At 57.3% G+C, this 56,079-nt stretch carries 56 protein-coding genes, 1 tRNA gene, 3 pseudogenes and 1 riboswitch (2 of these 61 cut by a window edge); of the genes and pseudogenes, 26 read left to right on the top strand and 34 right to left on the bottom strand.

Translation table 11 applies throughout. The features are described 5' to 3' along the window. Positions 1–711, top strand: the 3' portion of a protein-coding gene (locus tag CKW16_RS08195) for an MFS transporter (protein WP_033061371.1). The gene continues 621 nt to the left of window position 1, outside the view; only the last 711 of its 1,332 coding nucleotides appear in the window; its start codon lies beyond the left edge, outside the window; its stop codon occupies positions 709–711. A gap of 180 nt (positions 712–891) precedes the next feature. On the opposite strand, the gene CKW16_RS08190 is transcribed toward CKW16_RS08195, so the two are convergent. After that, complete coding sequence (locus tag CKW16_RS08190) at positions 892–1,380, bottom strand: DMT family transporter (protein ID WP_095127970.1); 489 nt, start codon at positions 1,378–1,380, stop codon at positions 892–894. A gap of 77 nt (positions 1,381–1,457) precedes the next feature. Between CKW16_RS08190 and CKW16_RS08185 the strand changes: the two genes are divergently transcribed. From CKW16_RS08185 to CKW16_RS08160, 6 genes are all read left to right on the top strand, one after another. Continuing rightward, positions 1,458–2,399, top strand: a complete 942-nt coding sequence (locus CKW16_RS08185) for a LysR substrate-binding domain-containing protein (protein WP_095127969.1) — start codon at positions 1,458–1,460, stop codon at positions 2,397–2,399. A 10-nt stretch (positions 2,400–2,409) separates the two neighbouring features. Beyond that, positions 2,410–2,826, top strand: coding sequence for a fosfomycin resistance glutathione transferase (gene fos / locus CKW16_RS08180; RefSeq protein ID WP_095127968.1), 417 nt, complete (start codon positions 2,410–2,412; stop codon positions 2,824–2,826). Between the two features lie 62 nt (positions 2,827–2,888). Further along, positions 2,889–3,527, top strand: coding sequence for a LysE family translocator (locus CKW16_RS08175; protein WP_095127967.1), 639 nt, complete (start codon positions 2,889–2,891; stop codon positions 3,525–3,527). Between the two features lie 85 nt (positions 3,528–3,612). Beyond that, positions 3,613–4,962, top strand: coding sequence for a diguanylate cyclase domain-containing protein (locus CKW16_RS08170; RefSeq protein ID WP_095127966.1), 1,350 nt, complete (start codon positions 3,613–3,615; stop codon positions 4,960–4,962). 117 nt (positions 4,963–5,079) lie between these two features. After that, positions 5,080–5,238, top strand: coding sequence for a KGG domain-containing protein (locus CKW16_RS08165; RefSeq protein ID WP_010462447.1), 159 nt, complete (start codon positions 5,080–5,082; stop codon positions 5,236–5,238). Positions 5,239–5,311: 73 nt separating this feature from the next. Beyond that, on the top strand, positions 5,312–5,815 hold the full coding sequence (locus CKW16_RS08160) for a DUF4142 domain-containing protein (protein WP_095127965.1): 504 nt from the start codon (positions 5,312–5,314) through the stop codon (positions 5,813–5,815). 45 nt (positions 5,816–5,860) lie between these two features. Here the strand turns inward: CKW16_RS08160 and CKW16_RS08155 are convergent. Beyond that, positions 5,861–6,076: pseudogene (locus CKW16_RS08155) on the bottom strand (low affinity iron permease family protein); the annotation flags it as partial. An 80-nt stretch (positions 6,077–6,156) separates the two neighbouring features. Here CKW16_RS08155 and CKW16_RS08150 point away from each other — a divergent pair. Continuing rightward, positions 6,157–7,242, top strand: coding sequence for a type I restriction endonuclease (locus CKW16_RS08150; protein WP_095127964.1), 1,086 nt, complete (start codon positions 6,157–6,159; stop codon positions 7,240–7,242). 348 nt (positions 7,243–7,590) lie between these two features. On the opposite strand, the gene CKW16_RS08145 is transcribed toward CKW16_RS08150, so the two are convergent. Together CKW16_RS08145 and CKW16_RS08140 are read right to left on the bottom strand one after the other, a co-directional pair. Continuing rightward, positions 7,591–8,130 (bottom strand): AidA/PixA family protein, encoded by a 540-nt coding sequence (locus CKW16_RS08145; protein WP_095127963.1) that lies wholly within the window; start codon positions 8,128–8,130, stop codon positions 7,591–7,593. 125 nt (positions 8,131–8,255) lie between these two features. Further along, complete coding sequence (locus CKW16_RS08140; protein WP_008152993.1) at positions 8,256–8,759, bottom strand: inclusion body family protein; 504 nt, start codon at positions 8,757–8,759, stop codon at positions 8,256–8,258. Between the two features lie 426 nt (positions 8,760–9,185). Between CKW16_RS08140 and tam the strand changes: the two genes are divergently transcribed. Continuing rightward, complete coding sequence (tam, locus tag CKW16_RS08135; protein ID WP_095127962.1) at positions 9,186–9,956, top strand: trans-aconitate 2-methyltransferase; 771 nt, start codon at positions 9,186–9,188, stop codon at positions 9,954–9,956. A 79-nt stretch (positions 9,957–10,035) separates the two neighbouring features. On the opposite strand, the gene CKW16_RS08130 is transcribed toward tam, so the two are convergent. Beyond that, entirely contained in the window at positions 10,036–10,374 is a 339-nt protein-coding gene (locus tag CKW16_RS08130; protein WP_095127961.1) for a hypothetical protein, read from the bottom strand. Positions 10,375–10,816: 442 nt separating this feature from the next. Between CKW16_RS08130 and CKW16_RS08125 the strand changes: the two genes are divergently transcribed. From CKW16_RS08125 to CKW16_RS08105, 5 genes are read left to right on the top strand one after another with little or no spacing between them, the layout of a single operon-like run. After that, entirely contained in the window at positions 10,817–12,283 is a 1,467-nt protein-coding gene (locus tag CKW16_RS08125) for a c-type cytochrome (RefSeq protein WP_095127960.1), read from the top strand. 50 nt (positions 12,284–12,333) lie between these two features. Continuing rightward, positions 12,334–14,109 (top strand): cytochrome c oxidase subunit I, encoded by a 1,776-nt coding sequence (ctaD, locus tag CKW16_RS08120; RefSeq protein ID WP_095128138.1) that lies wholly within the window; start codon positions 12,334–12,336, stop codon positions 14,107–14,109. Next, on the top strand, positions 14,106–14,798 hold the full coding sequence (locus tag CKW16_RS08115) for a cytochrome c oxidase subunit 3 (RefSeq protein WP_095127959.1): 693 nt from the start codon (positions 14,106–14,108) through the stop codon (positions 14,796–14,798). The genes ctaD and CKW16_RS08115 overlap by 4 nt, the downstream gene beginning before the upstream one ends. Positions 14,799–14,804: 6 nt before the next feature. Continuing rightward, complete coding sequence (locus CKW16_RS08110; protein WP_095127958.1) at positions 14,805–15,518, top strand: heme-copper oxidase subunit III family protein; 714 nt, start codon at positions 14,805–14,807, stop codon at positions 15,516–15,518. 13 nt (positions 15,519–15,531) lie between these two features. Continuing rightward, on the top strand, positions 15,532–15,849 hold the full coding sequence (locus CKW16_RS08105) for a cytochrome C oxidase subunit IV family protein (protein ID WP_008074510.1): 318 nt from the start codon (positions 15,532–15,534) through the stop codon (positions 15,847–15,849). A 30-nt stretch (positions 15,850–15,879) separates the two neighbouring features. Here CKW16_RS08105 and CKW16_RS08100 read toward each other — a convergent pair whose 3' ends face one another. Continuing rightward, positions 15,880–16,440, bottom strand: coding sequence for a hypothetical protein (locus CKW16_RS08100; RefSeq protein ID WP_095127957.1), 561 nt, complete (start codon positions 16,438–16,440; stop codon positions 15,880–15,882). 510 nt (positions 16,441–16,950) lie between these two features. On the opposite strand from CKW16_RS08100, the gene CKW16_RS08095 reads away from it, so the two are divergent. Continuing rightward, positions 16,951–18,165, top strand: coding sequence for an integrase family protein (locus CKW16_RS08095; protein ID WP_095127956.1), 1,215 nt, complete (start codon positions 16,951–16,953; stop codon positions 18,163–18,165). Beyond that, positions 18,162–19,484 carry a DUF6602 domain-containing protein gene (locus CKW16_RS08090; RefSeq protein WP_095127955.1) on the top strand — a complete coding sequence of 441 codons (1,323 nt, stop codon included), beginning with the start codon at positions 18,162–18,164 and terminating at the stop codon, positions 19,482–19,484. The genes CKW16_RS08095 and CKW16_RS08090 overlap by 4 nt, the downstream gene beginning before the upstream one ends. Before the next feature lie 14 nt (positions 19,485–19,498). Here the strand turns inward: CKW16_RS08090 and CKW16_RS08085 are convergent, their stop codons facing one another. Further along, positions 19,499–19,681, bottom strand: coding sequence for an AlpA family transcriptional regulator (locus CKW16_RS08085; RefSeq protein WP_095128137.1), 183 nt, complete (start codon positions 19,679–19,681; stop codon positions 19,499–19,501). Between the two features lie 98 nt (positions 19,682–19,779). Beyond that, a pseudogene (locus tag CKW16_RS08080) lies at positions 19,780–21,582 on the bottom strand (bifunctional DNA primase/helicase); the annotation flags it as partial. Between the two features lie 208 nt (positions 21,583–21,790). On the opposite strand from CKW16_RS08080, the gene CKW16_RS08070 reads away from it, so the two are divergent. Both CKW16_RS08070 and CKW16_RS08065 read left to right on the top strand, forming a co-directional pair. Further along, a complete protein-coding gene (locus CKW16_RS08070) occupies positions 21,791–22,450 on the top strand; it encodes a hypothetical protein (RefSeq protein WP_095127954.1) in 660 nt (219 codons plus the stop codon). Next, positions 22,423–23,400: a hypothetical protein gene (locus tag CKW16_RS08065; RefSeq protein ID WP_095127953.1), complete on the top strand. Its 978-nt coding sequence runs from the start codon at positions 22,423–22,425 to the stop codon at positions 23,398–23,400. The genes CKW16_RS08070 and CKW16_RS08065 overlap by 28 nt, the downstream gene beginning before the upstream one ends. Here the strand turns inward: CKW16_RS08065 and CKW16_RS08060 are convergent, their stop codons facing one another. The 17 genes and pseudogenes from CKW16_RS08060 to CKW16_RS07980 all read right to left on the bottom strand — a co-directional run bounded on the left by CKW16_RS08060 (position 23,401) and on the right by CKW16_RS07980 (position 39,572). Continuing rightward, entirely contained in the window at positions 23,401–24,261 is an 861-nt protein-coding gene (locus CKW16_RS08060; protein ID WP_095127952.1) for a hypothetical protein, read from the bottom strand. It abuts the gene before it with no gap. A gap of 65 nt (positions 24,262–24,326) precedes the next feature. Beyond that, positions 24,327–25,202, bottom strand: a complete 876-nt coding sequence (locus CKW16_RS08055) for a DUF4145 domain-containing protein (protein WP_095127951.1) — start codon at positions 25,200–25,202, stop codon at positions 24,327–24,329. A gap of 36 nt (positions 25,203–25,238) precedes the next feature. Next, the gene (locus CKW16_RS32475) at positions 25,239–25,535 is read right to left on the bottom strand and encodes a hypothetical protein (RefSeq protein WP_095127950.1); all 297 of its coding nucleotides are present in this window, start codon (positions 25,533–25,535) and stop codon (positions 25,239–25,241) included. A gap of 8 nt (positions 25,536–25,543) precedes the next feature. Further along, entirely contained in the window at positions 25,544–25,795 is a 252-nt protein-coding gene (locus CKW16_RS08045) for a hypothetical protein (RefSeq protein ID WP_095127949.1), read from the bottom strand. A gap of 538 nt (positions 25,796–26,333) precedes the next feature. Continuing rightward, positions 26,334–26,549: a hypothetical protein gene (locus CKW16_RS08040; RefSeq protein WP_095127948.1), complete on the bottom strand. Its 216-nt coding sequence runs from the start codon at positions 26,547–26,549 to the stop codon at positions 26,334–26,336. Between the two features lie 604 nt (positions 26,550–27,153). Next, positions 27,154–27,227 (bottom strand) — tRNA-Gly (locus CKW16_RS08035). Between the two features lie 162 nt (positions 27,228–27,389). Then, a complete protein-coding gene (locus CKW16_RS08030) occupies positions 27,390–28,274 on the bottom strand; it encodes an alpha/beta fold hydrolase (protein ID WP_008153011.1) in 885 nt (294 codons plus the stop codon). A gap of 313 nt (positions 28,275–28,587) precedes the next feature. Next, complete coding sequence (locus CKW16_RS08025) at positions 28,588–29,280, bottom strand: pseudouridine synthase (RefSeq protein WP_095127947.1); 693 nt, start codon at positions 29,278–29,280, stop codon at positions 28,588–28,590. A 56-nt stretch (positions 29,281–29,336) separates the two neighbouring features. Further along, entirely contained in the window at positions 29,337–29,531 is a 195-nt protein-coding gene (locus CKW16_RS08020; protein WP_008153014.1) for a cysteine-rich CWC family protein, read from the bottom strand. Positions 29,532–29,537: 6 nt separating this feature from the next. Next, positions 29,538–29,696, bottom strand: a pseudogene (locus CKW16_RS08015) (diguanylate cyclase); the annotation flags it as partial. A gap of 48 nt (positions 29,697–29,744) precedes the next feature. Next, positions 29,745–31,517 carry an allophanate hydrolase gene (atzF, locus tag CKW16_RS08010; protein WP_095127946.1) on the bottom strand — a complete coding sequence of 591 codons (1,773 nt, stop codon included), beginning with the start codon at positions 31,515–31,517 and terminating at the stop codon, positions 29,745–29,747. 25 nt (positions 31,518–31,542) lie between these two features. Continuing rightward, positions 31,543–35,190 (bottom strand): urea carboxylase, encoded by a 3,648-nt coding sequence (uca, locus tag CKW16_RS08005; RefSeq protein ID WP_095127945.1) that lies wholly within the window; start codon positions 35,188–35,190, stop codon positions 31,543–31,545. 306 nt (positions 35,191–35,496) lie between these two features. Next, complete coding sequence (locus CKW16_RS08000; protein WP_076030050.1) at positions 35,497–36,138, bottom strand: urea amidolyase associated protein UAAP2; 642 nt, start codon at positions 36,136–36,138, stop codon at positions 35,497–35,499. A gap of 11 nt (positions 36,139–36,149) precedes the next feature. Next, positions 36,150–36,875 carry an urea amidolyase associated protein UAAP1 gene (locus CKW16_RS07995; RefSeq protein WP_095127944.1) on the bottom strand — a complete coding sequence of 242 codons (726 nt, stop codon included), beginning with the start codon at positions 36,873–36,875 and terminating at the stop codon, positions 36,150–36,152. Between the two features lie 12 nt (positions 36,876–36,887). Further along, on the bottom strand, positions 36,888–37,676 hold the full coding sequence (locus CKW16_RS07990) for an ABC transporter ATP-binding protein (protein ID WP_056742578.1): 789 nt from the start codon (positions 37,674–37,676) through the stop codon (positions 36,888–36,890). Beyond that, a complete protein-coding gene (locus tag CKW16_RS07985) occupies positions 37,673–38,488 on the bottom strand; it encodes an ABC transporter permease (protein WP_095127943.1) in 816 nt (271 codons plus the stop codon). The genes CKW16_RS07990 and CKW16_RS07985 overlap by 4 nt, the downstream gene beginning before the upstream one ends. 16 nt (positions 38,489–38,504) lie before the next feature. Continuing rightward, the gene (locus CKW16_RS07980; RefSeq protein ID WP_095127942.1) at positions 38,505–39,572 is read right to left on the bottom strand and encodes a putative urea ABC transporter substrate-binding protein; all 1,068 of its coding nucleotides are present in this window, start codon (positions 39,570–39,572) and stop codon (positions 38,505–38,507) included. A gap of 61 nt (positions 39,573–39,633) precedes the next feature. Continuing rightward, positions 39,634–39,734, bottom strand: a riboswitch (guanidine-I (ykkC/yxkD leader). A 276-nt stretch (positions 39,735–40,010) separates the two neighbouring features. Between CKW16_RS07980 and CKW16_RS07970 the strand changes: the two genes are divergently transcribed. Continuing rightward, entirely contained in the window at positions 40,011–40,253 is a 243-nt protein-coding gene (locus CKW16_RS07970; RefSeq protein ID WP_095128136.1) for a hypothetical protein, read from the top strand. Between the two features lie 167 nt (positions 40,254–40,420). Next, on the top strand, positions 40,421–40,915 hold the full coding sequence (locus CKW16_RS07965) for a hypothetical protein (RefSeq protein WP_095127941.1): 495 nt from the start codon (positions 40,421–40,423) through the stop codon (positions 40,913–40,915). A gap of 59 nt (positions 40,916–40,974) precedes the next feature. On the opposite strand, the gene CKW16_RS07960 is transcribed toward CKW16_RS07965, so the two are convergent. Continuing rightward, positions 40,975–42,078 carry an enoyl-CoA hydratase/isomerase family protein gene (locus tag CKW16_RS07960; protein WP_095127940.1) on the bottom strand — a complete coding sequence of 368 codons (1,104 nt, stop codon included), beginning with the start codon at positions 42,076–42,078 and terminating at the stop codon, positions 40,975–40,977. Between the two features lie 132 nt (positions 42,079–42,210). On the opposite strand from CKW16_RS07960, the gene ung reads away from it, so the two are divergent. Next, entirely contained in the window at positions 42,211–42,903 is a 693-nt protein-coding gene (gene ung / locus CKW16_RS07955; RefSeq protein WP_095127939.1) for a uracil-DNA glycosylase, read from the top strand. Positions 42,904–43,019: 116 nt separating this feature from the next. Here the strand turns inward: ung and CKW16_RS07950 are convergent, their stop codons facing one another. The 5 genes from CKW16_RS07950 to CKW16_RS07930 are packed head-to-tail and all read right to left on the bottom strand — an operon-like array spanning position 43,020 to position 48,403. After that, positions 43,020–44,063 carry an AbrB family transcriptional regulator gene (locus tag CKW16_RS07950; protein WP_095127938.1) on the bottom strand — a complete coding sequence of 348 codons (1,044 nt, stop codon included), beginning with the start codon at positions 44,061–44,063 and terminating at the stop codon, positions 43,020–43,022. Beyond that, positions 44,056–45,570, bottom strand: coding sequence for a tripartite tricarboxylate transporter permease (locus CKW16_RS07945; RefSeq protein ID WP_095127937.1), 1,515 nt, complete (start codon positions 45,568–45,570; stop codon positions 44,056–44,058). Before CKW16_RS07945 ends, CKW16_RS07950 begins: the two co-directional genes overlap by 8 nt. Before the next feature lies 1 nt (position 45,571). Beyond that, positions 45,572–46,030, bottom strand: a complete 459-nt coding sequence (locus tag CKW16_RS07940) for a tripartite tricarboxylate transporter TctB family protein (RefSeq protein WP_095127936.1) — start codon at positions 46,028–46,030, stop codon at positions 45,572–45,574. A gap of 59 nt (positions 46,031–46,089) precedes the next feature. After that, on the bottom strand, positions 46,090–47,067 hold the full coding sequence (locus CKW16_RS07935; RefSeq protein ID WP_095127935.1) for a tripartite tricarboxylate transporter substrate binding protein: 978 nt from the start codon (positions 47,065–47,067) through the stop codon (positions 46,090–46,092). Positions 47,068–47,110: 43 nt separating this feature from the next. Then, complete coding sequence (locus CKW16_RS07930) at positions 47,111–48,403, bottom strand: OprD family porin (protein WP_095127934.1); 1,293 nt, start codon at positions 48,401–48,403, stop codon at positions 47,111–47,113. 234 nt (positions 48,404–48,637) lie between these two features. Here CKW16_RS07930 and CKW16_RS07925 point away from each other — a divergent pair, with 234 nt between their 5' ends. Together CKW16_RS07925 and CKW16_RS07920 are read left to right on the top strand one after the other, a co-directional pair. Continuing rightward, complete coding sequence (locus CKW16_RS07925) at positions 48,638–49,309, top strand: response regulator (RefSeq protein ID WP_008153060.1); 672 nt, start codon at positions 48,638–48,640, stop codon at positions 49,307–49,309. Next, complete coding sequence (locus tag CKW16_RS07920) at positions 49,302–50,687, top strand: sensor histidine kinase (RefSeq protein WP_095127933.1); 1,386 nt, start codon at positions 49,302–49,304, stop codon at positions 50,685–50,687. Before CKW16_RS07925 ends, CKW16_RS07920 begins: the two co-directional genes overlap by 8 nt. A gap of 128 nt (positions 50,688–50,815) precedes the next feature. On the opposite strand, the gene CKW16_RS07915 is transcribed toward CKW16_RS07920, so the two are convergent. Together CKW16_RS07915 and CKW16_RS07910 are read right to left on the bottom strand one after the other, a co-directional pair. After that, complete coding sequence (locus CKW16_RS07915; protein ID WP_046046131.1) at positions 50,816–51,637, bottom strand: HDOD domain-containing protein; 822 nt, start codon at positions 51,635–51,637, stop codon at positions 50,816–50,818. A 34-nt stretch (positions 51,638–51,671) separates the two neighbouring features. Continuing rightward, on the bottom strand, positions 51,672–52,613 hold the full coding sequence (locus CKW16_RS07910) for a folate-binding protein YgfZ (RefSeq protein ID WP_095127932.1): 942 nt from the start codon (positions 52,611–52,613) through the stop codon (positions 51,672–51,674). A gap of 149 nt (positions 52,614–52,762) precedes the next feature. Between CKW16_RS07910 and CKW16_RS07905 the strand changes: the two genes are divergently transcribed. Further along, positions 52,763–53,017, top strand: a complete 255-nt coding sequence (locus CKW16_RS07905; RefSeq protein ID WP_007944081.1) for a succinate dehydrogenase assembly factor 2 — start codon at positions 52,763–52,765, stop codon at positions 53,015–53,017. After that, entirely contained in the window at positions 53,001–53,453 is a 453-nt protein-coding gene (locus CKW16_RS07900; protein WP_095127931.1) for a protein YgfX, read from the top strand. Before CKW16_RS07905 ends, CKW16_RS07900 begins: the two co-directional genes overlap by 17 nt. Here the strand turns inward: CKW16_RS07900 and nadB are convergent. Further along, positions 53,422–55,038: an L-aspartate oxidase gene (gene nadB / locus CKW16_RS07895; RefSeq protein WP_095127930.1), complete on the bottom strand. Its 1,617-nt coding sequence runs from the start codon at positions 55,036–55,038 to the stop codon at positions 53,422–53,424. The genes CKW16_RS07900 and nadB overlap by 32 nt on opposite strands. A gap of 559 nt (positions 55,039–55,597) precedes the next feature. Here nadB and rpoE point away from each other — a divergent pair. Further along, positions 55,598–56,079, top strand: the 5' portion of a protein-coding gene (gene rpoE, locus CKW16_RS07890; protein ID WP_007944079.1) for an RNA polymerase sigma factor RpoE. Its footprint extends 100 nt past the window's final position; only the first 482 of its 582 coding nucleotides appear in the window; its start codon is at positions 55,598–55,600; the stop codon falls past the right edge of the window.

Raw genomic sequence — 56,079 nt, 5'->3', positions numbered from 1 at the left:
CTGACGTTGCTCAAGGACCGCATCGAAGACGCCCATTGGCTGACGCCGTCGGAGAAAACGCTGCTGGCCAGCCGTATCGCTCACCATGAACCACACAAGAGTGGCGGCTCGTTGCTCGCCGCACTGCGGATTCCGGGTTTCCTGACTCTCGGGCTGATCTACTTCTTGATTCAGGTGGCGTCCTACGGCTTGAACTTCTGGGCCCCGCAACTGATTCGCAGCGCTGGCACCGAAAGCCCGGTGATGATTGGTTTGCTGACCGCCATCCCTTACATCTGCGGCGCCATCAGCATGGTGGTGATCGGGCGGTTGTCCGACTCGACCGGTGAACGGCGCAAGTTTGTCGCAGGTCTGGTTGCGGTGGGCGCGGTGGGGTTCTTCTGTGCAGGGATTTTCGCTAACCACACGACCTTCCTGATTGTCGCGCTGGGCTTGCTCGGTGCCGGGATCATCGCGTCTATCCCGAGCTTCTGGACCCTGCCGCCAAAACTGCTGGCCGGTGCTGGTGCAGGGGCTGCGGGCGGGATCGCAGTGATCAACACCCTCGGCCAGTTCGGCGGCATTGTCAGCCCGGTGATGGTGGGACGGATCAAAGACCTGACGGGCAGCACCACGCCGGCGCTGTATGTCATCGGCGTCGCTGCGCTGATCGCTGTCGCACTGCTGCTGTGGGGGTTGCCGCAGAAGCTGCGTACGCTCGACAAGTTTTAAAAGTTTCGCAGGCTACGCCGGTTCCTGCATTGACCACGCATCACTGCAGGCGCTGGCGAAGGCTGCGATCGCAAGATGATGATCGTTCCCACGCTCTGCGTGGGAATGCCTCAAGGGACGCTCCGCGTCCAGTGACGCGGAGCGTCACGGGCTACATTCCCACGCAGAGCGTGGGAACGATCAAGACGTTGCTGTTATCGCTTTTTCCAATGTGCCACCGAACTGAATCAACACCACTCCAGCCATTAACAACACCGCCCCAAACACCCGCGGCACTGTCAAATGCCGTTCCACCAACCCAAACCACCCGAAGTGATCCAGCACTAGCGACGCCACCACCTGTCCCGCCAACGCCAAAGCAATAAACCCCGATGCCCCAAGTTTCGGCAGCAGCATCAACGCCAACGAAATAAAGCACACCCCAAACGCGCCACCGGTCCACATCCACAGCGGTGCCTTGCTGATGAACGCCAGCGATGGCAACGGCAAACGCAGCGCCAACATAACCGGCAACAACACCACAATACTCACCAACAACGACGCGAGGGTCGCCCACAACGGATGGCCCAAACCGCGCCCGAGGTTGGCGTTGATTGTGCTTTGAAAAGGCACCACCGCCCCGGCTATCACGGCCAGTAGCAACAGCCCGGCCCAATGCAACGTACTCATGAAGATTCTCCAGCAGGTTTTGCTGGACTCTAGAGTATTCGTCGCGCAGATTTAAATTCCAAATAGCTATCCAGAACATGCATCAGATGAATGATCTTCGGCGCGTCGACCTCAATTTGCTGGTGATCCTCGACGCCTTGCTCAGCGAGCAACACGTGACCCGTGCCGCCGAGCGCCTGCACCTGAGTCAGCCAGCCGTCAGTCATGCGTTGGCGCGGTTGCGGGATCTGCTCGGCGATCCTTTGCTGGTTCGGGCGGGCGCCAGCCTCGTGCCAACCCCGCGAGCCCTGGAGTTGATGGCTCCGTTGGCCGAAGCCCTGGCTCAGGTGCAATCGCTGCTGGCACCGAATACCTTCGATCCGGCCACTGCCAAGCGCACGTTTCGACTGGCGATGTCCGACTATGGCGCTGCAATCGTCCTGCCGGGGTTGATACGGACCTTGCGCCGGGAAGCACCGGGCATCGATCTGCAAATCAGCCATGCCAGCCGCGAAGGCATGCTCGAGGGAGTGCTCAACGGCGACATCGACGTGGCGGCAGGCGTCTTTCCAGAGTTGCCGAACGAGTTGCGCAGCACCCCGCTGTTCGAAGAGCACTACGCCTGTCTGGTCGACCGCAACAGCTTGCCCGCCGATGGCGTGCTCGACCTGCCGACCTACCTCGCCCGACCCCACGTCCTGCTGGAAATGCGCGGCAGCGGCACCCCGGAAATCGAACGGGCCCTGACAGCCCTGCGTGAACGCCGTCGAGTGGCGATCAGCCTGCCTCACTGGAGCGTCGCCCCGGAGTTCATCAGTGGCACCGACCTGATCCTCACCGTCGCTTCCCGAGGGTTACTCAATATCGATGAGCAGTCGTTGATCGTGGTCCCGCCGCCGTTTCACATTCCGTCGTTTACGTTTGTGTTGGTTTGGCACAAGCGGCGGGGCGGGGATCAGGCGTTGAACTGGTTGAATGGGCGGATTGGGGAGGGGATAGTGCGTGGCGACCAAACCACTGGCTCATCAATTAACGATTGAGGTAAAAAAATTGCTCACTGGCCTCAACCACCTGACCCTTGCCGTCACCGACTTGAACCGCAGCGTGGCGTTCTACCACGATCTGCTGCAACTTCAGCTTGAAGCCACGTGGGACACCGGCGCCTATCTCTCGCTGCCGGGTCTGTGGTTGTGCCTTTCCCTCGATCGACTGCGCAACTCCGAACCCGCCGCCGATTACACCCATTTCGCCTTTAGCATTAATGCAACAGACTTCCCGCTCTTCGTCGAACGCCTGCGATCCGCCGACGTCCGGGAATGGCGTGATAACCGGAGCGAAGGCGCATCCTTCTATTTCCTCGACCCAGACGGGCACAAGCTCGAAGCCCATGTTGGCGATCTGGCGTCACGACTGACGGCCTGTCGGCAGCGGCCCTATGTGGGAATGAAGTTCTTCGACGATCTGTAAGTCGGGTTCCGGGAACCTGAGATAGACTTGCGTGCATTCACCAAGGCTCAACAGGACTTCCAATGACCCCATCGCTGCTAATGGCTGTTCTCGCCTCGGGCTTTATCTACGGCATCACGCCGGGGCCGGGTGTGTTGGCGGTGTTCGGCATCGGTGCGGCGCGTGGTCGGAGGGCCGGGGCGGGGTTTCTCTGCGGGCATTTGCTGGGGGATGTGGTCTGGTGCAGCACTGCGCTGATCGCGATTGTCGGTGCGCGGCAAATCGGCAGTACCGCGTTCGATGTGCTGGGCGTGCTCAGCGGGCTGTATCTGTTCTGGCTCGGTGTGCGCGCGGTTCGTGCCCGTCGCAGCAGTGCCGAAGCACCTCAAGGCCCGGCGCGGCAGCCGTTCTGGCACGGCATTCTGTTTGGCCTGACCAATCCGAAGGCTTACCCGGTGGCGGTAGCGACTTTTACGGCGCTGTTGTCCAGCCGTGCCGAACTGCTGCACTGGTCGATGCTGCCGTGGCTGATTGTCCTGAGCTTCGTCGGTGGCCTTATGGCCTACGCTATCCTCATTGGCATTGTCGGCGCGCGGCAGGTGCGCAGCTTGTACCAGCGCCATGAGCTGTTGATCACCCGGCTGTGTGGGGTGATGTTTATCGGATTCGCCATCAACGCCCTGGCGCATGCATTGCCGGGGTTGGTGACGAACAAGGCGTGAGGCTGATTGCAAGGAAGCGTCAGACGTATTGAGGGGGCAGGGAAGGTTCTTTATTGCTGCATTGTCCGGACACGCTCACCGCACTATGGCAACCAGAAATTCCGCGCCGTTGGCGAGTTACATCGATCTCTTGCTGGACGCCGTCTGTGCGGTCGACAAACAAGGTCGCTTCGTATTTGTCAGCGCGGCCTGCGAGCGTATTTTCGGTTATACCCCCGAAGAGCTGATCGGCCAGCCGATGATCGACCTGGTGCACCCCGCCGATCGTCAGCGCACCCTCGATGCCGCGCGGGAGATCATGGGCGGCGACCCCAAGCTCAATTTCGAAAACCGCTACCTGCGCAACGATGGCCGAGTGGCTCACATCCTCTGGTCGGCGCGCTGGTCGGAGGTCGACCAACTGCGCATCGCCGTGGCGCGCGACATCACTGAGCGCAAGCAGGCCGAATCCCGGCAAGCGGCGTTGTATGCGATCTCCGAAGCGGCCCACGCGGCGGAAGATTTACTGGCGCTGTTCAAACGCATCCATTTGATCATCGGTGAATGGCTGCCGGCGCTGAATTTCTCCGTGGCGCTGTATGACGAACACTGTGCGCAGCTGAATTTCCCTTATCACGTGGACGACCTGGAGCTGCAACCCGAGCAGCCCGGAACGATCACCGGACGCCTCTGCGCCGAGGTGATTCGCAGCGGCCAGCCGATTCTGCTGACCCCGGATCAGGACAATCCACTTGAGGGGTTTGAGGCGCTGGTCGCAAACCAGCATTCGCCTTGCTGGCTGGGCGTGCCGTTGAGTTCACAAAACGGCACCATCGGTGCGCTGATCGTTAAAAGCGTGCCCGGTGGTGAACGCTACACCGAACAGGACAAGGAGCTGCTGCAATACGTTTGCGCCCAGGTCGCCACAGCGATTGAGCGCAAGCAATTGCATGCCAGGCTGCAGCGCATGGCCCAGTATGACCAACTGACTCAGCTGCCCAACCGAGAGTTGCTCCGTGAGCGGCTTAAAGACTCACTGACGCTGGCTCGGGCGGATTCCGGGCGTATGGCATTGCTGTATGTCGACCTCGACCGTTTCAAGGAAGTCAACGACACCCACGGTCATGCGGTCGGCGACATGCTGCTGCAAGCGGTCGCCAATCGTCTCAAAGGCTGCGTGCGAGAAACCGACACGGTGGCGCGCATCGGCGGCGATGAGTTTGTAGTGTTGTTGCACAGCATCCACGCCTCGGAAGACGCCGACAGCGTGGCGGGAAAAATCCGACAGGTCCTGGCTCAACCCCTGCGTCTGGACGGCCACAGCCTGATCATCCAGACGAGCATCGGCGTTGCTCGATACCCCGACCACGGAACCGAAGAAAAGCAGTTGTTCCGGCATGCCGATGAGGCCATGTACGCTGCCAAGCGCCAACATCACCAGCGGCTCGGGGCCTGAAAAATTTGCCACCGTTCGTCGCGGCGATTTCAACTTTTCTAAACCTTTGCGGTGATCGAAATTCTGATTCTATGCGGGCTCCTGCTCGCCGCGATCATCACCAAGAGGTAGAGAATCATGCCTAATTCAAGAAACTCGAACTCGGGAAACTTCGCCAACGATCGAACGAAGGCGTCTGAAGCCGGTCGCAAAGGTGGGAAAACTACCACCACGACCGTCGATAAAGACCCTGCGAAACCCGATATGGGCCGCAAAGGTGGTCAGAAATCGAAGTAGCGGTGAAGGTAGTTTTGATCGAGAGGCGGGAGCGTAAGCTCCCGTTTGAATTTTTTACGAGGAGGGCGCGACCATGAGCCGGATGGCCACCCGATTACGCAATGCCAGTTTTGCCACGTTACTGGGCCTGTGCGCCAGCAGTGCCTTTGCCCAGTCTCCCGCCGAATTCATCAACGATGCATCGGCCAAAGGCATGGCCGACATCGAAGCCAGCCGCCTGGCGCACCAGAAAACCGAATCCAAACAGGTCAAGGACTACACCATCGTCGTCATCAACGACCGCACCACCGCCAACCAGCATCTGGCGAAAATCGCCAAGCAACTGGATTTGCCGGTGGCCCCGCGCGAAGAGGTAGTCGATAAAGCCAAAGCCTTGATGCCGCAAGTGCAGGACGGCGCGAGCTTCGACCAGGCCTACGCGGCCAGTCAGGTGAAAACCACCCAGGAAGCCATCGAACAGCTTCAACAGGCAGCGCAGACCACCGACGTGCCTGAAATCAAAGCCTTCGCCGAAGAAACCCTGCCCAAACTGCAGAACCACCTGGAAATGGCCAAGGCGCTGCAAGCCAGTCGCTAACCCACGAAGTACGCGGGTGACCTCGGGCCACCCGCGATGTCCCGATCAGCATTCATTCAAATCCTGCTTACCTTTTTCCTGGACGACGGTGCCGTCCAGGGAAATCGTTTCGCCCTCGCCAAGTTGCCGATACTGCTTTCTCAGCGCTTCCAGCTGCTTGAGATCCAGCGCCTCAAGCCCCAGCATCGCGTTCTGCGCTTCCTTCGTCACCCGCAGCAACTCATCGACCTTCAAATGCTTCTTGGTTGGATTCTTTCTTTGTGCCGGTTTGTGTCTAGTATCAAAGGCAATCAATTTGCCAGCATGCAAACACACGGATCGAACCAGATAAGAGGCCACTCATGGAATTCTTCGAAAAGTTAGCAAGCTTAGCCGCCAAAGTTCGTTTGCAGAGCGCTGCAATCCAAACGGAAGAAGCGACCAAGAACGCGTTTGTCATGCCCTTTATCAGTACTGTGCTGGGCTACGATGTCTTCGATCCGACCGAAGTGACTCCCGAATTCGTTTGCGATATCGGAACGAAAAAGGGAGAAAAAATTGATTACGCAATCATGAAGGGAGGAGAGGTTCAAATCCTCATCGAGTGCAAAAAAATAGGCGAGCCGTTGCACATCAATCACGCTTCCCAGTTGTTTCGCTACTTCCACGTTACCAGCGCCCGAATCTCTATCCTTACCAACGGTCAGGTCTACAAGTTTTTCACCGACCTGGATGCGCCCAACAAGATGGATGAGAAGCCATTTCTCGAACTCGACCTTCTGGATATCGACGAGTATTCCGTCCCCGAATTGGTCAAGCTCACCAAGTCAGGCTTCGATGTGGATTCGATCATCAGCGCCGCAGGTGAGCTGAAGTACGTCAGCCAAATCAAAAAGGTCATTGCTTCGCAGGTCAGTAAGCCTGATGACGACTTTGTGAAGGTGTTCGCGTCGCGTGTATACGACGGGGTGATTACTCAGAAAGTCCGTGAACAGTTCCATGAGCTAACGAGAAAGGCCGTGGTGCAGTTTCTCAACGACCAAATCAACGACAGGCTCAAGTCGGCCATGAGCGGTGCTATTCAACCAGCGTTGGCTTCTTTGCCGGTTTCTTCCGGTGGTACCGAGCAGCCGGATTTGCGAGACGAGTCAGAGGACAAGGTTCTGACAACGCTGGAAGAACTGGAGGGGTATCACATCGTCCGTGCCGTCGTTCGGTCTGTTGTCGATGCGAAGCGGATTGTTCAGCGCGACACCCAGAGTTACTTCGGCATTCTGCTCGACGACAACAACCGCAAACCTATCTGTCGTCTGCACTTCAATCGTTCACAGAAGTACATCGGGATTTTTGACGAAGAGAAAAATGAAACCCGGCACGCAATCAACTCGATAGACGATATCTACGAATACTCGGATCACTTGAAGAAGACTGTTGGATATTACGACTAGCCGAGCTTGCTCGGCGTGAAAAAAAACCGGCCATCGCGGCCGGTTTTTTGTGGGCATTTGATCAACAACGCGCGAACAGATATGCCCTCTCATTCAATTCAATAAAAAACCGGCCCTTGAGGGTAATGCCAATCAGTTAAGGAGCGACACAATCCGTAGCAGCTGGCGAAGCCTGCGTTCGGCTGCGAAGCAGTCGTGAAATCAGACGACGCGGTGTTTCAGGAAGACCGCAAACTCAGGTTTTACGACTGCTGCGCAGCCGAACGCAGGCTTCGCCAGCTGCTACGGATTGTGTCGCTCCTTAACTGATCGGCATTAGCCCTTTAGGCCGGTTTTTTTGGAGTCCATTCACTCCGCCAACTTCACGTCCACCGACCAACTGAAGTACCCCAATGCCTCGCAACTTTTATTGATCAGCATGAATTTCAGTTCGCATGCCGCCACCCCAGCCGCCAATTGCGTGCAGTGCCAGTAATGATCATCGGCCGTGTGGCTGCCCGGTTGGGTCGGGTTTTCGGGATCGGGTGCGGGGACTGTCAGGTTTGCGTGGACCACCAGTTCAGGCGGTGAAAGTACCCCGGTATCACCGACAGACATCTCGTAGAACACCACGCTGTGTTCGGCGAGCAAGCTGACGGTCCTGCCACGGATATGGAAGTCCTTTCCGTTACTGGCAACAAATGTCATAAGGCTGTCATTTATTGTACTTTGTGTTGTTTTGGTGCCGCTGATGGCGAAGATGAACCCGTCCTCAATCCCGGTCGGGTTTTGCGGCTCAAGACTGGGTTGCGGATAATGTGAAAGCAGCGATTCGGCATCGACGATCAGCAGCACGTTATTGGCTGGCGCGATACTCGTCGAGGGGGAGGCAATCGGTTCGGAAGTCATCATGGATTCCTTTCATGATGTTGATTCAAAACGGCAGCCGCATCGGTTCAAGCAAGACATCCCGTCCCGGCCGAAAGCGGCAACGAACTCGGTAGGCCCCTCGTCGCCAAGGGGCCTGGTCATCGTCAGTTACGGATGGTAATGAACGGATCCCACGAGCAGCAGCCTACAATCTTGCAGTCGCGATCAACGATCAGGAAATGGAAGTGGTAGGTCACACTGCCGCACGAAAGTGTTTCCGAAGACCAGTAATGGTTATCGACTTTCTGGCAGCTCGGCACCGACGGGTTGCTGGTGTTGGGAACGGCAACGCACGCTGTAGCCTTGCGGGGCGTAGGTGTGGAGATCAACTCGTTGCCGACGTTGCCAACAAACTTGTAGAAAATCACTGCAGTCTCGAAGCTCTGCGACAGACTGGTTTCACGCCAGCGAATCAAGTCGCCTACCTGGGCTTTCAAGTTAAGTTCGCCACCGGCCTGGCCGCTGACCACGTTGTTCTGATTAGTCACCATGTACACATGATTGACGTCGATTAACGTCGGCGCGGCAGGGTTTTTGCTGATGTTCGGGTAGTTTTTCAGAATGGTTTCAGTGTCGATCGAAACAAGTACATCCGTGACTCGAGACATAGTAAAGCTCCTTGTTCATAGTGAATGCCTGGCATCTTCCAGGCACAACAACGCTTGCTTGCCTTACGGCCGTTGCGAACACACTACGGGCGGAACCCACCTGTCACGGGCATGAGCTGGCCTTGCTCCTTGCTTGCAAACTAACGGGTTCGGGTTCCTTCCGACGGGCCGCGATTGGACTATAGATGTGAATTTTAGGCTGTCAAAATTGCTTGGCTTCTAGTTCGGCGAACGGTCGATCTGGTTATGACTTCAGAAGATTTTGCGATAAAAAATGCTCATTCAAATTCTCTTTGTACGTTTGGTCCCGTGGGTTAACTGACCTCTTTCGCCATAGGTCGGATAGGGCAGAGCGCACCGGTCGAGGTATCGTAGCGAACCGGTTTTCCGCCTCTTGCTACAACAACGCACCGACAGGAGAACGCAATGAGTTGGTCCGCCAAACAATACGTCGCTTTTGAAGATGAACGCACACGCCCCGCCCGTGATCTGCTGGCCGCGATCCCAGCTGTGGACGCGCGCTCGGCAATCGACATCGGTTGCGGCCCCGGTAATTCGACCGAGTTGCTGGTTGAGCGCTTCGCCAATGCCACGGTGCGTGGCTTGGACAGTTCGACCGATATGATCGAGGCCGCCCGCAAGCGCTTGCCGCAGGTGCAATTCGATACGGCTGATATTGATACCTGGAATGAAAACGGCCCGTTTGATGTGATTTTCGCCAACGCGGTGTTGCAGTGGGTGCCCGATCACGCGAAGTTGCTGCCTGCACTGGCGAGCAAATTGGCGCCCGGTGGCAGCCTGGCGATCCAGATGCCGGACAATCTCAACGAACCTTCGCATCGCTTGATGCGCGAAGTTGCAGCCGATGGCCCATGGGTTGGCAAACTGGCGGGCGCCGCCGGGCAGCGGACGGAGATGGCAGATGCCAGTGGTTACTATTCGATGCTGCGAGCCCACTGTTCCCGTGTCGATGTGTGGCGCACGACTTACCATCATCCGCTTGCTGGCGGCGCGTCTGGTGTGGTCGAGTGGTTCAAGGGCAGCGGATTGCGACCGTTTCTTGATCCGCTGGATGAGGCGGAGCGGGCGCAGTATCTCAAGCAGTATCAAGCGGCGATCGAGCTGGCCTATCCGCCGTTGGCCGATGGTTCAGTGCTGCTGCCATTCCCACGGTTGTTTATCGTAGCGACGCGCTGATGCATTAATGAAAAAGGGACAGGTCCCACTCTTTTCGTCTGTCCCTTTCGCGTACTGATGGCCGAGAATCCCGTCGTAGCTAATCAAGCAGCTGATCAATCAAAACCGCGTTGCTATAGATCAAGCTTCCATCACTCGCTCGATGCCCGACCAGATGGAACTGACCGCGCTCGTTGTGTATATAAACGCGCATTTGGCAGTCGGACAAAGGTCCGTATCCCTCCGGCAAGATCAATTCCAGAGTGCTCATGTCGACATCGACCATGGCTTCACGCTCATGGGTCTTCTGCAGGCGTTCTTCAGCGTCCTCCAGACCCTTATGGAGGGGGCCATCGACGTAAAAATGAATTTCACCCATCGGGGTCGACTTTTGTTGTCCGTTGACTTTGCACCAGCCTTCGATCGTCAAGGCACTCATGACGAAATCTCCGTTGTGGACGGCTGGACGCTATCGCTCTTGGCCGTCACTTGTCTGACCGCTTTGCATAGGCAAGGATCTTCGCGAGCGCTTTTAGCCGATCTTTGCCTTCCGTAATCAGATTTTAATTATAGCTGGCAACCGGGCCTCGCTTGCTCGACGTGTCGTTCAGGCGAGGTGTGTTGCTTAATAGTTACAGTTATATATAGCGAATAGGTTTCAAGTGATCAAGTTGATGCTGAAGTCGGAATATCCAGGCAGCCAGGCTTTTCAGGAAAAGCGCTTGCTCTGGTCATGAACTATACTTCCTGCGGACTTTGCCACGAAGATAGATGGTATTTGTCTAGCCTGTTTTGGCGTCAGATTAGTATTGATTTGACGATGTTGTTCTGTGGCGATGCTTAGGCATACCGATGAGTAACAGGAATAGGATGAAAGCAAAATGGCAATGGCAATTATTCTTGTACTAATCGTTATTGCATCTGTGCTGTTCCATATACTAGCGCCTTGGCATGCGGCACCGCCAGCGTCCAACTGGGGGTCAATAGACACCACCCTGTTCATCACCCTGATCATCAGCGGAATATTTTTCATCGCCATCACCGTATTCATGGCGGTGGCCGTGATGCGTTATCGTCACAAGGAGGGCTCCAGGGCGCACTATCAGCCAGAAAGTAAAAAACTGGAAACATGGTTGATTATCGTGACCTCGGTAGGTATTGCCGCGATGTTGGCGCCAGGTCTGGTTGTTTACAGTGACTTCATCCGGGTGCCGAAAAATGCTTATGAACTTGAAGTGGTTGCCCAGCAGTGGCAATGGGCTTTTCGTTTTGCGGGCCAGGACGGAAAGATGGGTAAATCGGATATTAAGTTTGTTGATTCGGTCAATCCTCTCGGTCTTGATCCCAAGGATCCTCTCGGGCAGGACGATGTACTTATAAGAAGTAATGAAGTTCACCTTCCGCTCGATCAACCGGTAAAAGTCTTATTGCGTTCAAAAGATGTACTGCACAATTTCTATGTACCGCAGATTCGCAGCAAGATGGACATGGTGCCTGGGATGGTGTCGTACTTTTGGTTTACACCCACTGTAATCGGGAAGTATGAAGTCCTGTGTGCTGAGTATTGTGGCCTGGGTCATTACAACATGCGCGGTCATATGATCGTGGAGGACCAGGCCGCCTTCGTTCAATGGCTGAACAGCCAACCGACCTTTGCGCAGACATTAACGAAAGCTACCAAACCCAGTCAGGACAGCGTGCTGGAAAAAGGTCGCCTGTTGGTCGAAAAATACGGCTGCGGTGCCTGCCATAGCGAGGATGGCAGTGCCAGTCTCGGCCCGGGATGGAAGGGGCTGTACGGCCGCACTGAACAGTTTGCCGATGGCACCAGTGCGCTGGTCGATGAGGCTTACCTGAAAGAGTCGATCCTCGATCCGAAGGCCCGACTGGTACAGGGCTACCCGCCAGTCATGGTGGCCTATACTCTCTCTGAAGATGAAATGGGTGCTGTCGTCGCCCTGATCAAATCACTGGGTGCCGCGCAGCAAGAACCTTCTGCCAGCGAAAAATTGGACAGAGGTGACGACCTGGTGACGCAGGGACAGCGGCTGGCCGAGTCGCTCGGCTGTCTGGCCTGCCACAGTGTCGATGGCAGCAAGGGCGTCGGACCCAGCTGGCAGGGCCTGTATGGCAAGAGCGTAGCCCTTGCCGACGGTTCGACGATAAAGGCCGATGAGGGCTATATCAAAGATTCGATTCTTAATCCCGGCGCCAAAATCGTCAAAGGCTATGCGGCCGTCATGCCGGCCTTTACCCCGAGTGATCAGGAGCTGAACGCACTGATCGCTTTTATCAAATCCAAAGCGAAAGCCGACGCTGATGCGAGCAAGGCGGAGCCAGGGAAGTAGCCGTAAAGCAGCCAGGAATGCACCGAAACTTCGAACTGGAGGATGACGTGATGGCCTATGCGGAGCAAGCCGAAACAGAGGCACTACACGAACCCAAAAGCTTCCTGACCAAATATATCTGGAGTCAGGACCACAAGGTCATAGCCATTCAATATTCCTTGACGGCTCTGTTCGTGGGTCTTATCGCCGTGGTGTTGTCCGGCTTGATGCGCATACAGATTGGCTTCCCCGGCAGTTTGGAGTTCATGGACGCCAGTGCTTACTATCAGGCGATGACCATGCACGGCATGATCATGGTCATTTACTTGCTGACGGCCTTGTTTCTGGGGGGCTTCGGTAACTATCTGATCCCGCTGATGGTGGGCGCCCGCGACATGGTGTTCCCCTACGTCAACATGCTGAGTTACTGGTTCTACCTGCTGGCGGTAGTGGTGTTGCTCTCCAGTTTCTTTGTCCCTGGCGGACCCACTGGTTCGGGCTGGACGCTCTATCCGCCACAGTCCATTACTCAGGGGACACCGGGGGTCGAGTGGGGCATCGTCCTGATGCTCGTCTCACTGGCGATTTTTATTGTCGCCGCCACCATGGGCGGGTTGAACTACGTCACCACGGTGTTGCAAGCACGCACGCACGGCATGACATTGTTTCGCATGCCGCTCTCCGTATGGGGAATCTTCATGGCCTCGATCATGGCCTTGTTGGCATTCCCGGCGTTATTTGTCAGTGCGGTCATGATGCTGTTTGACAAGCTGTTGGGCACCAGCTTCTTTATGCCGGCGATGATCTCGCTGGGACAGCAGCTCGATCACCAGGGGGGTAGCCCTATATTATTCCAGCACCTGTTCTGGTTCTTCGGCCACCCGGAGGTTTACATCGTTGCTCTCCCGGCGTTCGGTCTGGTCTCCGACTTGATCAGCACGCATGCGCGTAAAAATATCTTCGGCTACCGAATGATGGTGTGGGCCATTATTGCGATTGGCGTACTCAGCTTTGTGGTCTGGGCGCACCATATGTATGTCAGCGGAATGAACCCGTACTTTGGCTTTTTCTTCGCCGTCACCACCTTGATCATCGCGGTGCCGACCGCACTGAAAGTCTACAACTGGGTGCTGACCTTGTGGCGCGGCGACATCCATCTGACCGTGCCGATGCTGTTTGCCCTGGCCTTTATCGTCACCTTCCTGGTCGGCGGTCTGACCGGCTTGTTTCTGGGCAATGTGATCGTGGATATTCCGCTCTCGGACACCTATTTCGTCGTAGCCCATTTTCATATGGTCATGGGGGTCGCACCGGTACTGGTGGTGTTCGGCGGCATTTATCATTGGTTCCCGAAAGTCACCGGGCGCATGTTGAACGACACCCTGGGCAAGCTGCATTTCTGGATTACCTTCCTGGGCACCTACGCCATCTTCTTCCCCATGCACTACCTGGGTTTCCAGGGCATGCCACGCCGTTATTACGCCTATGAAAACTACGCGTTCATCCCGCAGTCGGCGCAAGATTTGAATGCCTTCATTACGGTGGTCGCATTGGCCGTCGGCGTTTCCCAGCTGCTGTTCCTGTTTAACCTGGCCTGGAGTGCGTTTAAAGGCAAACCTGCAGGCAGTAATCCCTGGGGCGCGGCCAGTCTGGAATGGCAAACGCCGAACACCCCGCCGATACACGGTAACTGGGGAGCGAAGCTGCCGGTCGTGCATCGCTGGGCCTATGACTACAGTGTGCCGGGGATAGAGCAGGATTTCGTTCCGCAAACAGTCTCCGCCGAGGAGTTGGAGCAGATGCGGCAACTGAGTGCCGGAACCAAGATAGCGGACGTTAAAACATGAGCCGATTGCTATTGAGAAACGCCGACGGCGCAGACCCCGGCGGCAGCTGGAATCGCGATCCGGAGGGTATTCAGGCCGGCGAGGGTGCCGATCGAAACCAAATCGCAAGAACAGGTCTGCGCTTATTTCTGGTCGTGGTGAGTTCGTTATTCTTTCTCTTCTTGCTCGCCTTTATCGCCCGTTCACAAATGACCGACTGGCTACCCCTGACAGAGCCCATGGCACCGTTAGCCAATCTCTGGCAGCTATGGCTGAATTCGGCTTTTCTGGTATTCAGTTGCATCGCACTGCAGTGGTCGCGTATGGCCGCCCGACGGGAGCGACTGGGTGCAACTGTGATTGGTTTTGCATTGGGGGGCGTATTCGCCATTGCTTTTCTGGCGGGACAGCTCTGGGTCTGGCAGCAGTTTGTCGCCTGGGGCTACTTTCTCGCCAGCAATCCGGCCAACAGCTTCTTCTACCTGTTGACCGGCCTGCATGCGCTCCACCTGCTGGGCGGGCTGATAGCCTGGGGCATAATCGTTGCTAAATTCCTGCATCGCGTGCCGTTGCCGCAACTCAGCGCCAGCGTAGAGCTGTGTGCCATCTATTGGCATTACTTACTGGGTCTTTGGTTCGTGCTATTCGCTTTGCTGACCAGCACACCGGAAACCTATGAAGCGATCGCCAGATTCTGCGGCCTGAGGTGAAAAGCCATGGCATCGCATCCAATTGCCCCCGGCGAGTCCAGTTCATCCAATCCACCCAGCTTGCCGCCTGCTGCAGGATGGCAGGGCATCGCCAGCGACTGGTCCTCGGATAAGGAGGCCTTCAAGCAGGTCCCCTGGGGCAAGGCGATGATGTGGATATTCCTGCTTAGCGATACTTTTGTATTTACCTGCTTTTTGACCGGCTACATGTCGGTACGCATGACCATCACCACCGCCTGGCCGAACCCCAGTGAAGTGTTCGCGTTGACGATCGGCGGTCAGGCGATCCCACTTATTTTGATCGCCATCATGACCTTTGTGCTGATCAGTAGCAGCGGCACCATGGCCATGGCAGTCAATTTCGCCTATCGCCGTGATCGTGCGAAAACCGCTGCCCTGATGCTGGCGACCGCTGCCTTGGGGGTGACCTTCGTCGGCATGCAGGCATTTGAATGGAGCAAGCTGATCGCAGAAGGGGTGCGTCCCTGGGGGAACCCTATGGGGGCGGCGCAGTTTGGTGCCAGCTTTTTCATGATTACCGGGTTCCACGGACTGCATGTGTCAATCGGCGCGATCTATCTCAGCATTGTGGCGATGAAAGTATTTCGAGGAGATTATGAGCGCTCCGGAAACTATCAGAACGTCGAGATAGCGGGGCTGTACTGGCACTTCGTGGATTTGGTGTGGGTGTTTATTTTTGCTTTCTTCTATTTATGGTAGAGGAGCACTGGTGATGGCACATGCTCAGGGTCAGCAACATCCAATCAGTTTGTACCTTAAAATTTGGGGGCTGTTATTCGTCCTCAGCACGCTGTCGTACCTTGTCGACTATTTCCACTTTCATGGTTACCTTCGGTGGTCCCTGATTATCACTTTCATGTTGTTGAAGGCAGGTTTAATTGTCTCCATCTTCATGCACATGGCCTGGGAGCGGTTGGCCATGGTCTACGCCATACTCGTGCCACCGTTGTGTTTGCTGGTACTCGTCGGACTGATGGCCACCGAGGCGGACTATGTTTTCCTCAGCCGGGTCATTTCCTTCGGTCAATAAGCGACTTCCGGTGGCCTTGAGTCTCCAGGGCTAACCCGATATCACTCGCTTGAACTGATGCCATTTGTGCTGCCAGGCGACTGTCCAGTGGGGGGCAGCCGTTCCCGTACCGGCAATCTCCAGCGTTGGGTGATGTTCGATAACCCCGTCCAATACCGACTCCTGATCCGGCTCGACATCGACGAAGAAAATATGTTTTCCCTCTTCTACCACCTGTTTAAAACTGCGGAAGTGAGTGTTTGGCACCTGGATACCAAAAAAACCGCCTTCCCAGATGCAGAAGCCACATACAACAATGGCAAGAAAGATAAAAGGCATCCAGCCTGCGGCGGATTCGGTCCAGCCCAGCCAATAGGCGACGCCAAGAACCAGCGCCGCGAGTGGCACACCGATCACTGCACCAATTTCGCCAGAGCGGACAACATCCTGTTCCATTAACGAGTTAATCTCGTGGAGGTGATGTTGTTCAACATCGGCAACGTGTTGACTGAGCACATGAATTTGTTCGGAATTGATACCGCTGGCTTCCAGCTCATTTTCAACGGCTTCAAGATCGTCGAGATTGTTGCTGATGTAATAGTGTCGATTCATGCCACACCTCCCATCTCGTGCTTGCCGTAGACCTCCTTTGTCTTACAGCTGCCAGTCGAGATTTGCAGTCGGTATCAGTACCCGTGGGCAACGCTGTACGCTTCATTCAAAGCATAAAAAAGTATAGCACTGCATATCATTCAGGCATGGGGACGGGAAGCATGCGGTCTGATGCTCCCGGCAGGTGCCCCGGCACCCCAAATTCCGGGCACAAAAAAACCGGTCACAACGGACCGGTTTTTGTGTTCCTGCGTCTCCCGTCAAAACCATCCTGACGTGAGACTGAAATTGATTGGAGCGGGTGAAGGGAATCGAACCCTCGTTATCAGCTTGGGAAACTATTATTGGCGTAATGCCATCATCGGCCGGGGAATATCATTGACCCCCTTTAGCCCAGTAGAATCGTGCCTTTCAGCGTGGTGAGGTATTCAGTGCTTGTTCAGCTCGGGCCACATTGGTTCCGGCGAACTGTCACCACGAACTGTCACCAACTACCAGTATGAGACACCGATGCTCACGGACAAGCAAATACGAGCGCTGCAGCTACGGGAAAAACCATACGTCATGTCGGATGGGCGCAGCGCGAGGGGGGAGGGTGTATTGCTGCTCAAAATCCGCCCGAACGGCACGAAGGAGTTTTATTTTCAACGTTTCGTTGGCGGCAAGAAGAAGCTAACAAAGCTGGGCACGTGGCCAGGGTTGAGTCTGACCGATGCCAGGGACAACTGCCGGGAAGAAAAGGAACTGGTGATTTCAGCTGGTACGTTCCAGCAGCTCATGGATAACTACATCGCGAAGCTGCGGGCCGAGAATGCAGCGTCAGTCGAGGACGTGAAAAGCTCGTTTGAACGCTATGTGACTCGGCCTTTTCCACATATGGTCCAGCGCCCGGTCGGGATGATTGGGCCGGTCGAGATCCGCACTGTTATCGCGAGGATGATCGACAACGGTATTACTACCTACTGCAACCGCGTGAGATCGCAACTGCACGCTGCGTTCCAGCTTGGTTTGGAGCAAGAGCACAACCCGCGCAACTATCTGCAGAGCAAGGTCCAGTTCGGACTGCTGAGCAATCCGGTGGCCAGCATTCCTGTGCAGGCCGACTGGGAGCAACCGGGTAATCGGGCGTTGTCCGTTGCTGAGCTCAAGTCACTGTGGAACCTACTCCCCGAGCAGCTTTCGCTGGTGACTTCTGAGCTACTTAAATTCCTGATAGCGTCAGGTGGTCAGCGCCCCCAGCAACTCTTGGGCACCACGCGCAAGCAATACTTCGACGATCACCTGGTCATCCGTAACCTCAAGGGCGTCGATGGTGAGCGCACCTTGCACGCGGTGCCCTACAATAAACTCATGCGCCAAAGCCTGAAGATGCTGGATGAGATAAGCGAAACGAGCGTCTATCGGTTCATGGGGAAGATGGAAGACAAGCCGCTGCACACGCAGTCATTGTCCAGGGCAGTGACGAAGCTCTACAGCAGGCACACAAAACTGTTCGATGGGCCATTCACACTCCGCGATATTCGGCGGACCTGTAAAACTCTAATGGGAGTAGCCGGCCTGGAGAAAGAATTGCGTGATCGTATCCAAGGACACGCTTTTAATGATGTATCTTCTAAACATTACGATCGGTACGATTACTTCAAAGAAAAACAGCGTGGACTTCAGCGTTGGTCATTATGGCTGCAAAAGAATATTTTAGATATTAACGGTGGGGACGTTGCATGATTCGCAAAGCATCCGAATTACTTGAGCAATTTATAAAAGCTGAAACGCGTAAGCTTGATGGGGTCAAAATGCCCCATATGCCAACACTTGGTAGTGCTTACGAAGAGATTACTAAACAAGGTATTTACCAAGATTTTGCGATTCCAAAAAATTTGGATCTGAGAGTCGTATCCGGATTTATCTCTGTTGGGGGTGAAATGCTTAACGAGCAGATAGACTGTATGCTCGTTCACGGTGAAGGGGTGAAGTATGGTCTAACTGATCAATATATTTACGATATTGACAAGGTGCTTTGTGTTTTTGAGGTTAAGAAAACGTTAAGGCGAAGTGATTTTGTTGATGCTATTCAGCATCTGGCAAAGATCAGGAAAAAACTCTCCTCGAACTTGGAAGAGCGAGTGAGTCTGGGGTATGAGCCTGATATAACTGCTGCAAGAAAGCGTTTTTCACAAGTTACAGGTAACATTGCGCCTGAAAAAATTTCGGGATCTTGGTCGCTCTCCGGCGAGGATGCAATGTTGTTTAGTGCCTTGATCCAGGAGTCACTAGCACCGATTACAATAATTCATGGGTATAGTGGGTATAAAAAAGAAGGCGGTCTTAGGACTGCGTTCGCGGATATTCTCGAAGACGAGTGGAAGAAAGGTAAAGGTGGGCTTGGGGTTCTAGAGCTTCCAACTCTTGTGACCTCTAACGAATACTGCCTTGTTAAAGGGAACGGTACACCGTTTTTAGTTGTACAGAATGACGATGAGTGGGTGGCTGTTCTTTCAACGCGCCATAACTCTGCTAAGTTAATTCTTGAACTAATTTGGACGAAAATAAGTAATTATTTTGGCGTTGAAATGCCTTGGGATGATGGGCTTCACATGGATAATGCCCATCCGTTGATAATTGCTAAGGCCATTGTGAGGGAAGACGCTGTCGGTTGGGAATACATCACTGTGGAGCCAAAAGAAAAGGATTTGGTACGTGATGATGACAATGTTTGGGTGCCGTCAGAACTCGGTCGGGCTGAGATAACCGCTATAAATCTTATGGTAATGCGGGGCGGTTATTTGGCGCTGGATCAAGGTATGAATAATTATCTCATTGAGAAGCATGGGGTAACAGTCGATCAAGTTGCTGAAAATCTTGTTTTCACGCGTCAGTTCATGCGAGATGGAAATAATATTAGGCCAATACATCGGCAAACATATGTAATAACTAACGAAGATGAGACGGGTTTCGTCGCTTCAGAAGTCGGAAGGTTTGATTTGTGGTGTAGGGAAAAAGGCATTGCACCGCACTACCTCCAAATATATTTCATGGGTGAATAAATAGAAAACGCCGCTTACGCGGCGTTTGTGGATTTCCATTGTGTGGGGTTTTTCTGCCAAGCGATAATCGCTGACTCCCTCCATCCTACTCTTCCCGGAGATATCAGTACGGGGCGGGGAAATCTCCCATCCTTCATAGCTCTCCATATAGTCGAATGAGAAAGTGACGTTACTTCAATAACGTCCTTTTCACGCATAAAACGATCCAGCTTGGTCACTTACATTTCCTCCTGTCTTACTCTGGCCTTTTGCTCGAATACGATGTTCTGGTTTCGCATATGGGTGTACTCCTAGTTCAGGCTTTAAAAATCCAGCACTTAACAGTGGGGCAACGGTTGATCATGGGGTTCTTAGCTGATTGTGCAGAGCGGACGGCGCTATCGACAGCCTTGTAATCCAAGAACTTATGACTACGGGATTCTTTAAGCAGGTCTTTCAGCGTAGTGACGTCGGCTAACTTTTGGCGATGCTCTGCGGCACGCTCGGCAAACTCGTTAAGGTTGATGGCGATGATGTCCGGGTTCTTGCTGTGATTAACCAGGGGCTCGTCGTAGATCGATTCCAGATAGTCATAAACCTGCCAAAACTCGGCAACAGCACTGTGGTCTGCGTTGGTAGTGCTCTGCCGCTCGAGCGCCATTTCGACGATCTGCCGGCGTGTGGAGCTGACTTGAACCTCGGTCAGAGTGGCAACCAGTCGGATGGCATCCAGAAGGGCGAACAGCTGAGCGTGGTTTTTGATGATCCGCTCGACACCGATATAGCCCCGCAGGCCGTTACCGCACTTACGGCAGGCACCGTCTCCGTTGAATTGCGTGTCACATGCGAAGCAATGCGTGTGCAGGCGGCGCAACTTGGTTTCGTGTTCAGGAAAACGCTTGCTGAACAGGTCCATCACCTCTGCCTCTTTGCGCACCGCCTGCAGGAGGAAGTGGCTTAGTGTCTTCCCGTCCAGGGCATTGAGCTTGTCCGCTGCAGCGCGGCTTTCCGGGGTGACAGTTGGGCGAATGAAGTGCAGCTTCACGATGCGCGTCATGATCGCTTCGTGGGCAACCACTGCTGCGTTCTGGCTGATTGCGATCGTGCCGCGAAACGGCGGTTCGTAGGTTTCGTTGCCGGCAGTCTTCACGCCCTTGGTCGCCAGCGTGCCACCGCCGAAAAAGTCTTTCAGCTCGTCCCATTCGAAGGTTTTGGCGTGCGCCTTGTCTTCGCTATGGCGGTCGGCCTCGAGGAACACGACCGGCATACCGGACACCTGCCCCATCAAGCGCGACCGTCCGGCCTTGGTGGACTTCATCGGGTCAAACCCTTCGTAGCCTTCACGACCGAGCAGTTTCCACAGCAGGTTGAGCAAAGTGGTCTTGCCGGCGCCGGCTTCGCCGGTGGCTTCCAGGAATGGAAACGACTGGTAGCGTGCACGGATCTGCTCGCAGAACAACGAACCGAAGAAGAACAGCAGCGCCGCCAATCCTTGGGTGCCAAAGCAGATCCAGAGCAGGCGCAGCCACTCCTCGTCGTAGCCTTTCGAATCGCGCTGCAGCTGCACCGGAACGCCCTTCTGCAGGGTCTTGAGGCGCATTTTCCCGAACTCGAAATAGTCTTCGCTATTCACCGGGTAAACGTTGCCATTCTTGATGGCCACGTCGCCGTAGATATAGCACTCGTATTCCTTGCTGTAGCCGACGTAGTCGATGGTAGAGACGGTTTTGATGCCGTAGAGCTGGTCTTTCATGAGCTTGTCCAGTTGTTGGCCGCTGCCGGTGTACATGGCGCCAGCGGCCATCCCCAGCAGTCGCTTTTTGAATTCGCTGGCGGCGGCTAGCTGGCCGCTGGTGAAGGTGTTCTTGACGCTGCCGGCGTCATGGGGGAAGTCCACTCGCAGGTAGTACCAGGACTCGTCCGTGACTTCGTTCCGCTGGAAGTACAGGGCTTGCGGGTAGCAGTTGGCGATCTCCACCACGCTGCCGGATTGCTGCAGTGCCTTTTCTCGCATTTGCGCTTGGTTCAGCAGCTGATCGTCGTGCTGTTCGCTGTCCTCGAGGTCCTGGACGGCACGGTTGTATTTCTCCATGTCCAACTTGAACCAATAGAGGCGGTTGCCGCGCTGGCAATCGCTGCCCCTGGAGCGTTGCACAGTGGTCAAGGCCGCCAAGCAGTCGATGGCCGGTCAACTGGCGGTGCTGGAGAGCTACGCGGCCGACAGCTGAGCAAGATGGTTTGGCTGTCGCTGGTCACCGTCTGGAAGCTCCTGAACTGGACGGGTTTTAAAAGCATCGCCATGTTCCTGCTGCAGACGGTGTTGCCCGCTGGTCAACGACGACGTTCGGCTCGATCTCAAAAGCCCCGGGCGGGCGACGTTCACCATCAAGGCCGGCACCGCCGTGAAAGGCTTGGTGATGCTCGATGTCGGTTACAACGACAGCCCGTTGCAGCGCCATTTCATCGGCTACGTCGAACGCTCGACCACGTCCTCGAGTCTGGAGCAGGTGCTGTTTTGTCGCGAGCTCGCCGCGATCCTGGCCAACCCGTTGCCGTTGAACCTGCGCCATGTGGATCTGCAGGCGGTGCTGGCCGAGGTCAGCACCAAAACTGGGCTGCGCTTCCGGGTGCCGGACAAGCCTTACGCCAAGGTCAAGGCGCCGTTCTTCTACAGCCTGGCCGCCGGTTATCAGGCGATGGATAGCCTGGCCACCGTGTTCAGCATTCCCGACTTTATCTGGCAGCAGCAGGGCAACGGCGAGGTGTTTGTGGGCAGTTGGGCCGACAGCTTTTTCGGAGTCCGCGAACCGCTGCAGCTGCCGGTCGAGCTGTTCGACGGCTACCAGAGTAATCAGAGCGCCATGGTCGCAGCCCTTCCCGGGTTGCGTCCTGGTGCATCGTTCAACCAAGGCGATCGAATCACGTCCGTGACGCTCGCCGGCAACCAGATGGCCATCCGATGGAAGACGCAATCCGCCGTGCAGTAGATCGGCAATTCCCTGAACTCAGCGGTGGTTATCACTTGCCGCGCTTTGGCCGCGTCGTGGCCGTTCCTGATGCGCCTGCAGCACCAGGTCTATGTGACGACTTCCGGCCGCGCTTTGGCGTCGACGTCGAAGTGCTGCTGCCCGATGGCGAGCCGGATCCGGATCTGCCGATCCTCACCAGCTTACCGTTGCCGGCACCGATGGGCGGACAAGAAGCCGGCATGTTCGGCTTTCCGGAAGAGGGCACCACCGTAGTGGTCAGCTTCGCCTATGGCTTGCCGAACAAACCCTTTATCACGCAGATCCTGCCGCACGGACTGAGCCTGCCCCGGGTGCCGAAAGGCGACCAGGTGTGGCAGCACAGCGAGGCCTGTCAGCAGCGCGTCGATGCCGACGGCAACTGGCTGCGCCAGACCGATGGCAAGATTCAGGACAAAGCGATCGAGCGCGAAGTCGAAGCCCTGGACAATACCGAGAGCTTTCAGAATCACACCAGGACGGTGGACGACCATTCGACCGAGTCAGTGGGCGGCATCAAAAAGATCGAGGCATTGGGCGCACTCAAGCTGCTGTCGGGCGGATCCGCGAGTCTGGCGGCAGTCGACGATCTGCACCAGGCCACTGGCCGTGATCTGAACCTGGTGGTGGGGCAGAAGCACAACGCTACGGTGGGCGGCGACATGCAGGAGAAGATCCAGGGGCTGCGCAAGAGCGTGGCCGGGGTCAGCCAGCAGATGCTGGCGCCAAAGAACTGGATAGGGTCGAGCGGTGTGAACCTGTTCCAGGTGGTGTGCGACATGCTTGATCTGCTGCAGCAGATGAACACCCAACTGGCAGCACACACGCACGTACCTGGGCCAACACCAAACCCGGCCGATGCGGCGGCATTCACGGCTAAAGCTACTCAAGCAAATTTTCTGTCAAATAAGCTAAAACTCATTACGTTGTAACTAAGCTGGAATAGGATAAAAGGCTTTGTATGCCTGTGAGTCGCGTGTTTGAGGTTGTATCGAATACCGCTCATTTATAACGGCAATTAGAGGTGCGCGTACTCGTATATCAATATGGTTCAGACACCCAAATAGGTGGTCTTTGAGGGCGTCGTTATCAAGGAAGGTTTTCTCAAAAATATATAATGTTAAGTGGTCGTCCTTGTCTATTTGAATTTTTTCTTTGATGAAGCTAATGTTAATTATGTATTGCAGCATTATGTAGTTGGAAAAAATAGGGGCGGGCCCATTTTTGTTTTCTAAAGAGCTGAATTTTGAAAGGGCTTTTAAGTGCTCTGTTTGGTGGACTTTAAATTTGGTGATATCAATTGTAGCGTTAAAGTACTGGATTGCGTTGTGAAGTTCCTTGAAATACATGTCTTGCCAATGCATCCTGATAATGGCTTTGTGAATTCCCTCGTTTAATGCCGCAAAGATCGCATTGAAATTTCCGGCGTGACTCGTCATGTCATTCATGAATGACATTGCCTGCTTTCGAGACGGCCCTTCGATTCCTGAGAAGGACTCAGAAATTGTTTTCATTTTTGTGATGAGAGTTCTCGCCTCATCTATTAAAACTTTTTGTCTTTCTGAATCGCTGTTTTTCTTGTATTGGTAGATGGCTAGAAAAAAAGCAGCTGCTGTTGCTGGCTGGGCAATGACATTTATGATGTCAATGAATTTTATGGGCCACCAAAAATCATGGGGGGCATGAATGTATAACAGTAAAAGTATTACAGTTAATGCGGCTATGGCCAGTGCTGCATTTGCCAGCATCTTTTGCTTTGATGTTTTATAGAGCCACTTCTTTTCATAGTGCATGAATTTGTTCTCTAGCCAACCGCGTGGTAGGTGGTAGGTTTTTCGTGGGACGCAGCAAAGGTTAATTACGTTACGACATAGTGAAGGAGGGTTTCGTCTGAGCCCATAAATTTGTCATCTTTGCCAAACGACAAGGCTGTGAATTCCTTTTTTCCAATTTTTCTGTTTAGTTCTGATGTGATTTTTTTTAAGTTTCCTGCGATCAGTCTCATATCTTTACCTAGATATTTAGCTAACGGATATTCATCCCCGGCTTTGTAATCATTTAGTTTTGATAGTAGTAATTTCTCAAAGTCCATGTACTCTTCAATTAGAAGTTGTAGGTGCTTTTTTGAATCTTTATCGAGTAGATAGACTGTTGTGATTAGGTGTTCAATAATAACAAGTGCTGCTTGCAATGATTTTTTGCTTGGCGTTATTATTTCATGGGCTGCATCATTGCCCATAAATCGGATTGAGTGAAGTCGGACTGAATCTTTTTTTGATATAAAGCCCTTGCTCGCAAGACTGTTGATTCTTGAGTTTAAATCTCTGCCTGTTACTTTTAGATCATTGCAGATGGCTTCAATCGTTGCCCGTAGCCCTATGCCTGCCAGTGTTAATGAGCCAGCCTCGAAAGCGGTACACACTTCAGAGTAAATAGAGCCCACTATATCAGGAAGCTTATCTCCATCTAATTTCGCTATGCTGGCTTTGGGGTAAATAAAAGTGTCTGTAGGTACGACCCATTCTACGTCCTCGTCTATAAAATATGCGGCCTCAATATCTTTAATTACTCTTCTGAATGAAACAAAATCACAACCGCAACACTTTATTATTTCGTGGGTCTCAGTGTAATGGTAGTCCTCGGGGTTGCCCTCAAAAAAATGCGAGCCTTGAACCTCTTGGTTTGTAGTTCTTTGACATTTTGTGCATTCGCTTCTAACTTTTTTTTCAGACATTCCTTGCCTATCCTTATTATGTTTAAGTTGGAGTGTCTATTCTAAGCGACACCACCAAGATTGTGCATAAGCGCAACCATCAATGTACTCGATACCACTCAGAACGAAACCGGTTACAGCCATACCTGCGAGAGTAGCATCTAGCAGTGGCGGCAAGGGATCCGGGTCGAGTGGCATTCCCACTTCCACTCGGGCGATGTTTGAGGCTCTGCCCAGCTCTTTGCAGATCGTAGAACTAACCAGGACATTGCCTCTGATGGCGGGGTAGCGGCGCCGCGCTTTGACATCCATTGGGACACCACGTGACCGCATTGGGGTAACCAGCACATGCATTGGGTCACCTATTCGTCTTGATCAATGTCGAGAAGTGATTCGATTGCATAAGCTAACGCGCCGTCCGCCTGCTCTAGTAAGTCGCTGAGATCATCGGTGTCGATTTCCCCTCTTTTGTACAGCGCATGGGCCAAGGACAAAAGGGCCTTGTGATGAGCACCAGGTGCTTTGAGTAATGCGGGCTCGTCGTGTAGCAACACTTTCCATTGTTCTAGTGCGATCGCCTTCTCAGGCGGCGCCTCAACATTCCTCTCGATCATCACACCTCCCAAAAAACGTCGCCGATAGCTGTATAAATAAACAGTATATCGATCGCCGTCTCTTGGCTACATCCGTCCGATGAGAAGCTGGGAGATAGTGGTAAAGCCAAAGCCGAAAATCATCCAGCAAAGAAAAATCGCTCAAAAAAGCACTTATCCCCCTCCCGCCGACGGGCTTTGTGTCTCTTTTTTGTGCAAATCCGGATGTAGTGCAAACGAACCTGCAGCCCAGGCGGGCCGTGGGGCTCCGCAGGCTATCGGCGATTTCATTTTGTGAGAGGTTTTGCAAAGAAATGCAGCGCGATTGCACAGCGGTACAGAGGCGGTCACGGAGGGAGTGTTGCTGGAGTGCCCGGTTTCATTAGGAAAAAATGCCAAAAACATCCGAATAAGTGTGTTTTCAAAATCGTGATCGATCTTTTTTGAAAGGATTTGGCCTGCACACGGAGCTGGCGAAAATTTCATGCAGGCCAGGTGTTACAAGGATTTCAGCGCAGTTACGACGTTTCGCAGTTTGACCAGGCGTAACAAGTGCGAGTCAACCGATTCCGGGCCCCCTGAGGCGGGCCAGGCATTGCTTGATGTGGCCCGCATTTTCAGTGATTGCCACCAGTGCTCCTCGAACGTTCTCACCCACCTCCGTTGCCCCCTGTTGCTCTACTCGCAGAGTGAGTTCCATCACAGCAGCTTCTAGCGCCAACTGATTTACATACATTCTTTCAAGCATGTCTGTTAACGAATATTCGCTGAGCATAGGTCGACTCCTTTCGTGAAATCCAAGCATAGACAGTGCCCGCTCAGGTATCTGCTTCATGTCGTAATTTTGCTTCAGATAAAAAAAGGGGCAGCCCACTGGGGGAGTTCCGGGGCGGTTAAAAAAGTGGCTATTTTTCGCCACCCTGTTCGAAACGGAGCAATTAATGCTCTGCAACCCGCGTGGGACGTGGCTTTGACACATGGCGATCAGGAGGACAGGTGGGCTATTTAAAAAGGTATTTAAATACAAAACCCTTATAAATCAGCTACTTGGTGGGGGTGGGTAAATAGCTTTCCTGATAGCCCCATAAATAGTTGGGGTGACCTGAAAAATAGGTTTGTTGAAAGCTCTGAAAGCCTTGATCTATCTGGGTTGTAGAGTAAAGAGAAAATTAAATAGCTTTAATAGTCACTTTAAACTTCAACCGGAAAAATTGAATCTGTCCGGCGGGGAGGGTATCTGACGGGCGAGGCTCTCACGGTCCGACCATGCTGCTGGTTCGCGTAAGCATGGGGGGAGGTGGATTCTTAGAAACTGTCACTGAAACTGTCACCAGACGCTATTGGATGTCCGTGGACTGCGCTGGAGGCCTTGAAAATAGTGGAGCGGGTGAAGGGAATCGAACCCTCGTTATCAGCTTGGGAAGCTGGAGTAATGCCATTATACGACACCCGCTCAGAGCGGCTGACTTTGTACCAGATGTGGGCGTGGAAATGAAGTTTTTCTTTGCGTGGGACGGCTTTAGCGCCGGGTGGAACAACAGCTAGGACCGTGTGACGGTCTATCGCGGGCAAGCCTTGCTCCTACAGGGCGAAGCCTGCTCGCGATGACGCTGTTTCAGATGGCCAATGCATGTTGGTCCTGGACGTAGTGATAACGCGGTCGACTTTCGTGTTGCGAAGGTTTCAGAAAGCCCAGCAATGCGTTGCGGCTATCTCGGCAAGCGGCTTTGTGTTCCATGTCGAGAAAGTGGCCGGTGGCCTGCAGGGTGGTGAAAGTAGCGTGTTGTACATGGTTGGCGAACAGTTGAGCGCCGTCGGCAGCGGTGTATTCGTCCCATTCGCCGTTCATGAACAGCACTGGCACGTTGACTTTCTCCGCGGCTTTGAAAAAGCACTGGCGATCACTCTGCAGCAGATCGCTGATGTGAAAGTGCATCTGCCCGTACTCATGCTCGGCCAGGGAACTGACGTGCCGATAATTGAAGCGTTTGAACAGTGTCGGCAGGTGTTTGCCGATGGTGCTGTTCACCAGGTTGCCAACCCGGTCACCGTCCCGGCTGCCGAGGTAATCGATGCCGCGCTCGAGGTAGTCGAGCATGTGCGCGTTGATCTCCGGAGAGAACGAGCTGATCACGGCTTTTTCGATGCGTCGTGGCTGGTGGGCCAGGGCGACCAGGGTTGCGGCGCCACCCCAGGAAAACGACAGCACGTGTTCGGCGGCGAAGTGGTCGATCAGCTCCAGGAGGATCTGCCCTTCGATTTCCTTGGTCAGCAATTTCTCGTGCAGGTTGTGGGCTTTCGACTTGCCCGCGTAGGGCTGGTCGTAGCAAACCACATTGAACTGCGGGTGAAGGTTTTTCACGGTTTGTGCAAACGACGCAGTCGTGGCCATCGAGCCGTTGACCAAAATAATGGTCTTCTCTGCGGCGTCTGCGCGATAGAACTCCGTGTAAACCCGATACTGACCCTGTATATCCAGCACAGCGATTTCTGGCCTCATGTCATAAGACTCCTGGCAAGCGGGTATGCGTGCAAATCAGATTGCACGAGCTTTGTGACAGGTAGGCATACGCCTGGAATTTGAGAGGCCCATGTCGATCCATTGCAGTCCGGTCGACGGGTATTGTTATTGGCGGGCAGTCTGCCGGGGGAAAGCGGAACCTGAGGGTTCTCTACCGGCAAAAAGTTTCTTAGAAGTATGTTGTGACTCATCGGTCACATTTCGGCCGACGTCCTGATTCAAGCAGGGGTCACGTCATCGCGCAAGTATCTTTGGAAAATTGTTCGACAACTTCTGCTGAGCGGTCGCCTGCTTAGATCAATTGAATCTCTTCGGTGCGCAATGCGCGGTACTCGCCCGGTTTCAGGGCACTGTCGAGCACCAGCGGGCCCATGCTTTCGCGGTGCAGGCGCAGCACCTTGTTGTCGAAATGGCCGAACATCCGCTTCACCTGATGATAACGGCCCTCGACGATGCTCAGTCGTGCGGACGTTGGGCCGAGTACGGCCAGCTCGGCGGGTTGGGTGGTGAGGTCTTCGAAGGCGAAGTACAGGCCTTCGGTGAATTTCAATGCGTATTCCGGGCCAATCTCTTGCTCGGTTTCTACGTAGTAGACCTTGGGCAGTTTGGTTTGCGGCTGGGTCAGGCGTCGCGACCAGCTGCCATCATTGGTGATCAGCATCAGGCCGGTGGTGTTGAAGTCCAGCCGGCCGGCGATGTGCAGGTCCTCCTTGTCCGGCTCATGGATCAGGTCGAGCACGGTCGGGTGTTGCGGATCGCGGGTGGCACTGACGCAGCCAGGCGGTTTGTGCAGCATGAAGTAGCGTGCAGGCTTGCCGACTTGCAGTAGCTCATCGTCGACTTCCACGCGGCTGAACTCCAGTACGTCGGCGTGAGGGTCGCTGACGATTTTTCCGTCGATCCTGACGCGCTTTTCCACCAGCAACAGACGCACCTGCTTGCGGTTGAAGCGCGGCAGGTTGCTGAGGAAACGGTCAATGCGCATGACGAGGGATCGGTAGGGAAGGGGCGCGTATCTTACGTGATCGGTTGTGCGGTTGCTTACAGCTGCGCCTCGACTTGCGCGCAGCGTGGGCACAAACAGGATTTGTCGCGCAGTTCGGGCGGCAGCGCTTCGAGCACCGCCGGGTCGATGCTGACGCCGTAGCACCAGCAGGCCCGATCGGCGGTTCGCGGGTCGGCCAGGGTGCAGTCGTTGGAGGCGCCGCAGGCTGGGCAGAAATCTGGCTTATTCATGTAGGGTTATTCATAACTGGAGTGAGGCATTTCCACGCAGGTGCGGTTACGGCCGGCTTGCTTGGCCCGGTACATCGCATGATCAGCCCTCGAGAGCAGCGTGTGCAAGGTGTCATCGGTCTGCAGGGTGGTCAGGCCGATGCTCACGGTCAGCTGCAAGGCCAGGTTGAGGTACAGCGACTGGCGGTATTCCCACGCGGAGCGTGGGAACGATCATTTGGCGAGGTAAGCACGCCATCCGCCTAAATGGCTGATATCGGCTGCCCCCTCCAACCCATAAGCCTCACAAATAAACCCGCTCTCCCAGCGCCCATCCGCCAATTGCACCTTGCCCAATCCCAGCGGTGCCGGTATCCCGGTCAAAAACGAACCCAGCTCACGGCTCGGCAATTCCCAAACCTCCACCGCAATCGCCACACCTCCATCCTTCACGCGAACCATCCCGGGGCGAAACGGTGGGCCGCCGGCCAGGGCATACAGTTGATAGTCCGGCGAGCTGAACGTCGTCTCGACCAGTCGAGCCCCGCGCTGCTTCAACTGCCAATTCAGCGCCAACCCATCCAGATGCGCCCCACACACCACCAACCGCGCCCGGTCATTACGCGCGGCAGCCGTCGGCGCAGGCGCGATTAAACTTTGCTGGCGCTGCAACGCATCCGCCACACCCAACAAATACTGATCAGTAAACGCCCGCCCGAACAACGTCACGCCCCAAGGCAAACCATTACCCATGAAACCGCTGGGCACGGCGACGGCGGCGTAATCGAGCAGGTTCATGAAGTTGGTGTAGTAGCCCAGTTCCGAATTGCGCAGCACCGGTTCGGCGTCCAGTTCCGCCAGCGTGACGGGGCGGCCGATGGTGGGTGTGAGCACGCAATCGAGGCCGTCCAGCGCCTCGTCGCACAGGGCTTTCAGCGCTTGCAGACGGTACTGGGCGCGGAAGGTTTGCACGCCGTTCACCGCTGGAGCCTTGGCCAGCACCGCGCGAATCACCGGCAGCACAGCTTCTGGATTTTTCTCCATCAACTCGCCGGCCACGCTGTAGCGCTCAGCCACCCACGGCCCTTCATAGAGCAAACGCGCCGCTTCAAGGAACGGCGACAAATCCAGCTCCACCGCTTCACCGCCCAAAGCCTTGAGCTGATCGATGGCATCACCAAACAACAGCGGGCCTTCAGGGCAGCCGAAGAACTCCAGATCCTGAGCACGCGGCACGCCAAAGCGGAAGGGGCGAGGAGCACCAAACGCCGAGCCGTCATTCCACAACGGATTGCTACGGCTGTATTCATCGCGGGGATCTAGATGCGCAGTGAGCGCAAGCAACTGACTGGCTTCCCGAGCAGTCGCGGTGAACGTGGTCACGCAATCGAGGGTGCGGCAGGCCGGAACCACACCGGCCGTGGAGATCAACCCTTTGCTGGCTTTCAACCCCACCAGATTGTTCAGCGCCGCTGGCACACGCCCGGAACCCGCCGTGTCCGTGCCCAGGGAAAAACTCGCCACACCGAGCGCCACCGCCAGTGAAGACCCGGCGCTGGAACCGCCCGACGGATACTCCGGCAATACGCTGTTCGGGCACGCGCCATACGGCGAGCGACTGCCGTTAAGCCCGGTGGCGAATTGATCAAGATTGGTCTTGCCCAACGGAATCGCGCCCAGCGCCAGCAACTGCTCGACGATGGTCGCCGAGCGCTCCGGCACATAGGCAAATGCAGGGCACGCCGCGGTCGTTGGAATGCCGGCCAGGTCGATGTTGTCCTTGATCGCGAACGGCACGCCGTACAGCGGCAGGCTTTCGATATCGCGACCGTCGAGTGCGGCGAGGTGCGGTTCCAGTTCTTCAACACTGAGCAAGTGGATGAACAGGTGATAATCCGGGTTCAGCGCCGCGGCTTTATCGCGCAGGCTCAGCAACAGTTTTCGAGGCGTGGTGCTGCCGTCGCGGTAAGCGCTGCGCAGGGCGTCGAGTTGCAGATTGATGTTCATGGCGTTAATCCTTTTCAAAGTGGGTTCACTCAAGTTCCAGCACCACGACGCGCTGTCCGGCGCGCACCGCCGAACCCGGTTGCACGCGAATCTCGCGGACCACCCCGGCCATGGGTGCGAGCAATGGGATTTCCATCTTCATCGACTCCAGAATCACCAGCACATCACCCGCGGCAACCCGGCTGCCGGTTTCAACCTGAACCTGCCAAAGGTTGCCGGCGATGTGGCTGTCGACGCTCTGTTGACCGCTGGCCAGCGGTGCGTCCTCGGTCACTTCCGGGACAAGTTCTTCGCTGTCGAAATGCGCCTGGCCACTGGCGATCCAGCGCTCACGCTCGGCGTTGAACGCACATTTTTGCTGATCGCGAAACGCGGCAATGCTCTCGGCTTCCTTCGTCAGGAAGGCTTGGTAATCCGCCAGATTCAGCTGACTGTGCTCGATGTTCAGATCGAAGCGCCCGAGTGGGAAATCCCGTCGAATGCGCAGCAGTTCATCGGCACTGACCGGGTAGAAACGGATCTGATCGAAGAAGCGCAGCAGCCACGGTTTGCCATCGAATGCAGCGACCTCGCGATAGCGATTCCACATCTGCAAAGTGCGGCCGACGAACTGATAACCGCCAGGGCCTTCCATGCCGTACACGCACATGTAAGCACCGCCGATGCCCACCGAGTTTTCCGCGGTCCAGGTGCGGGCCGGGTTGTATTTGGTGGTTACCAAGCGATGACGCGGATCGAGTGGCGTGGCGACCGGCGCACCGAGGTAGACGTCGCCCAGGCCCATCACCAGGTAGCTGGCGTCGAACACCGTGCGCTGCACTTCATCGAGGTTTGGCAGGTCGTTGATGCGCCGTATGAACTCCAGATTGCTCGGGCACCACGGGGCGTCCTTGCGCACGGTGGTCATGTATTTTTCGATCGCCAACTGGCAGGCCGGGTCGTCCCAGGACAGCGGCAGATGGACGATGCGCGAGGGCACTTGGAGGTCCTTGGCGGCGCACACGGCGTCCCATTCGCCGGCGACGATGCCGAGCAGATCAGTCAGCGGCAGTTGTTCAGGTTGGTAGTGCACTTGCAGCGAGCGGATGCCTGGCGTGAGGTTGATGACGCCGTGCAGGTTTTGGCTTTCCAGGGCCTGCATCAAGGCGTGGGCGCGAAAGCGCAGGACCAGGTCAAGTTCGGGGGCGCCGATCTCCAATAGCAAATGAGTGTCGCCCGACAGTCTCGCGACCAGCCGCGTATCGTCCTGACCCAAATCCAACACCACCGGCGACTCAATCCCTTGTGGGAGCGGGCTTGCTCGCGAAGAGGTCGTGTCAGACGACGTTGATGACACAGACACACCGCTTTCGCGAGCAAGCCCGCTCCCACAGGGGGTATTCCAATTCAGGGCGAGGTTGCGGGCGGTCTTGATATCGACCGGGAGGAACTGAACTTTGTCCCCAGCCTTGAGCTGGCCCAGCTGCCAAAGATCCGCCTCGATCACCGTCACAGGGCAGACAAATCCGCCGAGGCTAGGGCCGTCGGGACCGAGGATTACCGGCATGTCACCGGTAAAATCCACCGCCCCAATGGCGTACGGATTGTCATGAATATTCGACGGATGCAGACCCGCCTCGCCACCATCGGCACGCACCCATTCAGGCTTCGGCCCGATCAACCGCACACCGGTTCGGCTGGAGTTGAAATGTACTTCCCACTGGGTGGCGAAGAAGGTGCCAATGTAGTTTTCGGTGAAGTATTCCGGTGCGCCATGAGGGCCGTAGATCACCCGGATCTGCCGCAGAACGGGCAACTCGGTGACCTGTTCTTCAGCCAGTTGTTGACCGGCGCTGCGGTCGTTCAAAGCAGGGAGATGCAACACGTCGCCCGCACGCAATGCACGCCCGCCATGCCCACCAAACTGGCCGAGGGTGAAGGTGCTTTTGCTGCCCAGATAATCCGGCACTTGCAGGCCGCCGCGCAGGCACAAATAGCTGCGAGCGCCAACTCCGGCAATCGTTCCAAGGCTCAAAGTAGCGCCCGCCGGTACCAGCAAAGCCGTGTCCATCGGCACTACTTCACCATTAAGGGTCAGTGGAATCACTGCCCCGGTCACCGCCACCACCGCGTCGCAATTGAAGCGCAGCAGCGGCCCGCTCATGGTGATTTCCAGCGCAGCGGCGCCTTCGTCGTTACCCAGCAAAAGGTTGCCCAAACGCAACGTGCGACTGTCCATCGGCCCTGACGGCGGCACGCCCACGGCCCAATACCCAAGGCGGCCCGGATAGTCCTGAACGCTGGTCTGAGTGCCAGCGCTGAGCACTTCAAACGTGTTGGCCTGATACACCAAACCTTCCAGGCAACGCGTCCACGGCTGGCCGCTGGCGAAGGGCATATCGAGCAAAATCTGCCGCAAATAATCGCGGTTGGTTTCCACCCCGTACAGCAGGCTGTCGCCCAACGCTTGATGCAAATCGGCAGCGGCTTCTTCGCGGGTCGGCGCCCAACTGATGACTTTGGCTATCATCGGATCGAAGTACGGTGGGATCTCGCAACCGGCCTCGACCCACGTGTCGATACGCAAGTGTTTGCCATCGGCGGCAGGGAAGTTCACGGCGGTCAGCAACCCCGGGCTCGGCTGAAAATCGCGCCCCGGATCTTCGGCGTAAAGCCGTGCCTGAATCGCATGGCCGCAGGCTTTCAAGTCTCGGCTCAACTCGCTCAACGGCGGCAAATCACCTGCGGCCAGTTCCACCATCCAGCGCACCAGATCCACGCCCCAGACTTGCTCGGTGACGCCGTGCTCCACCTGCAAACGGGTGTTCACTTCGAGAAAGTAGAAACGCTGAGCCTCGCTGTCGAAGACGAATTCAACGGTGCCGGCGCTGCGGTAATTCACCGCTTTCGCCAGTTTGATCGCCGCCGCACACAGCTCTTCAGCCATGCCCTCGGGGAGGTTCGGCGCCGGGGTTTCTTCGAGGACTTTCTGGTTGCGGCGCTGCACCGAGCAGTCGCGCACGCCGAGGGCAATCACTTCGCCCAGGCCGTCGCCGAACACCTGCACTTCCAGATGACGGGCGCGTTGGATGTACTTCTCGATGAACACCCCGGCGTCGCTGAAGTTGTTCTGGCCGAGGCGTTTGACGGCCTCAAAGGATTCGCTCAATTCGGCAGCGCTGCGGCACACGCGCATGCCGATACCGCCACCGCCGGCGGTGCTTTTGAGCATCACCGGGTAGCCGACCTGTTCGCCGGCAATCAGTGCTGCGTCGAGGCTGTCGAGCAACTCGGTGCCCTCGAGCATCGGCACGCCGTGTCGCTTGGCCAAGGCGCGCGCGGTGTGTTTGAGGCCGAACACTCGAAGCTGCTCTGGCGTCGGGCCGATGAAGGCGATGTTGGCGGCTTCGCACGCTTCGGCGAACGCGGCGTTTTCCGAGAGGAAACCGTAGCCGGGGTGGATCGCCGTGGCGCCGGTGGATTTGGCGATGGCGAGGATTTTGTCGACCGCCAGATAGGTGCCGGCGGCTGCGCCTTCACCGAGGCTGTGGGCTTCATCGGCCTGCAGAATGTGCAAACTGGCGGCATCGGCTTCGGAGTAAACAGCAACGCCCTGGACCTGCAATTCACGCAGGGTGCGCAGGATGCGACAGGCAATGGCGCCACGGTTGGCAATCAGGACTTTTTCGAACATGGCATAACCCCCGGAGGCGATAGCGCATCAGCCTCGACCTGGGATGCGGGCCGTCCCGCAGTTTTCGATAAGCGCCGAGGTCGTCCCCGACGGCAAACACAGTTCACCCCAGAACACCACCGAACCCTTGTGGGAGCGGGCTTGCTCGCGAAGACGGAGTGTCAGTCGACATTAATGTTGAATGTAACGGCCCCTTCGCGAGCAAGCCCGCTCCCACATTGGATTTAGGGTGTTCTTACTTTTTTAGGCACTGGCCGGAACGGGCCTGGCACAGGGTGAACAACCATCTACGCAACCGCGCGAATTTCAGTTCCATACCAGCAGCTCCGCAGGGGTGGGGTTGTAGGCGTTACACGGGTTGTTCAGTTGCGGGCAATTGGAGATCAGCACGATCACGTCCATCTCGGCCCGCAGATCAACGTATTTGCCCGGCGCCGAAATCCCGTCCTCAAACGTCAGCCCGCCATCCGCCGTGACCGGCACGTTCATGAAGAAGTTGATGTTTGGCCCGATGTCGCCCTTGCCCAGTCGCCCGTCGTGGACGCAGGCGCGCAGGTAGTTATCGCGGCAGCTGTGCATGTAGCGTTTCTCCAACGCATAACGCACGGTGTTGCTCTCTTGCGCGCAGGCACCGCCGAGGGTGTCGTGTCGACCGCAGGTGTCGGCGACGATGGTCAGCATCGGTTTGCCGAGGTTGGAATAGAGCACGCTGCCGGTGCTCAGGTAGACGCTGTTCTGTCGGCGCAACGTGCGTTGCACGTCATAGCGTTCCTTCGGATTGGCAACGCTGTAGAACAACGTGTCGACGGCCTGGTTGCCTTCCAGATCGAGGATGCGCAAGGTCTGGCCGGCCTTGACCTCCATCAGCCACGGTTCACCGGCCGGGATGGTCGCGCGGTAGATCGCGGTTTCGGGCAGCTGTTGAGCGGTAGCGATTGCGAGTGACATGGTAGCGATCCTCAGGCGAACAGACGGTCGGTGTTGATGAAGCCGCGCTGGTTTTCCGGGCGCGAGGTGCGGCAGTGTTCGGCGACGCTGGCGTCAGCGTTCATCCAGCTGAGCTTCAGCGGTTTCGGTGCGTATTCAGGCGAAGGGTCCATCGGATGTTGCAGGGCGGTGAGCACCACCAGCGTGTCCATCGGCGCATACAACTCGATGTAGTCGCCGGCCCTGGAATTGCCTTCGACGAAGTGAAAATGCCCGGCCTCATCGACGTTCACCCGGCTGAACAGGTTGAGCGTCATCAGCAGGTCGGACAGGCCCAGCCCCCACTTGCCCAGCTCCACCAACAGGTTGTCGGTGCCGTTGCGGAAGAAGCCGTTGCGCAGTTCCTGGTAGCGCCCCGCGCCGTATTTTTCCGCGACCTCTTCAGCGCAGAGCACGCCGCCGAGGCTGTCGCTCCAGCCGCAGGTGTCAGCAGTGATGGCGGCCAGCACGCGGCCCATGTCCGAATACAGGCAATGGCCGGTGGTGAGTTTGGCGGTGTGTTGGCATTTGAGGCTGTCGGGCAGGTTCAGGCGTTCGGTTTTTTCATTGGCGTTAAGCAGCGTCAGGCTGACGTTGGCACCGCCGCGCAGGTCGGTCAGGCGCAGCAGTTGGCCGCGTTTCAACACGAAGGAGCGATGGCCGCCACCGGGGAGCATTTCTTCGGCGAAGGGCGGGAACAGTTGGGTCGAATCAGTCATTTCAAAAATCCTCTAAGCGGTACGAAGCGTGCCTGCCAGCTCAGCCGGTAAGGCGTCGACGGCGGCACGGTTGGTGCGGCGGTCGCTGTTCAAAGGGATGTCGTAAGTGATGCGTGCGCCATAGGCACCGGGGGCGTGCGGATCAACGCGGACCTTGTCGAACACCAGCAGGCGGGTGCCGAGACTGAAGCCTTCGGACAGATCGTGGGTGACCATGAACACCGTCAGTTGCGTCTCGCGCCACAGCTCCAGCAGCAAACCGTGCATGTCCTTGCGGATGCCCGGATCGAGGGCGCCGAACGGTTCGTCGAGCAGCAGCACGCGCGGTTTCATGATCAGCGCCTGGGCAATCGCCAGTCGTTGTTGCATGCCGCCGGAGAGTTGCGCCGGGTACTTGTCCAGCGAATGGCCGAGGCCGACTTTGTGCAGCAGCACTGAGGCTTGTTCGCGTGCGTCTTTTTTTGCGCTGCCGAAAAGGCGCCCGAGCAGGGGCGAGCGCGGCAGTTCGAGGCCGAGGGCGACGTTGTCCAGTACCGTTAAATGCGGGAACACCGAGTAGCGCTGGAACACCACGCCACGGCTGGCATCCGGCTCGCCGGCCAGGGCTTGGCCATCCAACAGAATCTCGCCTCGACTGGCGCGCTCCTGGCCCAGTAACAACCGCAGGAAGGTCGACTTGCCGCAACCCGACGCACCGACCAAGGTGCAGAACTCACCCTCGTTGACGTTCAGGTTCAGCCCTTCGAGCACCACCTGATCGGCGTATTGCTGCCAGACATTTTTCACTGTGATGAAGCTCATGCGCGGGCCCCCTCATACCAAGGGAACGCCCGTTGGGTCAGGCGTTTCAGGCCCCAATCCATCAGCCAGGCGAGCAGAGTGATCCAGACCACGTACGGCAAAATCACGTCCATCGCCAGGTAGCGGCGCACCAGGAAAATCCGGTAACCGAGTCCGTCGGTGGACGCAATGGCTTCGGCAGCGATCAGGAACAACCACGCCGAGCCGAGCATCAGCCGCAACGAGATAAGCAGCCGTGGCAGCAATTGCGGCAGCACCACGCGCAGCATCAGCGTCCAGGTTGAAGCGCCGAGGGTCTGGGCCTTGATCAGCAACTCGACGGGAATTTCCCGGGCGCGTTGCTCCAGATCACGAGCCAGGCACGGAGTGATGCCGATCACGATCAGCATTACTTTCGACAATTCCCCCAAACCGAACACGATGAACAGAATCGGCAGAATCGCCAGCGGCGGCACCATCGACAGCACCGTCAGCAACGGCGACAACGGCGCACCGAACAGCGGCAGGGTACCGGCGGCGATGCCCAGGCACAGCCCGGCCAGCGCACTGATGCCGAGGCCGATGGCCAAGCGTCGAAGGCTGGACGCGGTGTCTTGCCAAAGAAAATAGTCGCCGGTGCGGCTGTCGGCGGTGAACGCCAGGCGTTTCACCGCGTCAGTCATCTGCACGGCGCTCGGCAGCAGCTTGTCATTGGGGTTGTCCGTCAGCCGCTCGGCCGAGCCCATGAAGTAGGCGAACAGCACCAGAGCAAATGGCAGGATCACCAACAGCAGGCGACTCGGACGATCCGGGTGGCGATTGATCAGGCGCATGGCCAGGTCCTCCTGATTACAGCTTGGCGTCGGCGGCCATCTGCACGTAGGTCGGGTCGAAGCGCAGCTTGAGGTTGGTCTTGTCGCCGCTGGTCACGCCGTTGGCGAACGCCATGCCGACCGCGCTAGTGTCCTTGGCGCCTTCACCCAGCAAGCCGTGCTGGAACGAGAACTCGGCGACTTTGCGCATGGTTTCCGGCAGTTGCTTGCTGGTGGAGAACGCCAGGGCTTCTTTGGGGGTGGCGAACAATTTGGTGGTGTCCAGTTGCGACTGGAAACCGGCCAGATCGGTGCCGGAAGCTTTGGCCATGTGTTCGAGGGCGGCTTTGCTGGCGGCGTTTTTGGCGTTCATCAACTCGACCACTTCAAACCAGGCGCCGGTCAGCGCTTTGCCCAGCGCCGGGTTGTCTTTGAGGGTCGATGAGTTGACCACCATCATGTCCATGATTTCGCCGGGGATCTGGCTGGAGTTGAACACTTCGGTCACCGCAGGCTTGGCCTTGATGTCCGAAAGCATCGGGTTCCAGGTGGTGACAGCGTTGACCTGATCGGTGTTGAAGGCAGCCGAGATGTCGGCGTCGGAGGTGTTGACCACTTTCAGGTCTTTCTCGGTGAGATCGACCGAATCCAGCGCCCGGGCCAGCAGGTAGTGGGAGACAGAAAGCTCCACCAGATTGACGTCCATGCCTTTGAGGTCGGTGACTTTCTTGCCGTCGCCCTTGAGCACAATGCCGTCGTTGCCGTTGGAGAAATCGCTGACGATCAGCGCTGTGCTGTCGACGCCGCCAGCCGCCGGAATGGTCAGCGCATCCATGTTGGTCATGGTGCATCCATCGAACTGGCCGGCGGTGTATTGGTTGATGGATTCGACGTAGTCATTGAGCTGCACCACATCGATCTTGATGCCGTACTTCTTCGCCCATTTGTCGACGATGCCTTGGCTGCCGGCGTATTCCCAGGGCATCCAACCGGCGTAGATGGTCCAGCAGACGCTGAAGTGGTCTTTCTGTGCGGCCTGGGACGAGACGCTCACGAAGGCTGCGAATGCAGCGGCGAGCAGGGCGGATAAACGAAGCTTGAGCATGGTGGTTCTCCAGTTGATCAAGGGCGGGCAGGAGTCAACGCGGCACCGTGAACGGTGGCTTGTCTCCCGGGCTTTTATCCCGCCGTGTAACCTCAACTGGAGGTCGCCAACTCTCGGACCAGACACTCGCCTTAGCGAGCCGGAACCCTAGTCAGCCATTGCAAATTGTGGTGCCGCGAACTGTGATGACTCCTGCACGTGTTTGCTAAAGCGAGAGCCGTGCCAAGTCGGCTTGAGCGCTCTAGCGTGGGCGATTACGCAGTTGGTGCGTTGGGAAGAGGTGGCGGCGCTGCCTTGAGATGGTGCGTGGGTGCACCGCAATGGATCGGGTCGGCCGCTGATCTGAAGGTCCAGGCGGCTCGGCACTCGGCGCAGCATTGCCAGTCAAAACAGGTGTCAGCCGGCCTGTTCCGGTTGTGGGTCTTTCAGGAGGCCGCCATGTTTCGTCGACTGTTGCTTGGTGTTGTTCTGGGTCTTGGGATATCCGGCTGCTACTACTATGCCGGTGGCTACGATGTGTACTCCGCGCCTTATTACTACCCCGGCTATTCCCCCTATTCCTACTATTACGGACCGCGCTATTACAACGGACCGCGCTTTTATGGTGGCTATCGCTACTACTATTGGGGCGGCCACGGGCCACGTCATTACGGTGGTGGATATCGCGGTGGCCACCATTAATCAGTGGGTGAATGGATGAAAAACCTTTCATCGGCGACTTGTTTCAATCTGTTTCTGGAACGCACCAGATTTGGAAAACGATGTCTGATCTTTCGACAGTCACCGAATAATTGACTGTCGCCTGCCAGCGTCGCTGGTGTGGCTCACTCGCGGTCCAGGAGGCCGCCATGTATCTGCGAATTCTTCTGATTGCTGTATTGGGATTGTCTCTTGGTGCATGCGTGCCCTATTCCGATGGAGGAGCCAGCTATTACAGTTCCGAGGTCTATACCTCGCCAGCCTATTATTCCGGTGGTGGGCCTTACTACTCAGACGGCGGTTATTACACGCAACCACGCCGGTACTACGCCCCGCCAGCGCGGTATTACCAGCCAACGCCGCGGTATTACCATCAGCCGCGGGTTTATCAACCGGCACCGCGGTACTACCATCAGCCGCGGGTTTATCAACCGGCACCACGCTATTACCAGTCGTCGCCACGAGCCGATTACCGGGCTCATCAGAATCGCGGCTGGGATGGCCATAACCGTGGCGGTTGGGACGGCCGTAACCGCGGTGGAAACAACGACTATCGCGGCGGCCATGGCGGACGCGACCACCGTGGCGGAAGGGGCGACCACAGCGGTCGCGGCGATCACGACGGCCGAGGCGGCCACCGTTAAACACTCATAAAAAAGCGGCGCATGAAGCGCCGCTTTTTTATGCCCGGATTTCAGTATTCCTACAGATCGGCCAGTGGATGCCGGCCCTCCCAGGCCTTGTGGAAATGCGCGTCTACCACTGCATCCGGCAGATTATTGATGTCTGGCCAGTGCCAATGTGGTTTTTGATCCTTGTCGATCAATCGTGCGCGCACGCCTTCGCTGAACTCAGGATGACGGCAACAGTTGAGGCTCATGGTGTATTCCATCTGAAAGACTTGAGCCAGCGACATGTGCCGGGCGCGGGCGATCTGTTCCCACACCAGATGAGCGGTCAGGGGCGAGCCTTCGCTCATGGTTTTCGCAGCACGGCTGAGCAGCAGATCCGTGTTGTCGCGCAGCTGGCTGATGGCCTTCCAGGCGCAGCGCACGTCACTGACATCCAGCAGCTCATCGATCTGCTGGCGTCGCGGTAACCACTGGGCTTCGGGTATTTGCGCGAGCGCTTCCTGCTGCAAGGCCTTGAGCAGGCTGTTCAGCTGCATCGGCGTCTGTTCCTGCCAGTTCAACTGCAGCAGGCCTTCCATCAGCTCTTCCTGCTGTTCATCGAGCAGGAAACGGTCGGCCAGGTCGAGATCGATCGCATCGCGACCGTTTATATGGGCGCCGGTCAGGCCGAGAAACAATCCGAGCTTGCCGGGCAGGCGAGACAGAAACCAACTGGCCCCGACATCCGGGTACAAACCGATACTGATCTCCGGCATCGCCAGACGGCTGCTCGGCGTAACAATCCGGATGCCCGCCCCTTGCAGCAGCCCCATGCCGCCGCCGAGCACATAACCATGCCCCCAGCAGATCAGTGGTTTAGGGTAAGTGTGCAGATTGAAGTCCAGGCGATATTCCGCCGCAAAGAAATGCGCGGCCAACGGCGGCACTTCGCCGGGATGAGCGCGACAGGCTTCCACCAGGCTGCGGACTTCGCCACCGGCGCAAAAGGCTTTGGCACCGTTGCCGCGCAGCACGACGCAGACGATTTGCGGTTCTTTGGCCCAGACGTCCAGTTGATCGCGCAAGGCGTTGATCATCGGCAAGGACAGGGCATTGAGGGACTTTTCGGCATCCAGGCTGGCGACTCCGATGCGTGCGCCGTCGGTGCCGGTGAGTTCTTCGAAGTGCAGATTCATCGTGACCTCGATCGGGAATTTGAGCGTTCAGTATGATCGCTATGTAGGAAAGTGCCGGATCTGCGTCAGATCAATTGACAAGCGTGATGGGCTTTCCTAGGGTTCGCCCCATTGTTTTTGCCGGATGTGACCATGACTGCTGACGACCGTATCAAACTCGAACCGAGCTGGAAGGAGGCACTGCGTGCCGAATTCGACCAGCCCTACATGGCAGAGTTGCGCGACTTCCTGCAAGAGGAGCGCGCGGCAGGCAAGGAAATCTACCCTCCAGGACCGATGATTTTCAACGCGCTCAATTCGACGCCGCTGGATAAAGTCAAAGTCGTCATCCTCGGCCAGGACCCGTACCACGGCCCGGGACAGGCCCATGGCTTGTGCTTCTCGGTGCAACCGGGCGTACCGGCGCCGCCGTCGCTGGTGAACATCTATAAAGAATTGAAACGCGATCTGAACATCGACATCCCGAGCCACGGTTGCCTGCAAAGCTGGGCTGACCAAGGCGTGCTGATGATCAACACCACCATGACCGTGGAACGCGCCAACGCCAACGCTCATGCGGGCAAAGGCTGGCAGCACTTTACCGATCGGATTATCGAAGTGGTCAGCGAACACCAGCCACATCTGGTGTTCCTGCTGTGGGGCGCGCATGCCCAGAGCAAGCAGAAACTGATTGATGCCACCAAGCACCTGGTGCTGACGTCGGTGCATCCGTCACCGTTGTCCGCCTATCGCGGCTTCCTAGGGTGCGGGCACTTCAGTCGCACCAATAAGTATCTGGAGCAGAATGGCGAAACGCCGATCGAGTGGCGATTGCCTCCGGTTTGATGCGTTGACCGAAAGGGCCCCTTCGCGAGCAAGCCCGCTCCCACATTTGACCGAGTCTGTCTGGACAACTCGGTCAAATGTGGGAGCGGGCTTGCTCGCGAATGAGGCGACTCGGTCTATCGGGGGGAATCCGGAACCCGATTCCAATACTTGAACAACGGCTCCGCCAGAAACAACACAAACAACAGCCGCATCACCTGCATCGCCGTCACCAGCGGCACCGACAACTGCAATGTCTCCGCCGTCAGGCTCATCTCTGCAATCCCGCCGGGCATCATGCCTAACGTCAGCGAACGCAAATCCAGGTGCGTCAGTGCACTCAACCCTAATGCCGCCAGCGTGGCGATCAACATGGTCAGCACCGTGCCAATCAAGGTCCGCCCCATAAAAGAAGGCGCACGCCGGAAAAACTGCCGATTGAAGTGACACCCCAATCCGCTGCCAATCAGCCATTGGCCGATCTGGCTGCCGCCGTTGGGCAAACTGATGTGCAGATCCCAGCCAATACTCACCGCCGCACTCACCAGCAACGGCCCGAACAGCCACGGATTGGGTTGACGCAACCGCTGCCAGCCCCAAGCAAGCAGGGCGCCCGCCGGGAACAGAATCGCCAGCCAGCGCCAGTCAACGGAAGTGGCATGGGACAACGGCGCACCGTCACCCAACAAATACTTGAACGCCGCCGGCACACACAGCACCACCACCAACACCCGCAGACTTTGCCCCGCCGCAACACGACTGAGCACAGCGCCGTTACGCGCGCCGAGGTTGACCATCTCCCCGGAGCCGCCGGGCATGCTGGAAAAGAACGCGGTGGCGCGATCTTCACCGGTACGCCGCATCAACCAGACCCCGACCACGGCCGACAGGCTGGTGACCAACGCACCGAAGAAGATCAAACCGAAGTGGCTCAGGACCTGCTCCATCACCACCGGGGTGAAGTGCAGGCCGATGCCGATGCCGACAATCCACTGGCCGCACTTGCGGCCGCCAGGGATTTCCGCCAATTGCCAGGGTGTCAGGCAACGCACCAGGATGATCGCCAGCAACGAGCCGACCATCCACGGCAGTGGCCAGCCGATCTGGCTGGCCAGGTAACCGCCCAGCAGACCGACCAGCGGGGTTCCCCACCAGGCTTTGAAGGGTGTTCGATCAGACATCGGCGATAACGCGCCGGGCGACCGAACGTTTGCGCCAGATCCGCAGGATCGGCACCAGCAGCATCACGACGATCAACGCCCAGACACCCATGGTGATCCCGCTCGACCAGAGAATCTCCAGCGAACCGTTGGAGATCGACAAGGCTCGGCGCAGGTTCTGTTCCATCAAGCCTCCGAGGATGAAGCCCAGTAACACTGGCGACAACGGAAAATCCAGCTTACGCAAAATGTAGCCGAAGATGCCGATGCCGATCATCAGGAACAGGTCGAAGGTGGTGGCATGCACCGCGAAAACGCCGATGGCGGTAATGATCGCGATCATCGGCACCAGCGCCCAGTTCGGCACGGCGAGGATGCGGGTGAAGATGCGGATCATTGGGATGTTGAGGATCACCAGCATGATGTTGGCGACAAACAACGAAGCGATCAGGCCCCAGACGATGTCCGGTTGCTGTTGAAACAGCAGAGGGCCAGGGGTGATGTTGTACAGCGACAGTGCGCCGATCATCACCGCCGTCGTGCCCGAACCCGGAACACCCAGCGTCAGCATCGGCACCAGAGCGCCGCAGGCTTCAGCGCCGATGGCGGTTTCCGGAGCGGCGAGACCACGCTTGTCGCCTTGTCCGAATTTTCCGCTTGGGCCCGCGATACGTTTCTCGGTCATGTAAGCCACGGCGCTGGCCAGTGTCGCGCCAGCACCGGGCAGCACGCCCATGATGAAGCCGAGCACACCGCAACGTATGTTCACCCAGAACACCGAAGCGGCCTCCTTGAAGTTGAACATCATGCGACCGGTGGCTTGGAACGCTTCCTGGCCACGGTGGGTTTTTTCCAGCAGCAGGAGAATTTCACTGATCGAGAACAGACCCAGCACCAGCACCACGAACTGAATGCCATCGGTGAGGTGGATGTTGTCACCGGTGAAGCGGTAGACACCGCTGTTGGCATCAATGCCGACCGTCGACAGGAACAGACCGATCAGCGCCGCAATAAACGTCTTGAGCGGTCGATCGCCAGCCATGCCGCCGAGGCAGACAATCGCGAACACCATCAGTACGAAATATTCCGCCGGACCGAAGGCAATCGCCCATTTCGCCAGAATCGGTGCGAACACCACCATCCCGCAGGTCGCAATGAAGGCGCCGATGAACGAACTCCACGCCGAAAGCGATAACGCAACCCCGGCCATCCCTTGACGGGCCATCGGGTAGCCATCGAGGGTGGTCATCACGGTGGAGGCTTCGCCCGGAATGTTCAACAGAATCGAACTGATCCGGCCGCCGTATTCGCAACCCAGATAAACCGCGGCCAGCAGGATCAACGCCGACTCCGGTGGCAGGCCGAGGGCGAAGGCGATCGGGATCAGCAACGCCACGCCGTTGATCGGACCCAGGCCGGGGAGCAGGCCGACGACGGTGCCGATCAGGGTGCCGCTGAGTGCGGTCACCAGGTTGTAAGGGGTCAATGCGACGCCGAAGCCGTGACTCAAATAACCAAGCGTATCCATATCAGTTCTCCAGAACGTCGAGCAGGCCCAGAGGCAGTGGCACGTCCATGACTTTGTCGAACAGCAGGTACAGACCGATGCTCATCAGGCTGATGATCACCGCGCTCGGCAACCAGCGTCCGCCGTACAGGCGCGCCATCGGAATGCCAATCAGCATGCTGCTGAGGATGAAACCCAGGGGTTCGAACAGCCCGGCAAAGATCAGCAACAACAGCACGCAAATACCGATTTTGTTCAGGGTTTCGCGATCCATCGGCGGATCTTCATCGGTGTGTTTGATCGGCGAAGGGCGATACACCATGTAAACCAACCCCAGGCCCATCAGCCCCAGCATCAACAGGGGAAAGGCTCGTGGGCCGATTGGTTCGTAGGAAAAAGGTGCCTGGTAGGGCCAGGCCATCAGCACCAGGCTGAGACAGGCCACCAACAGCATCGAAGCAAAAATGCGTTGTAAGAGCATGGGAAACTCCTGTGCCGCAGCCCTCCAGAACGGGGGCCGCAGCCGCTAGACAGAGGCGATCACTGAATCAGGCCGAACTCTTTGGCCAGCACTTTGTAGTCCGTGACCTGCTTCTTCACGTAGGTGTCCAGCTCCGGGCCGGTCATGGCGAACGGGAACAGTTCACGCTGATCGCGCAACTTGGCGAACTCTTCGGAAGCCAGCAGCTTGTCGAAAGCGTCTTTCCACCAGGCGTAGTCTTCGTCGCTGACCTTTGGCCCGAGATAGAAGCCGCGAACCACTGGCCAGACGATGTCGTAGCCTTGCTCTTTGGCGGTCGGGATGTCTTTCATTTCCGGCTCGTCCAGACGCTTCTCGGAGAACACGGCCAGCAGGCGCATGTCACCGCTCTGGATGTGCGGCATGGAGTCGGAGATGTCGGTGCTGCCGACCTGGATGTGGCCGCCGAGCAGGGCGGTGGCGATTTCACCGCCGCCTTCGAGGGCGACGTAACGCAGGTCGCGCGGGTTGATCCCGGCAGCCTTGGCGATCAGGGCGGTCTGCATCCAGTCCTGGCTGCCGACGGTGCCGCCGGAGCCGATCACCACTTTGCTCGGATCTTTCTTCAACGCCTGAACCAGATCGTCCAGGTTCTTGTAAGGCGAATCGCTTTTCACCGCGATGGCGCCGTAGCTTGTTCCAACCGCCGCCAGCCAGCGCACGGCATTTTCATCAAAACGGCCGAACTTGCCTTGGGCCAGGTTCAACAGCGAACCGCTGGACCACGCTACCAGCGTACCAGCGTCGGCCGGACGCTGAGCGACCACCGCGTTGTACGCCACCGCGCCGACACCGCCGGGCATGTAGGTCACGCGCATCGGTTTGGTCAGCAGTTTCTGATTCACCAGCGCGCTTTGCGCCAGTTTGCAGGTCAGGTCGAAACCGCCGCCTGGCGAGGCCGGGGCGATGCACTCCGGGCGTTTCGGTTCGGCCATCAATTGGCTGGCAAACAGTACACAGCTGGCGGCGAGAGCAACTTTACGCAGTGATAAGTTCATTTGAGTCTCCACGGGCATTCATTATTGTTATTGAACGTGATGTTTACCAAAGGGCAACGCTATAGCTCACCAGCAGACGCACTTCATCGGCATCGCGAGCGGAGTAGTTGGAGCGGTAAGTGGCATTACGCAGGCGCACGGCGACATCCTTGAGCGCGCCGCTTTGTACGACGTATTTGATCTCGGTGTTGCGTTCCCACTCTTTGCCTTCGTCACCGTTCTTGAGCTTGATGTTGTCGCCGCTCAGGTAACGGCTCATGAAGCTCAGACCCGGAATGCCGAGTTTGGCGAAGTCATAGTCGTAACGTGCCTGCCAGGAACGTTCTTCGGCGCCGGCAAAGTCGTTGATCTGAACGAAGTTGACCAGGTACGGGTCACTGCCATCGACATAAGGGAACGCGCTGTCGCCGGACATGTGCTGATAGCCGGCGCTGAATTTATGCCCGCTCAAGGCGTAGCTCACCAAGCCGTTGAGGGATTTGTTGTCGATATTGCCGCCACGGGCCGCGCCCTGGTCATCACTGATGGCCAGGCGCAGATCGGTGCCGAAAGTGCCGGGGCCGAATTTTTCCGAGGCCACCATGCCGAGGAAGTGCTGGTTATAGACCTCATCGAGTTGGGCGAAGTGGTAGCTGCCGGTGATCTTGTCGGTGAACTTGTAGTCCACGCCGCCAAAGTCGAAATGCTTGCCGGCTGCGGTACCAGCAAAGCGGCTGTTCTTGTTGTTGAGGGCGATGTCCTCGAAGTCGGTGCTGTCGCGGTCCTTGGCTTTCTCCAGACGCCCGCCGGTGAAGGTCAGGTTCTTGATCTCTTTGGAGGTCAGCAGGCCGCCTTCGAAGGTCTGCGGCAGGATGCGCCCGTCGTTGGCCTTGAGGATCGGCAGTTCCGGAATCAGGCTGCCGATTTTAAGTTCCGTGGCGGAGATTTTTACTTTACCGGTCAGGCCGAGCTTGGAATATTCATCCGCCGCGCGACCGTCGTCATGGGTCGGCAACAGGCCGGTACCAGTGCGATCCGGACTTGAATCGAGTTTGACCCCCAGCATGCCCAGCGCATCGACACCGAACCCCACGGTGCCGTCGGTGTAACCCGATTGCAGGTTGAGCATGAACCCCTGAGCCCATTCGTCCCGCTTGGATTGCTGGGCGCTGGTACCGTCGCGAAAGTCGCGGTTGAAATACATGTTGCGGGTTTCGAGGGTTGCCGTACTGTCTTCGAAGAAGGCTGCCTGGCTCAACGGCGAAAAGCCGGCGAGGGCGGCGGCGCTGGCAAGGGCGGTGTGGCTGAGGCGGGAAAAGCGAGCAGGCGGGCAAGCCTGTAGCTGCATGGACAGCATCTTGAAGTACTCCGTTTATTGTTCTTATTGGCGAAAACGCTTCGAGGCGTTTTTCGTACGCTATGTGCGGTAGCGACGGGCAGTCGAAACTGTCCGTGGCTGGACTCTAACCGGCCAACCTTTCGCTAACCTTTCAGCTGACTTTCACGGTTTTCGGGCTTCACAGCGGCGGTTGCGGCTGTAAACTCCGCGCCAAAGAATGGCGTCGACCATCCCTGAATGAGGTAAAGATCCATGCGTGTTCTGCTCGTCGAAGACCATCTGCAGCTCGCCGAAAGTGTCGCCCAGGCGCTCAAGAGCACCGGGTTGACCGTGGATGTGCTGCACGACGGCGTGGCGGCCGACCTGGCGTTGAGCAGCGAGGAATACGCCATGGCGATCCTCGACGTCGGCCTGCCGCGCATGGATGGCTTCGAAGTGCTGGCGCGCCTGCGGGCGCGGGGCAAGAACCTGCCGGTGTTGATGTTGACCGCCCGCAGCGACGTCAAGGATCGGGTCCACGGCCTGAACCTCGGCGCTGACGATTACCTGGCCAAACCTTTCGAACTGACCGAACTCGAAGCCCGGGTCAAAGCCTTGCTGCGCCGCAGTGTGCTCGGCGGTGAACGCCTGCAGCGCTGCGGCGTACTGGCCTATGACCTGGACACTCGGCGCTTCACCCTCGGCGAAGAATTGCTGACCCTGACCTCCCGCGAGCAGGCAGTGCTCGAAGCCCTGATCGCCCGTCCCGGTCGAGTGATGAGCAAGGAGCAACTGGCCTCGCAAGTATTCGGCCTGGACGAAGAAGCCAGCCCCGACGCCATCGAGATCTATGTCCATCGCCTGCGCAAAAAGCTCGACGGCCAACCGGTGGTCATCGTGACCTTCCGCGGTCTCGGCTACTTGCTGGAAAGCCGCGATGCATAAGCCCAGCAGCCTGCGCTGGCGGTTGCTGTGGAATCTGGCGCTGTTGCTGGTGGTGTTGATGCTGGCGAGTGGTTTGAGCGCTTACTGGAACGGTCGCGAAGCTGCCGACACCGCCTATGACCGGACCTTGCTAGCCTCGGCGCGGACCATCGCGGCGGGCGTCTCCCAGCGCGACGGCACGCTGAGCGCCGACGTGCCGTACGTGGCCCTCGACACCTTCGCCTACGACAGTGCGGGACGGATTTTTTACCTGGTCAACGACATCAATCAGAAGCTGATCTCGGGCTACGAAAATCTGCCGCCACCGCCGCCGGGAACCCCGCGCACCGATGACTATCCGGCACTGGCGCGTTTCTATAACGCCAAGTACCAGGGGCAGAACGTACGCGTGGTGAGCCTGCTCAAACCCGTGAGCGAGCCGAACATGAACGGCATGGCGGAAATCCGCGTAGCGGAAACCGATGAGGCGCGGGTCAGCATGGCCCGCAGCCTTGCAGCGGACACTCTGTTGCGTTTGGGCATGCTGGCGATCGGTGCGTTGTTGCTGGTGTGGTTTGCGGTCAGCGCCGCGTTGCGTCCGCTGGAACGCTTGCGCACCGCGGTGGAAGAGCGTCAGTCGGACGATCTGCGGCCGTTGCCGTTGGTGGAAGTGCAGCACGAATTATGGCCACTGGTGCGCGCGCTCAATCACTTCACCGAGCGCCTGCGCGGGCAGTTCGAGCGTCAGGCGCAGTTCATCGCCGATGCCGCCCATGAGCTGCGTACTCCCCTGGCGGCGCTGAAGGCACGACTGGAGCTGGGTTTGCGCTCGACCGAACCGGAAACCTGGCGCAATACGTTGGAAACCGCCGCCCAAGGCACGGACCGATTGACCCACCTTGCCAATCAATTGCTCTCGCTGGCACGGGTCGAAAATGGTGCCCGGGCCATCGCCGAGGGCGGGGCGCAGTTGCTTGACCTCAGTCAGCTGGCGCGCGAACTCGGCATGGCCATGGCGCCGCTGGCCCACGCACGCGGTGTGGCGCTGGCGCTGGAAGCGGACGAACCGGTGTGGTTGCGCGGCGAGCCAACGCTGTTGAACGAACTGTTGAGCAATCTGGTGGATAACGCGCTGGCGCACACGCCGTCGGGTGGCAACGTGATTCTTCGGGTCACGGCACCGGCCGTGTTGGAGGTTGAGGACGATGGCCCAGGCATTCCTCTTGAAGAGCGCGATCGGGTATTCGAGCGCTTTTACCGGCGCAACCAGCAGGTGGCCGGTTCGGGGTTGGGGCTGGCGATTGTCGGTGAGATCTGCCGCGCACACCTGGCTCAAATCAGCCTGCACGATGGCGAACAGGCCGGGTTGAAGGTGCGGGTGAGTTTTATCGCCGGGTAGTTTTGTGGTGTCTGGACTGGCCCATTCGCGAGCAAGCCCGCTCCCACATTCGACCGCATTTCTCTTGGAAGAACCGGGTCGAATGTGGGAGCGGGCTTGCTCGCGAAGGGTGCGACGCGGTCTCTTGATCAGTAAAACATCGACCGCGACTCTTCCAGATCGCGGCACATCGCCTCGTTCTCCGGATCGATCCCCAGCTTTTTGAACGCCGGCACGCTGAATGCGTCGATGCGCGCGAGAGGATGGTCGGTGTCCTTGTGGCAATACAGGCTGGCCACTTGCACCAGATCGACATAATCGACCCGCTCGGACTGTCGATTGAAGTCCAGATAAAGCCCCGGCACCTGTACCAGCATTTCCGGAAACTCCCAGACCCTGAGCAGTTTGTCGCCGAGCAGGGGATGAATGTGGTCGATCACATGGTTGAGGCTGACCGGGTCAGCCAGCAGTTCATAGTGATCTTCGGCGTAGGTCAGGATCGGCAACACACCGATCTGGTGCACCAGTCCACCAAGGGCTGCCTGGTCGGGCTTGAGTTGCGTGTATCTGCGGCACAATGCATAGCTGATCCCGGCGATTTCCAGGCTTTTGCGCCAAACATCGCGCATTTTCTGTTCTACCACCTCGGAGCGGGCATGGAAAATCTGTTCCATGACCAGACCGATGGCCAGGTTGCTGCTGTAATTGATGCCCAATCGAGTGATTGCCGTGTGCAGGTCAGTGACTTCCTGGGTCGCGCGCAACAGCGGGCTATTGACCACTTTGATCAGACGCGCCGACAGCGCGGTATCGCGGCCGATCACTTTGCTCAGGGTGCTGACACTGATTTCCGGGTCTTCAGCGGCCTTGCGAATCTGCAGGGCCACTTCCGGTAACGTTGGCAGAACCAGGTCATCGTTATCGATGGCCTCAACCAAATCCTGTTGGACCTTTTCCGCCAGCTCGCTCATTTCGTTTCTCTAGGTATTGCGACAAATGCTGCTGTTAACGCTGGATTTCGCGATCGCGATCCAGTTCGTAAGGCAGGTCGAGCAGGTGCAGGGCTGGCCCTTCGAGCGCGCCCAGATGGATATCCCCCCCTTCCGCTGCTTCGGCTTGCAGCACGGCCAGGAGTTCAATGTTTTGCCCGGCGTTGGCGGCCAGCACCACTTCGCCGATCGAGCTGCCGTGGGTAGGGGAAAACAATTGTGTGCCAGGTTCAGGCAACTCGTTGGCATCCAGTTTCAGGCGATACAAGCGGCGCTTGAGTTTGCCCAGGTACTGCATGCGCGCGACGATTTCCTGGCCGGTGTAGCAACCTTTCTTGAAGCTCACGCCACCCACGGCTTGCAGATTGAGCATCTGCGGGATGAACAGCTCGCGAGTGCTCGGCATGACCTGACCGATCCCGGCGCGGATCTGGCCCAACAGCCATTGATTCAGATCGCCTTCGGCCAATACCGCGGACAGCTTGCCCTTGATAAGGTCGGCCTGGTCGGCGGCGACCCAGAGTTCGGCGCGGTCCGGCGAGACGCGAATGGCGATCAAGCCGTCATTGCGCGCGACGCTGTCGGTGTCGGCCGGAAGATCAAGACCGAGGCTGATCAGTGCCGCATCGCCATGGCCCACGCCGAAGCGGACCCAGGCGGCGCTTTCATCGGTCAGTTTGGATTTGGAAAACACCGCGTACTTTTTCAGGTCCGCCAGTTGCGGTTCCAGCAGTTCGGTGGCCATGGCCATCAGAACGCCGTCGCCTTCCAGCAGGATGCGGAAACTCGACTGCATCCGGCCCTTCTGCGTGCAGCGGGCACCGAGGCTGGCCTGGGTGTCACTCAGGTAATTGAGGTTGCAGGTCAATTGGCCTTGCAGGAATTTGCCGGCATCCGCGCCGCGTACTGCGAGAACGCCTTCGTGAGACAGGGTGCAGAAAAAAGCAGAATCGGCCATGGGTCATCGCAGGGTAAAGAGTCTGGGGGACATCATAAGGGTGCGCTCTCGAAATGGGTAGTTCACAAAGGATCGTTGGTGGCCGACCAAAGCCGAGTGTTCGACTGTGCCTGGGGCTGTATACTTGCCGCCTATTTGAGGAGCGCTCCATGGTCGAAGATGTTGAACTGAATCGCCTCTACTGGCACAGCCGCCGCGGCATGCTTGAGCTTGACGTGTTGCTGGTACCGTTCGTGAAAGAGGTCTATCCGCACCTCAATGATGTCGACCGCGATTGCTACCGCAAGCTGCTCGAATGCGAAGATCAGGACATGTTCGGCTGGTTCATGGAACGCGCCGAATCGGAAGATCCGGAGCTTCAGCGCATGGTTCGCATGATTCTGGATCGTGTCCAGCCCAAGTAATGCGTTCGAATGCCGCTGGCATGCCTCGCGGCAATTGCTGGCGGCGTATCTTCTGGCCCAGCTGTTCGCGCTGGGTTCGCTGTGCCTTCTCTCTATACCGGTCTGGGCCAGTCTGCTCGGCGCTTTTTGCTGTCTGGCTCACGGCGCTTGGGCGTTACCGCGACAGATTCTGCTGACACACCCAAGGGCATTTCGCGGCTTGCGTCGCAATGCCGATGGCTGGCAGTTGTGGAATCAGGAGGAGGGTTGGCAATCGGTGCAGCTACGACCGGACAGCCTGGCGCTACCTTTGCTCGTTGTTTTGCGTTTTCGACTGCGAGACGAGCGGCGGGTCAGATCAATCTGCGTTCCCCGCGACTCGCAGGCGACGGATCTGCACCGGCGCCTGCGGGTTCGGCTCACGTTCAGTCGACGTAGGTGGGCGGCACCAGAATAGTGTCCAGGGCAACCGGCAGCATGTTCGGATAGTCGAGGGTGTAATGCAGGCCGCGACTTTCCTTGCGTTCCATGGCTGACTGGATCATCAGCTCGGCCACTTGGGCCAGGTTGCGCAGCTCGATCAAATCCCGACTGACCTTGTAGTTGCTATAGAACTCGTCGATTTCATCCAGCAACAGACGCACGCGGTGCTGTGCCCGTTGCAAGCGCTTGTTGGTGCGCACAATGCCGACGTAGTCCCACATGAATCGCCGCAGTTCGTCCCAGTTGTGCGCAATGATCACGTCTTCGTCGGAATCGGTGACCTGGCTCGCATCCCAGACGGGCAGGGCGATCGGAATCGAAACCTGCGGCAGTTGTTCAAGAATGTCCGCCGCCGCCGAGCGCGCGTAAACGAAACACTCGAGTAACGAGTTGCTGGCCATGCGGTTGGCGCCGTGCAGGCCGGTGAAGCTGGTTTCGCCAATGGCATATAGCCCCGGCACGTCGGTACGACCCTGTTGATCGACCATCACGCCGCCGCACGTGTAGTGCGCCGCCGGAACCACCGGAATCGGTTGCTTGGTGATGTCGATGGAGAATTCGAGGCAGCGTTCGTACACCGTCGGGAAGTGAGTCTTGATGAACGCTTCCGGCTTGTGGCTGATGTCCAGATAGACGCAATCGACGCCCAAGCGCTTCATTTCATGGTCGATGGCCCGGGCGACGATGTCGCGCGGGGCCAGCTCGGCGCGAGGGTCGAAGCGTTGCATGAAGCGTTCGCCGTTGGGCAGCTTCAGGTGTGCGCCTTCGCCGCGCAGGGCTTCGGTGATCAGGAAACTCTTGGCTTGCGGGTGATACAGGCACGTGGGGTGGAACTGGTTGAATTCCAGATTCGCCACCCGGCAGCCCGAACGCCAGGCCATGGCAATGCCATCACCGCAGGCGCCGTCGGGGTTACTGGTATAGAGATAGACCTTTGCCGCGCCGCCGGATGCGAGGATCACAAAGCGAGCGGCGTAGGTGTCGACTTCACCGGTCCCGCGATTGAGGACGTAGGCGCCGAGGCAGCGATCACCTTCAAGGCCCAGGCGCTTTTCGGTGATCAGGTCGACCGCGACCCGCTGTTCCAGCAGTTCGATGTTCGGTCGTTGCCTGGCCTTGTCGAGCAAGGTTCTGAAAATCGCTGCGCCCGTGGCATCGGCGGCATGGATGATGCGCCGATGGCTGTGACCGCCTTCGCGGGTCAGGTGGAACTCGAATCCGCCATCTTCGGTGCCGGACTGTTCATCGCGGGTGAAAGGCACACCTTGGTCGATCAGCCATTGAATCGCCTCTTTACTGTGCTCAACGGTAAAGCGCACAGCGTCTTCGTGGCACAGGCCGCCGCCGGCATTGAGGGTGTCATCGACATGTGATTCAACGGTGTCGGTGTCATCCAGGACGGCAGCGACGCCACCCTGGGCCCAGAACGTCGAGCCATTGGCGAGGTCGCCTTTGCTCAGTACGGCGATGCGCAAATGACCGGGCAAGGTCAGCGCAAGGCTCAAACCGGCAGCGCCGCTGCCAATGACCAGAACATCATGTTGAAACTGTTGGCTCATTTCAGGATTCCGCTCAAAGCGACCCGGGTCGGGGTTGGCGCAAGACACCTGGATCGGCGAGTCAAGACAGCCACACAGCCCACTAGTATATAGAGGGGGGGAGCGGCACAATAGCCGAGCACACATGGCATTGTGAAACTACTGTGACGGAAAATACCTGACGCTTCGTCGGATGGTTTTTCGGTCGGTTCGGCGACAAGACGACTGTATCAACGATTTAACAGTCTTTTTCTATTCACGGTTGCACAATGTCGGTCTTGCGCAGCTATAAATATTTGGAACTTTTGCCAAAGGCCCAAGATCAATAGACCGTTGCCTGATTCAAGGGACAGTGTCGGCTTCAACGCGGGATCTGTGATTTGATCCTTGCCGGCGAATCCGATGACAAGATTATTCGCGCAGCCGGGTTGACCCGCGCTGCGCTTTTCGTGCGTGCCAAATCAGAGCCCGCAGGAAACTTGCTTGGAGGGGGAGAACTTTTGCGAAAAGCCCGAGTCTATGTTTGCAAGTCTGGTTGTTTAGTTATGCAAGCCTCCTCCGAGCTTATCGAGGAGTGTTCATGCTAACCCAGGAAGAGGATCAGCAGCTGGTCGAGCGCGTTCAGCGCGGCGACAAGCGAGCTTTCGATCTGCTAGTGCTGAAATACCAGCACAAAATTCTCGGGTTGATCGTGCGTTTCGTGCACGACACCCATGAAGCCCAGGATGTGGCGCAGGAAGCCTTTATCAAGGCATACCGTGCACTTGGAAATTTTCGCGGAGACAGCGCGTTTTATACGTGGCTTTACCGCATCGCCATCAACACGGCGAAAAACTATCTGGTTTCACGCGGCCGTCGGCCGCCGGATAGCGATGTCAGTTCCGAGGATGCAGAGTTCTACGATGGCGATCATGGCCTCAAGGATCTCGAGTCGCCAGAACGTGCTTTGCTGCGGGATGAGATCGAAGGCACCGTCCATCGAACCATTCAGCAACTGCCAGAAGATTTGCGTACGGCTTTAACTTTACGTGAATTCGATGGTCTGAGTTACGAGGACATTGC

Source organism: Pseudomonas sp. Irchel s3h14 (assembly GCF_900187425.1).
Lineage (GTDB): Bacteria > Pseudomonadota > Gammaproteobacteria > Pseudomonadales > Pseudomonadaceae > Aquipseudomonas.
Note: the sequence above shows the minus strand (reverse complement) of the source record. Positions and strands in the feature narration are given on the sequence as shown.

Coding starts and splice junctions, on each gene's coding strand:
- CKW16_RS08130 (WP_095127961.1), bottom strand. CDS start 10,374: ATGAGTGCCTTGACGATCGAAGGCTGGTGCAAAGTCAACGGACAACAA.
- CKW16_RS08190 (WP_095127970.1), bottom strand. CDS start 1,380: ATGAGTACGTTGCATTGGGCCGGGCTGTTGCTACTGGCCGTGATAGCC.
- CKW16_RS08145 (WP_095127963.1), bottom strand. CDS start 8,130: ATGACTTCCGAACCGATTGCCTCCCCCTCGACGAGTATCGCGCCAGCC.
- CKW16_RS08100 (WP_095127957.1), bottom strand. CDS start 16,440: ATGAATCGACACTATTACATCAGCAACAATCTCGACGATCTTGAAGCC.
- CKW16_RS07985 (WP_095127943.1), bottom strand. CDS start 38,488: ATGCGCCTGATCAATCGCCACCCGGATCGTCCGAGTCGCCTGCTGTTG.
- uca (WP_095127945.1), bottom strand. CDS start 35,190: ATGTTCGAAAAAGTCCTGATTGCCAACCGTGGCGCCATTGCCTGTCGC.
- CKW16_RS08140 (WP_008152993.1), bottom strand. CDS start 8,759: ATGTCTCGAGTCACGGATGTACTTGTTTCGATCGACACTGAAACCATT.
- CKW16_RS07915 (WP_046046131.1), bottom strand. CDS start 51,637: ATGAGCGAGCTGGCGGAAAAGGTCCAACAGGATTTGGTTGAGGCCATC.
- CKW16_RS07930 (WP_095127934.1), bottom strand. CDS start 48,403: ATGCTGTCCATGCAGCTACAGGCTTGCCCGCCTGCTCGCTTTTCCCGC.
- CKW16_RS32475 (WP_095127950.1), bottom strand. CDS start 25,535: ATGCATGTGCTGGTTACCCCAATGCGGTCACGTGGTGTCCCAATGGAT.
- CKW16_RS08110 (WP_095127958.1), top strand. CDS start 14,805: ATGGCATCGCATCCAATTGCCCCCGGCGAGTCCAGTTCATCCAATCCA.
- CKW16_RS07990 (WP_056742578.1), bottom strand. CDS start 37,676: ATGAGCTTCATCACAGTGAAAAATGTCTGGCAGCAATACGCCGATCAG.
- CKW16_RS08160 (WP_095127965.1), top strand. CDS start 5,312: ATGAGCCGGATGGCCACCCGATTACGCAATGCCAGTTTTGCCACGTTA.
- CKW16_RS08165 (WP_010462447.1), top strand. CDS start 5,080: ATGCCTAATTCAAGAAACTCGAACTCGGGAAACTTCGCCAACGATCGA.
- CKW16_RS08175 (WP_095127967.1), top strand. CDS start 2,889: ATGACCCCATCGCTGCTAATGGCTGTTCTCGCCTCGGGCTTTATCTAC.
- CKW16_RS08020 (WP_008153014.1), bottom strand. CDS start 29,531: ATGAATAAGCCAGATTTCTGCCCAGCCTGCGGCGCCTCCAACGACTGC.
- CKW16_RS07970 (WP_095128136.1), top strand. CDS start 40,011: ATGTTTCGTCGACTGTTGCTTGGTGTTGTTCTGGGTCTTGGGATATCC.
- CKW16_RS08090 (WP_095127955.1), top strand. CDS start 18,162: ATGATTCGCAAAGCATCCGAATTACTTGAGCAATTTATAAAAGCTGAA.
- CKW16_RS08040 (WP_095127948.1), bottom strand. CDS start 26,549: ATGCTCAGCGAATATTCGTTAACAGACATGCTTGAAAGAATGTATGTA.
- tam (WP_095127962.1), top strand. CDS start 9,186: ATGAGTTGGTCCGCCAAACAATACGTCGCTTTTGAAGATGAACGCACA.
- atzF (WP_095127946.1), bottom strand. CDS start 31,517: ATGAACATCAATCTGCAACTCGACGCCCTGCGCAGCGCTTACCGCGAC.
- ung (WP_095127939.1), top strand. CDS start 42,211: ATGACTGCTGACGACCGTATCAAACTCGAACCGAGCTGGAAGGAGGCA.
- CKW16_RS07945 (WP_095127937.1), bottom strand. CDS start 45,570: ATGGATACGCTTGGTTATTTGAGTCACGGCTTCGGCGTCGCATTGACC.
- CKW16_RS07980 (WP_095127942.1), bottom strand. CDS start 39,572: ATGCTCAAGCTTCGTTTATCCGCCCTGCTCGCCGCTGCATTCGCAGCC.
- CKW16_RS07920 (WP_095127933.1), top strand. CDS start 49,302: ATGCATAAGCCCAGCAGCCTGCGCTGGCGGTTGCTGTGGAATCTGGCG.
- CKW16_RS07960 (WP_095127940.1), bottom strand. CDS start 42,078: ATGAATCTGCACTTCGAAGAACTCACCGGCACCGACGGCGCACGCATC.
- CKW16_RS07995 (WP_095127944.1), bottom strand. CDS start 36,875: ATGACTGATTCGACCCAACTGTTCCCGCCCTTCGCCGAAGAAATGCTC.
- CKW16_RS08185 (WP_095127969.1), top strand. CDS start 1,458: ATGCATCAGATGAATGATCTTCGGCGCGTCGACCTCAATTTGCTGGTG.
- CKW16_RS08105 (WP_008074510.1), top strand. CDS start 15,532: ATGGCACATGCTCAGGGTCAGCAACATCCAATCAGTTTGTACCTTAAA.
- CKW16_RS07965 (WP_095127941.1), top strand. CDS start 40,421: ATGTATCTGCGAATTCTTCTGATTGCTGTATTGGGATTGTCTCTTGGT.
- CKW16_RS08030 (WP_008153011.1), bottom strand. CDS start 28,274: ATGAGGCCAGAAATCGCTGTGCTGGATATACAGGGTCAGTATCGGGTT.
- CKW16_RS08065 (WP_095127953.1), top strand. CDS start 22,423: ATGGAAGACGCAATCCGCCGTGCAGTAGATCGGCAATTCCCTGAACTC.
- CKW16_RS08025 (WP_095127947.1), bottom strand. CDS start 29,280: ATGCGCATTGACCGTTTCCTCAGCAACCTGCCGCGCTTCAACCGCAAG.
- CKW16_RS07910 (WP_095127932.1), bottom strand. CDS start 52,613: ATGGCCGATTCTGCTTTTTTCTGCACCCTGTCTCACGAAGGCGTTCTC.
- CKW16_RS08085 (WP_095128137.1), bottom strand. CDS start 19,681: ATGCGTGAAAAGGACGTTATTGAAGTAACGTCACTTTCTCATTCGACT.
- CKW16_RS08060 (WP_095127952.1), bottom strand. CDS start 24,261: ATGCACTATGAAAAGAAGTGGCTCTATAAAACATCAAAGCAAAAGATG.
- CKW16_RS08055 (WP_095127951.1), bottom strand. CDS start 25,202: ATGTCTGAAAAAAAAGTTAGAAGCGAATGCACAAAATGTCAAAGAACT.
- CKW16_RS07925 (WP_008153060.1), top strand. CDS start 48,638: ATGCGTGTTCTGCTCGTCGAAGACCATCTGCAGCTCGCCGAAAGTGTC.
- CKW16_RS08095 (WP_095127956.1), top strand. CDS start 16,951: ATGCTCACGGACAAGCAAATACGAGCGCTGCAGCTACGGGAAAAACCA.
- CKW16_RS07940 (WP_095127936.1), bottom strand. CDS start 46,030: ATGCTCTTACAACGCATTTTTGCTTCGATGCTGTTGGTGGCCTGTCTC.
- CKW16_RS08125 (WP_095127960.1), top strand. CDS start 10,817: ATGGCAATGGCAATTATTCTTGTACTAATCGTTATTGCATCTGTGCTG.
- CKW16_RS07950 (WP_095127938.1), bottom strand. CDS start 44,063: ATGTCTGATCGAACACCCTTCAAAGCCTGGTGGGGAACCCCGCTGGTC.
- CKW16_RS08045 (WP_095127949.1), bottom strand. CDS start 25,795: ATGATCGAGAGGAATGTTGAGGCGCCGCCTGAGAAGGCGATCGCACTA.
- CKW16_RS07935 (WP_095127935.1), bottom strand. CDS start 47,067: ATGAACTTATCACTGCGTAAAGTTGCTCTCGCCGCCAGCTGTGTACTG.
- CKW16_RS07905 (WP_007944081.1), top strand. CDS start 52,763: ATGGTCGAAGATGTTGAACTGAATCGCCTCTACTGGCACAGCCGCCGC.
- nadB (WP_095127930.1), bottom strand. CDS start 55,038: ATGAGCCAACAGTTTCAACATGATGTTCTGGTCATTGGCAGCGGCGCT.
- CKW16_RS08150 (WP_095127964.1), top strand. CDS start 6,157: ATGGAATTCTTCGAAAAGTTAGCAAGCTTAGCCGCCAAAGTTCGTTTG.
- CKW16_RS08115 (WP_095127959.1), top strand. CDS start 14,106: ATGAGCCGATTGCTATTGAGAAACGCCGACGGCGCAGACCCCGGCGGC.
- ctaD (WP_095128138.1), top strand. CDS start 12,334: ATGGCCTATGCGGAGCAAGCCGAAACAGAGGCACTACACGAACCCAAA.
- CKW16_RS08170 (WP_095127966.1), top strand. CDS start 3,613: ATGGCAACCAGAAATTCCGCGCCGTTGGCGAGTTACATCGATCTCTTG.
- CKW16_RS08000 (WP_076030050.1), bottom strand. CDS start 36,138: ATGTCACTCGCAATCGCTACCGCTCAACAGCTGCCCGAAACCGCGATC.